Source organism: Bradyrhizobium sp. BRP56 (assembly GCF_020194035.1).
Taxonomy (GTDB): domain Bacteria; phylum Pseudomonadota; class Alphaproteobacteria; order Rhizobiales; family Xanthobacteraceae; genus Bradyrhizobium; species Bradyrhizobium australafricanum.
Genome location: NZ_JADYVV010000072.1, coordinates 1 through 50,830, shown reverse-complemented (window position 1 = coordinate 50,830; position 50,830 = coordinate 1). Strand labels below are relative to the sequence as shown.

General features: G+C 65.0%; 45 protein-coding genes and 1 pseudogene. 34 read left to right on the top strand and 12 right to left on the bottom strand.

The annotated features are described in order from the left end of the window. Both I6F38_RS44100 and I6F38_RS35530 read right to left on the bottom strand, forming a co-directional pair. Positions 1-677 (bottom strand): annotated as a pseudogene (locus I6F38_RS44100) (hypothetical protein); the annotation flags it as partial. A 325-nt stretch (positions 678-1,002) separates the two neighbouring features. Beyond that, a complete protein-coding gene (locus I6F38_RS35530; protein WP_225163711.1) occupies positions 1,003-4,410 on the bottom strand; it encodes an autotransporter domain-containing protein in 3,408 nt (1,135 codons plus the stop codon). Positions 4,411-4,678: 268 nt separating this feature from the next. Between I6F38_RS35530 and I6F38_RS35525 the strand changes: the two genes are divergently transcribed. Continuing rightward, positions 4,679-5,476 carry a helix-turn-helix transcriptional regulator gene (locus tag I6F38_RS35525; protein WP_225163710.1) on the top strand — a complete coding sequence of 266 codons (798 nt, stop codon included), beginning with the start codon at positions 4,679-4,681 and terminating at the stop codon, positions 5,474-5,476. Between the two features lie 15 nt (positions 5,477-5,491). On the opposite strand, the gene I6F38_RS35520 is transcribed toward I6F38_RS35525, so the two are convergent. Beyond that, the gene (locus I6F38_RS35520; protein WP_225163709.1) at positions 5,492-5,998 is read right to left on the bottom strand and encodes a DUF2147 domain-containing protein; all 507 of its coding nucleotides are present in this window, start codon (positions 5,996-5,998) and stop codon (positions 5,492-5,494) included. 132 nt (positions 5,999-6,130) lie between these two features. On the opposite strand from I6F38_RS35520, the gene I6F38_RS35515 reads away from it, so the two are divergent. The 7 genes from I6F38_RS35515 to I6F38_RS35485 all read left to right on the top strand — a co-directional run bounded on the left by I6F38_RS35515 (position 6,131) and on the right by I6F38_RS35485 (position 11,276). Continuing rightward, complete coding sequence (locus I6F38_RS35515) at positions 6,131-6,688, top strand: DUF2975 domain-containing protein (RefSeq protein ID WP_159109482.1); 558 nt, start codon at positions 6,131-6,133, stop codon at positions 6,686-6,688. A gap of 11 nt (positions 6,689-6,699) precedes the next feature. After that, on the top strand, positions 6,700-6,942 hold the full coding sequence (locus I6F38_RS35510) for a helix-turn-helix transcriptional regulator (protein WP_026192543.1): 243 nt from the start codon (positions 6,700-6,702) through the stop codon (positions 6,940-6,942). A 182-nt stretch (positions 6,943-7,124) separates the two neighbouring features. Beyond that, a complete protein-coding gene (napE, locus tag I6F38_RS35505; protein WP_225163708.1) occupies positions 7,125-7,310 on the top strand; it encodes a periplasmic nitrate reductase, NapE protein in 186 nt (61 codons plus the stop codon). An 11-nt stretch (positions 7,311-7,321) separates the two neighbouring features. Then, the gene (locus I6F38_RS35500) at positions 7,322-7,642 is read left to right on the top strand and encodes a chaperone NapD (protein ID WP_225163714.1); all 321 of its coding nucleotides are present in this window, start codon (positions 7,322-7,324) and stop codon (positions 7,640-7,642) included. 18 nt (positions 7,643-7,660) lie between these two features. Continuing rightward, the gene (gene napA, locus I6F38_RS35495) at positions 7,661-10,174 is read left to right on the top strand and encodes a nitrate reductase catalytic subunit NapA (protein WP_225163707.1); all 2,514 of its coding nucleotides are present in this window, start codon (positions 7,661-7,663) and stop codon (positions 10,172-10,174) included. Beyond that, positions 10,171-10,641, top strand: a complete 471-nt coding sequence (locus tag I6F38_RS35490; protein ID WP_225163706.1) for a nitrate reductase cytochrome c-type subunit — start codon at positions 10,171-10,173, stop codon at positions 10,639-10,641. Before napA ends, I6F38_RS35490 begins: the two co-directional genes overlap by 4 nt. Further along, positions 10,638-11,276: a NapC/NirT family cytochrome c gene (locus tag I6F38_RS35485; RefSeq protein ID WP_225163705.1), complete on the top strand. Its 639-nt coding sequence runs from the start codon at positions 10,638-10,640 to the stop codon at positions 11,274-11,276. The genes I6F38_RS35490 and I6F38_RS35485 overlap by 4 nt, the downstream gene beginning before the upstream one ends. A 116-nt stretch (positions 11,277-11,392) precedes the next feature. Here the strand turns inward: I6F38_RS35485 and frc are convergent, their stop codons facing one another. From frc to I6F38_RS35470, 3 genes are all read right to left on the bottom strand, one after another. Further along, entirely contained in the window at positions 11,393-12,670 is a 1,278-nt protein-coding gene (gene frc, locus I6F38_RS35480; RefSeq protein ID WP_225163704.1) for a formyl-CoA transferase, read from the bottom strand. Between the two features lie 57 nt (positions 12,671-12,727). Next, the gene (gene oxc, locus I6F38_RS35475; RefSeq protein ID WP_092080113.1) at positions 12,728-14,461 is read right to left on the bottom strand and encodes an oxalyl-CoA decarboxylase; all 1,734 of its coding nucleotides are present in this window, start codon (positions 14,459-14,461) and stop codon (positions 12,728-12,730) included. A gap of 89 nt (positions 14,462-14,550) precedes the next feature. Continuing rightward, complete coding sequence (locus I6F38_RS35470) at positions 14,551-15,246, bottom strand: GntR family transcriptional regulator (RefSeq protein ID WP_050387017.1); 696 nt, start codon at positions 15,244-15,246, stop codon at positions 14,551-14,553. 217 nt (positions 15,247-15,463) lie between these two features. Between I6F38_RS35470 and I6F38_RS35465 the strand changes: the two genes are divergently transcribed. The 6 genes from I6F38_RS35465 (at position 15,464) to I6F38_RS35440 (ending at position 20,677) form a co-directional block, all read left to right on the top strand. Beyond that, positions 15,464-17,593, top strand: a complete 2,130-nt coding sequence (locus I6F38_RS35465; RefSeq protein ID WP_225163703.1) for an acetate--CoA ligase family protein — start codon at positions 15,464-15,466, stop codon at positions 17,591-17,593. Between the two features lie 218 nt (positions 17,594-17,811). Further along, complete coding sequence (locus I6F38_RS35460) at positions 17,812-18,609, top strand: sterol desaturase family protein (protein WP_225163702.1); 798 nt, start codon at positions 17,812-17,814, stop codon at positions 18,607-18,609. Next, positions 18,596-18,973 carry a DUF4175 domain-containing protein gene (locus I6F38_RS35455; RefSeq protein ID WP_225163701.1) on the top strand — a complete coding sequence of 126 codons (378 nt, stop codon included), beginning with the start codon at positions 18,596-18,598 and terminating at the stop codon, positions 18,971-18,973. The genes I6F38_RS35460 and I6F38_RS35455 overlap by 14 nt, the downstream gene beginning before the upstream one ends. Positions 18,974-18,985: 12 nt before the next feature. Next, a complete protein-coding gene (locus I6F38_RS35450; protein WP_024579640.1) occupies positions 18,986-19,183 on the top strand; it encodes a hypothetical protein in 198 nt (65 codons plus the stop codon). 40 nt (positions 19,184-19,223) lie between these two features. Further along, the gene (locus I6F38_RS35445) at positions 19,224-19,532 is read left to right on the top strand and encodes a DUF6166 domain-containing protein (RefSeq protein ID WP_225163700.1); all 309 of its coding nucleotides are present in this window, start codon (positions 19,224-19,226) and stop codon (positions 19,530-19,532) included. Between the two features lie 35 nt (positions 19,533-19,567). After that, on the top strand, positions 19,568-20,677 hold the full coding sequence (locus I6F38_RS35440; protein ID WP_225163699.1) for a Zn-dependent alcohol dehydrogenase: 1,110 nt from the start codon (positions 19,568-19,570) through the stop codon (positions 20,675-20,677). A 6-nt stretch (positions 20,678-20,683) separates the two neighbouring features. Here the strand turns inward: I6F38_RS35440 and I6F38_RS35435 are convergent, their stop codons facing one another. Beyond that, positions 20,684-21,442, bottom strand: a complete 759-nt coding sequence (locus I6F38_RS35435) for a GntR family transcriptional regulator (protein WP_225163698.1) — start codon at positions 21,440-21,442, stop codon at positions 20,684-20,686. A 106-nt stretch (positions 21,443-21,548) separates the two neighbouring features. Then, positions 21,549-22,961: an MFS transporter gene (locus tag I6F38_RS35430; RefSeq protein WP_225163697.1), complete on the bottom strand. Its 1,413-nt coding sequence runs from the start codon at positions 22,959-22,961 to the stop codon at positions 21,549-21,551. A gap of 365 nt (positions 22,962-23,326) precedes the next feature. Here I6F38_RS35430 and I6F38_RS35425 point away from each other — a divergent pair, with 365 nt between their 5' ends. The 4 genes from I6F38_RS35425 (at position 23,327) to I6F38_RS35410 (ending at position 26,666) form a co-directional block, all read left to right on the top strand. Continuing rightward, entirely contained in the window at positions 23,327-23,734 is a 408-nt protein-coding gene (locus I6F38_RS35425; protein ID WP_225163696.1) for a hypothetical protein, read from the top strand. Between the two features lie 148 nt (positions 23,735-23,882). Further along, the gene (locus I6F38_RS35420; protein WP_225163695.1) at positions 23,883-24,662 is read left to right on the top strand and encodes an NYN domain-containing protein; all 780 of its coding nucleotides are present in this window, start codon (positions 23,883-23,885) and stop codon (positions 24,660-24,662) included. A 214-nt stretch (positions 24,663-24,876) separates the two neighbouring features. Beyond that, positions 24,877-25,266, top strand: coding sequence for a DUF1236 domain-containing protein (locus I6F38_RS35415; RefSeq protein WP_225163694.1), 390 nt, complete (start codon positions 24,877-24,879; stop codon positions 25,264-25,266). A gap of 338 nt (positions 25,267-25,604) precedes the next feature. Beyond that, positions 25,605-26,666 carry a 2-dehydropantoate 2-reductase gene (locus I6F38_RS35410; protein WP_225163693.1) on the top strand — a complete coding sequence of 354 codons (1,062 nt, stop codon included), beginning with the start codon at positions 25,605-25,607 and terminating at the stop codon, positions 26,664-26,666. A 156-nt stretch (positions 26,667-26,822) separates the two neighbouring features. Here I6F38_RS35410 and I6F38_RS35405 read toward each other — a convergent pair whose 3' ends face one another. Both I6F38_RS35405 and I6F38_RS35400 read right to left on the bottom strand, forming a co-directional pair. After that, positions 26,823-27,425, bottom strand: coding sequence for a thiamine pyrophosphate-dependent enzyme (locus I6F38_RS35405; RefSeq protein ID WP_225163692.1), 603 nt, complete (start codon positions 27,423-27,425; stop codon positions 26,823-26,825). A gap of 8 nt (positions 27,426-27,433) precedes the next feature. Continuing rightward, positions 27,434-27,985, bottom strand: a complete 552-nt coding sequence (locus tag I6F38_RS35400; RefSeq protein ID WP_225163691.1) for a thiamine pyrophosphate-binding protein — start codon at positions 27,983-27,985, stop codon at positions 27,434-27,436. 186 nt (positions 27,986-28,171) lie between these two features. Here I6F38_RS35400 and I6F38_RS35395 point away from each other — a divergent pair, with 186 nt between their 5' ends. From I6F38_RS35395 to I6F38_RS35380, 4 genes are all read left to right on the top strand, one after another. Beyond that, on the top strand, positions 28,172-29,137 hold the full coding sequence (locus I6F38_RS35395) for a tripartite tricarboxylate transporter substrate binding protein (protein ID WP_225163690.1): 966 nt from the start codon (positions 28,172-28,174) through the stop codon (positions 29,135-29,137). Positions 29,138-29,140: 3 nt separating this feature from the next. Next, positions 29,141-30,037 carry an amidohydrolase family protein gene (locus tag I6F38_RS35390; protein WP_225163689.1) on the top strand — a complete coding sequence of 299 codons (897 nt, stop codon included), beginning with the start codon at positions 29,141-29,143 and terminating at the stop codon, positions 30,035-30,037. Between the two features lie 15 nt (positions 30,038-30,052). Then, positions 30,053-31,102 carry a hydroxyacid dehydrogenase gene (locus I6F38_RS35385; RefSeq protein ID WP_225163688.1) on the top strand — a complete coding sequence of 350 codons (1,050 nt, stop codon included), beginning with the start codon at positions 30,053-30,055 and terminating at the stop codon, positions 31,100-31,102. Positions 31,103-31,750: 648 nt separating this feature from the next. After that, positions 31,751-31,963 carry a hypothetical protein gene (locus tag I6F38_RS35380; protein WP_225163687.1) on the top strand — a complete coding sequence of 71 codons (213 nt, stop codon included), beginning with the start codon at positions 31,751-31,753 and terminating at the stop codon, positions 31,961-31,963. Positions 31,964-32,203: 240 nt separating this feature from the next. Here the strand turns inward: I6F38_RS35380 and ilvD are convergent, their stop codons facing one another. Beyond that, on the bottom strand, positions 32,204-34,048 hold the full coding sequence (gene ilvD, locus I6F38_RS35375; RefSeq protein ID WP_225163686.1) for a dihydroxy-acid dehydratase: 1,845 nt from the start codon (positions 34,046-34,048) through the stop codon (positions 32,204-32,206). Between the two features lie 219 nt (positions 34,049-34,267). Between ilvD and I6F38_RS35370 the strand changes: the two genes are divergently transcribed. Beyond that, on the top strand, positions 34,268-34,825 hold the full coding sequence (locus I6F38_RS35370; RefSeq protein ID WP_225163685.1) for a carboxymuconolactone decarboxylase family protein: 558 nt from the start codon (positions 34,268-34,270) through the stop codon (positions 34,823-34,825). Between the two features lie 5 nt (positions 34,826-34,830). Beyond that, a complete protein-coding gene (locus I6F38_RS35365) occupies positions 34,831-35,694 on the top strand; it encodes an SDR family oxidoreductase (protein WP_225163684.1) in 864 nt (287 codons plus the stop codon). Between the two features lie 253 nt (positions 35,695-35,947). Here I6F38_RS35365 and I6F38_RS35360 read toward each other — a convergent pair whose 3' ends face one another. Beyond that, complete coding sequence (locus tag I6F38_RS35360) at positions 35,948-36,955, bottom strand: LysR family transcriptional regulator (RefSeq protein WP_225163683.1); 1,008 nt, start codon at positions 36,953-36,955, stop codon at positions 35,948-35,950. 79 nt (positions 36,956-37,034) lie between these two features. Between I6F38_RS35360 and I6F38_RS35355 the strand changes: the two genes are divergently transcribed. From I6F38_RS35355 to I6F38_RS35310, 10 genes are all read left to right on the top strand, one after another. Continuing rightward, positions 37,035-38,060: an ABC transporter permease gene (locus I6F38_RS35355; protein WP_225163682.1), complete on the top strand. Its 1,026-nt coding sequence runs from the start codon at positions 37,035-37,037 to the stop codon at positions 38,058-38,060. Between the two features lie 70 nt (positions 38,061-38,130). Continuing rightward, positions 38,131-39,156, top strand: coding sequence for a sugar ABC transporter substrate-binding protein (locus I6F38_RS35350; RefSeq protein WP_028331499.1), 1,026 nt, complete (start codon positions 38,131-38,133; stop codon positions 39,154-39,156). A gap of 294 nt (positions 39,157-39,450) precedes the next feature. Further along, the gene (locus tag I6F38_RS35345; protein ID WP_346657163.1) at positions 39,451-41,583 is read left to right on the top strand and encodes an SMP-30/gluconolactonase/LRE family protein; all 2,133 of its coding nucleotides are present in this window, start codon (positions 39,451-39,453) and stop codon (positions 41,581-41,583) included. After that, on the top strand, positions 41,583-42,704 hold the full coding sequence (locus I6F38_RS35340; protein ID WP_225163680.1) for a hypothetical protein: 1,122 nt from the start codon (positions 41,583-41,585) through the stop codon (positions 42,702-42,704). The genes I6F38_RS35345 and I6F38_RS35340 overlap by 1 nt, the downstream gene beginning before the upstream one ends. A gap of 11 nt (positions 42,705-42,715) precedes the next feature. Then, complete coding sequence (locus I6F38_RS35335; protein ID WP_225163713.1) at positions 42,716-44,251, top strand: sugar ABC transporter ATP-binding protein; 1,536 nt, start codon at positions 42,716-42,718, stop codon at positions 44,249-44,251. A gap of 395 nt (positions 44,252-44,646) precedes the next feature. Next, positions 44,647-46,962, top strand: a complete 2,316-nt coding sequence (locus I6F38_RS35330; protein WP_225163679.1) for a bifunctional salicylyl-CoA 5-hydroxylase/oxidoreductase — start codon at positions 44,647-44,649, stop codon at positions 46,960-46,962. Beyond that, entirely contained in the window at positions 46,959-47,738 is a 780-nt protein-coding gene (locus I6F38_RS35325) for an SDR family NAD(P)-dependent oxidoreductase (RefSeq protein WP_225163678.1), read from the top strand. The genes I6F38_RS35330 and I6F38_RS35325 overlap by 4 nt, the downstream gene beginning before the upstream one ends. 11 nt (positions 47,739-47,749) lie before the next feature. Beyond that, on the top strand, positions 47,750-48,589 hold the full coding sequence (locus I6F38_RS35320) for an enoyl-CoA hydratase family protein (protein WP_026192553.1): 840 nt from the start codon (positions 47,750-47,752) through the stop codon (positions 48,587-48,589). A gap of 1 nt (position 48,590) precedes the next feature. Then, on the top strand, positions 48,591-48,986 hold the full coding sequence (locus I6F38_RS35315) for a RidA family protein (RefSeq protein ID WP_225163677.1): 396 nt from the start codon (positions 48,591-48,593) through the stop codon (positions 48,984-48,986). A gap of 310 nt (positions 48,987-49,296) precedes the next feature. Next, on the top strand, positions 49,297-50,538 hold the full coding sequence (locus I6F38_RS35310; RefSeq protein ID WP_225163676.1) for a flavin-dependent oxidoreductase: 1,242 nt from the start codon (positions 49,297-49,299) through the stop codon (positions 50,536-50,538). The last annotated feature ends 292 nt before the right edge of the window (positions 50,539-50,830 follow it).

Here is a 50,830-nt window from a genome sequence, read left to right as displayed (position 1 = left end):
CCCGTGATCGTCCCCGCATTCGAGACGAAGGCGCCAGCTGCGGTGGAGACCACGCCGGCGCCACCGCCGCCGCCGCCACCACCGCCACCGGCGCCGGGAGAATTTCCGCCAGCACCGCCGTTACCGGCGTTGACTGTCACTCCGCCATTGACGGTCAGGGATGTGCCCGAAAAATACACCCCGGTGCCGCCGCCGCCGCCGCCGGACCCAAAATGAAACCCGTCCGGTCCGGTGTCGCCGGTCACGCCGGTGGTTGGTGTCGTCACGACAGCCGTTCCGGTTAGTGCCGAGCCCGGCGCGCCGCCGTTTCCTCCAGCGTTCTCTCCCGCACCGCCGATCCCGCCGGTGCCGCCGCTGCTGGGGCTGCCAGGCACTTGCACGGTGTCGGCGCCCACCAGGTTGGTGCTGTTGCCGCCGACGCCATTGCCGTTGCCGCCGAAGCCGCCACGCCCGCCGGAGTTGGGACCACCGGCTGCGCTGCACGCCGTGGTGTCGGCCGTGCAGGCCGCCTGGGCGTGAGCCGGCAATGTCAGGCCGGCCGTGCCGAGGATCAGCGCAAGCGGCGAGACCGTGGCGAGGGTGCGAAGATATCTCGCGCGCGACTTCGGATCGAGACGGGCGGTCTGCGCGCCACCGAACTGTCCTACAGCGAAATCCTTCGCCGCGTATTCCCGCATTGTCACCGCATTCCAGCCTTGCCAGACTTAAGATGTCGCCGTTTTCATCGGGCCTGCGCGTGCCAGGCCCTGATGATGTCGCGCGATGTGTCGGAGTCGACACCGTCGACAGATTCCGCAATGGACCACAATCTGGCCACTACCCGAAAGGGTACATCAACGTGCGCGCGTACGATCAGTCGCCAAGCGAGGCATAGCTGCAACAGAGCGGTCCGCAATCGCCGCGAATTGCGCGCAAAATCGAATCAAAGCTGCTGCTCTTCCCGCTAGCGGGAAGAGCGATGGTTGCAACTGTTCGGCTTTCGCGACGAACTCAAAACCGTCGTTAGAACTTCCAGCTGAAGCTGCCCTTCACCGAATGATCCTGCACGCGATCGGCAAGCTGTCCGACATAGGAGATGCCGACGGTTGCCTGTGCGGTGATGCGCAGGTCGAGCCCGCCTTCCACCAGCGCCGCGTTGCGCGCGAGCGGCACGCCGTTCACCGTGAAGCTTGCGCCGGTGCTCTGGAACGCGAGCGCCGCGGTCGGCGAGACATCGCCGAACGCGTATTGCCAGGCGACCGAGGCGCGCGGCGTCAGCCACATGCCGTTGCCGAGCGCAAGATTGCCGGCGAAGCGCGCGCCGACAGTGGAATAGCCGACGTCCTGGTTGCTGCGGCCGCCGAACAGCGCCGCGCTGCCGCCGGTCTCGTTGAAGCTGTCGGTGTCGAGATGCGCCCAGGCGAGGCCGGCGAACGGCTCGAGCGCGACCTTGCCGAGGTTGAAGCCGTAACCGACCTCGCCGAACACCTGTGCTGACGTGGCGTTGTAACGCGCACGCGTGGTGTCGAAGAAATCCGGGAAGATGATCGAGCGGCTGGTGTCGAGCGTGCTGAAGCTGGCGCCGGCGCCGCCGCGCAGGCTGAGCGCGCCGTAGGTCGCGCCGACATAGCCAGCGAGATGCGCGGTGTCGATGTTGGCCGAGCTCGTGCGGTCGCCGATGCGCAACGAGGAATTGGTGTAGCCGCCGGCGATGCCGGCGATCCAGTTCGGCGCAAAGCGATGATCGACGCCGCTGAAGAACCCGGCGAGGTCGCGCGTCATGCCGCTCGCATTGCCGTCGCCGCCGAAGCGGCCCCAGGCGCCGACGCCCTGGGCCCAGAATGCGGTGTCGGGAATCCGCGCGGGCGCGGCGAGCGGCGGCGCCTTGATCGGGAAGCCGGGACGGCTCGCGCCGGCATAGGCGAGGGCGGAGGAGGCCGCCATCGAATCCATCGCCGCCAGCTGCGGACCGCCGGCGCTGAGCGCGGCCATCGGCCCTGCATCGCCGGCAAACGCGGATTGCCGCAACCGGCCGAGCACAGCGTCGCGCAAATAGCGTGAATCGTCGAGCATTGCGGTCTGTGTGCTGGCATGCAACTCGCCCGACAGCGCATCGAACGCCTGCCGTGCGCCGGCGGCGTTCTGATTGAGGATGCTGACCACCAACGGGCTGGTCTGCGCGCTCGCTTCGAGTGCGTTCGACACCGCGAGCTGGTTCGGCGTCTGCGCGACGTCGGGGAAGGTCGTGCTGTTGCGCGCCAAGGTCAGATACACATTGCTCGGATCATAGGTCAGCGACGGGTTCAGGAAGGTAAGGCTGCTGGTGACATCGGCAAAGCTGCCGGTGACGCCGCTGTTCGCGGTGAGGATGGTGTAGGTGGTTTGCGGCGCATAGGTGCCGTTCTGCGCCAGCGCTAGCACGCTGCCGCCGCCGAGTGTCGCCTTGCCGGTGGCGACGATCCTGTCGGACTGGCCGGCGGCATTGGCTTCGACCTGATAGATCGAGCCGGCCGCGAAGCTGACATTGCCCGAGACGTTCAGCATGCCGATCGAATTGCCCGGCGCCACGGTGCCGCCGCTGGCAATGGTGAGGTTGCCGACGGTGCCGTTGCCGCCGAGCGTGCCGCCCGCGTTGACTGAGGTGAGGGACGAGGACGCAATCGAGCCGTTGACGCTGAGCGTGCCGCCGTCGACCGTGGTGGTGCCGGTGTAGGTGCTGTTTGCGGTCAGGATGGTCTTGCCGGCCTCCACCAGCACCGACCCTGCGCCTGATATGGCCGGGTCGAAGCTGTAGTTCGCAGACGTGTGGTTGAAGACGATGCTGCCGGTGCCGGCGCCGAACGTGACGGTCGGCGTGTTCAACGTGCCCGGCGCCGCGGCGGCCTGACCGAGCCCGGCGCCGATGTTGACGGTGCCGGTCGAGCCGGCCTGATTGGCAACACCAAAAAGCGGCGTCGTTACGATGCCGTCGTTCTGGATCGTCAGCGTGCCGCTGCCGGCATCGCCGACAAACAGGGCGAAGCTGTTGGTCCAGGACGAGCCGGAGCCGGTGACCGTGGCCGTGCCTTTCGAGCCGGCGAGGAAGCCGATGTCGCTGCCGATCATGCTGGCCACTGCGCCGTTCCGGATGGTCAGCGTGCCGGTGCCGCCACCTCCGACATTGAGAATGCCGCCATGGGTCCAGGACGACCCGGCGCCGTCGATCGTCACCGTGCCGTTCGAGCCTGCAACGACGCCGATACCGGCAATCCCGCGAGTCGCGCTGGGGGCGGTGGTGACCGTGGCGCCATTTTGAATGTCGAGCGTGCCGGTGCCGGAGTAGCCGACATACAGGAAGTCAGCGCTGCTCAGCGACGAACCGGTGCCGGTGACGACAACGTTGCCGTTGGAGCCCACATTGGAGCCGATGAAGGTCGTGTCGTTGCTGACCGCGCCGCCGTTCTGGATGTTGAGGACGCCGGTGCCGACATAGCCGACATGAAGCTCCTTGCCGACGAGAAGCGATGAACCGGCGCCATCGACGGTTACGTTGCCGTTGGATCCGAAGATATAGCCAAGGTAGGCATTTGAGCTGGCGCCGTTGCTCACGACGCCGCGGTTCTCGATGTTCAGCGTGCCGGTGCCGGCGGTGCCGATATAGAGTTCGGCGGAGTTGGTCCAGGACGAGCCGGGGCCGGTGACGGTGACGGTGCCGCTCGAACCGGGGACAAAGCCGAGGCGGCCGTTGCGATCGCTCACGGTGCCGCCAGCCTTGATTGTCAGCGCACCGGTTCCGTTTGCGCCGACAGCGAGATCGTCAGTCATGTTCCAGGACGAGTTGGGTCCGGTGACCGTTGCAGTCCCGCTCGAGCCGGGCAAAGACCCGATCAGGCCGTTGGTACCGGCCACGGTGCCGCCGTTCTGGATCGTCAGCGTGCCGGTGCCGGCTACGCCGACATTGACACCGACACTGAACCACACCGAGCCGAAGCCATCGACCGTCACGGTGCCGTTCGAACCGGCATTGTTTCCGATGAAGCCATTGACGTTGTTCATCGTGCCACCGCCGCTGATCGTCAGCTCGCCGATGGCGTTTTGGCCGATATAGAGGTTAGTGGCCTGCCCCGCGGTCCCCGCGATCGTCGTGGCATGCGGCGAGGTGGTGTCGATCACCGCATTGTTGGCGGAGGCCGGAAGGGTGTTCGGGAGCCAGTTGGTCGGGTCGGTCCAGGTCGACGAGTTGGCGCCGGTCCAGACGATGTCCGCCGCATGGGACGGTACCGGCGTTACCGTGAGCAGCGCGAGCGCGACCAGCGATGTCGTGCCCAGCAGCGCGCCGCGGAATAATGCTTGCTGGTGCTGCGCGCGCAGTCTCGCTTCAAAGCAACCGTTACGTGTATCTTCGAGCTGTCCTACAGCGGGACGTTCCGCTGCGTCTTCCAATGGGGTCACCGCATTCAGTCCCGATAGTAGCTCGAATTGTTGCAACTTTCGCCGGGCCATGCGTGTTGCTGCCCCAGACGACGTCGCGCGATGTGTCGGACTCGACACAGCGCAGAGATTCCGTATTCGAATGCGATCTGGCCATTACCCTAAGGGGTATACCAACGCGCGCACGAACGATAAGACGGCGAGCGAGGCTTTGCTGCAACATGTGGGCACGTCGTGACGTTGCAGCGATCGCCAAAAAATCAAATCAAACCTGGTCGATCAGAATCCCATGCAACGGGACAGCACACTCGACGACGAAATCATTCGTCTCTACGAATCCGAGTCCAACCTGCACACGCTGCCTGGTGTGCTGTTCGCCGGCGTCGGCCGCCTGGTCGATGCGGAGGTGGTGAGCTTCACCGAGTTCCATCGTCCGAGCTGGGATTTCCGGTCGTTGATTTCGGTCGGCGACGATCCGGAGGTTCGTGCCCGCGGCATGCAGGCGTTTGCGAAGCACATGCACTCGCATCCGTTCTGGCAGCACGATCCGGCGTTCTATGGCGAACGCGCGCTGCGCGAGTCGGATTTCTTCAGCGACGAGGAATTCGTCGAGCTGCCGATTGCCAAGGAGGTGTTCCTGCCGTCGGGGGCGCGGCGGATCATGGGGATCGCGTTCGAGCACGCCGGTTATGTGGTCACCGTTGTCGGGCATCGCGTGGTGGGACGGCCGGCGTTCAGCGACGAGGAGCGCGACCGGATGCAGGGTTTTCGTCCGCACATCCTACGCGGCTACCGCCAGGCGCAGGAGCGAACGCTGGCGGCGCTGACACCGAGCGACCGCCTGCGTCTGGCATTTCCCGCGCTGACGCCGCGCCAGGTCGAGGTGGCGTCGTGGATCGCCCAGGGCAAGTCGAACGAGGAGATCGCTGCTATCCTCGGCGTCGGGCTCGATGCCGTGAAGGCGCACGTCAAGGCGATCAACAGCAAGATCGATTCCGACAGCCGGCGCGCCGCGATCGTCATCGCCCACACCACGCCGCCCTTCGCCGATCTGCCGCCGCTGTGGAAGCTCGGCGTGGAAGGCTGAGGGCGGGCGGCGAGTTCATAAAAGAAGGCCGCCCAAATGCGGCGGCCTTCCCATGCAGCCGCGAACGTTCAGCGTGCCCGGCGAGACCAGCGTCACCGAGCTCTCATAGGTCTTGCCGTCGTCGGCGTTGTAGATCCGGCCGGCCCATTTGTTCGGGCCGGCGGGCTGCATGTTGATGAACAGCGACATGCCTATGACCGGTCGGGTGCGCTGCGCGCGATCGGCATTCTTGTCGTCGAGCTGCGGCTTGCCGGTGGCCTTGTCTGTCGGCTCCTTCAACCAGACGACGCGGCCGCACAGCGCGCTGCCGCAGCGCTGGACCTTGATCCTGGCGTCGCCGGATTGGGTCAGCCAGACGCCGGCCGGATCGGTGGCCTTGTCGATCGCCTTGGCGGCATCGGCGGGACTGCCGAGCAGCGGGATGTGGAACGCGGCCACGATCAGGCGGCGCGTGAGGTGAGCGTGGATCAATTGCTTCAGGGCCTTGCGCAGGCCGTTTTGGTCTGGGAATACCGTCATCATCCACCTTCTTCATGAAAAATTTCATGATAAACATGAAATAAATCACGTTTAAGGTTGAGTCAATGACATTGCCTAGGCATGATGCAATTCGGCCGTACCGGCTTTTGGCAAAGAATTTTTTGGATGGGTGCGATGGGGAAATCGGTTCGTGAGCAGCGCCAGCTCTGGTTTCGCAGGCTCGATCGGGCGTTCTGGTTGATCTGGGCGGCGTTGCCGGTGGTGCTGTGGCTGGCCTATTACCGCACCACCACGGCGTCGGCGACGATCGCCGAGAGCCTGATCGGCGAGCAGGCGAAGTGCGCCAGCATCGTCGCCAACCCGCTCACCATGTCCGCCAAGGGCCAGGTGCTGTTCTGGTCGCTGTTCGCGCTTGGGGTATCGTTTTACGCCGTGCTGATCGGCATCCTACATCGCATGGTGAACCGATTCGCCAACGGACGGATCTTCGTGTCCGAAACGCTGCAGGGTGTCTGGTGGATGGGGATCTTCCTGGTGGTCTGGCCGTTTGTGGATACGATCACGACCATCGCGGTGACCTATGCGCTGTATCAGCTTGGCGACATCAAGTTCTTCCTGCCGAGCTACGGCGTCGACGTCGGCACCGTCGCAGGCGGCGTGTTCCTGATGGCGCTGAAATTCGTGATCGAGCAGGCCATCCTGTTGCAGTCCGAAAACGATCTGACGATCTGAGGGTGATGCTTGTGCCCATCGTGGTGAACCTCGATGTCATGCTCGCAAAGCGCAAGCGCCGCCTCGGAGACCTCGCGGACGCGATCGGCATTTCGATCCAGAACCTGTCGATCCTGAAGACCGGCAAGGCGAAGGCGATGCGCTTCTCGACGCTGTCGGCAATCTGCCGCGAGCTGGACTGCCGGCCGGGCGATATCCTGGAATATGTGCCGGGCGACGAGGGCGGTGACGGCGAGAGCGGCGAGGGTGGTTGATCCGGCGTGCGATTGATTACCACGTAGAGTCGTCTCGCTCGCCCGAGATATGTTTGCTGCGTGAGGCCGTCGCACCGCACATTGATCTGAATCAATGTCCGCTCACCGCCGCTACTTAGGTTGATGTCCAAGGCAGCGGCCCGGATGCCGTCCCCCCAACGTCCCAAGCGAGAGACACGATCATGGCGGTCGCAGACGGCGACGCAGATGCACGGCGTCGCCGAACGCGAATGGAAATCTTCGCCTTCCTGTTCCTGACCGCCATCCTGATGCCGGGGCTCGCGGTCGCGACTGTGGGGTCATACGGACTCGCGATCTGGATCTACCAAATGGTGGCCGGCCCTCCCGGTCCGCCCCCACCGCACTGACAGGGAGAGACATCGTTGTGCGCAAGACCGCGATCAATCGCCGTATGTTGATTACCGGCCGCGCCTTGACAGCGGAGCGCGTCGTGGCGCCCCCGGGGGGCGAGATCGCCAGCATCCTGGTGCAGGCCCGCCCCGAGAGCCTTGATGCGGTCGAAGCCGACATCCTCGCCGTTTCCGGCTGCGAGATTTTCGGCCGCGACCCCAGAGGCAAGCTCGTCGTGGTGGTCGATGCACCCGATGCCGGTGCGCTCGGCGCGACGTTGAACACGATCGCTCTGTTACCGCACGTCCATTCCGCCTCGCTGGTGTTTCACGCCATCGACGTCTGCTGAAGTGCCGGGAGGCAAGCCATGACCGAAACCAAGCTCGACCGCCGCCAGATGCTGAAGCTGGAGGCCGCCGCGATCGCCGCTGCGGCCGGCGGAATGCCAGTTGCGTCGGTCGCGGCAAACCTCGTCACTGACCGTGATGCCAGCGAACTCGACTGGAACAAGGCTCCCTGCCGCTTCTGCGGCACCGGCTGCAGCGTCATGGTGGCAACCAAGGACAATCGCGTCGTTGCCACCCACGGCGATATCAAGGCCGAGGTAAATCGCGGCCTCAACTGCGTGAAGGGCTACTTCCTCTCCAAAATCATGTACGGCCACGATCGCCTGACGCAGCCGATGCTGCGCAAGACGAACGGCAAGTACGACAAGAACGGAGACTTCACCCCGGTCTCGTGGGACGAGGCGTTCGACATCATGGCCGAGAAGTTCAAGGCGGCGCTGAAGCAGCGCGGGCCGAGCGGCATCGGCATGTTCGGCTCCGGCCAATGGACGGTCTGGGAGGGCTATGCGGCTTCAAAACTGTTCAAGGCCGGCTTTCGCTCCAACAACATCGATCCCAACGCGCGCCACTGCATGGCCTCAGCCGTGGTCGGCATGATGCGCACCTTCGGCATGGACGAACCGGCCGGCTGCTACGACGACATCGAGGCCACCGATGCCTTCGTGTTGTGGGGCTCCAACATGGCGGAGATGCACCCGATTCTGTGGACGCGGGTGACCGACCGCAGGCTTTCGGCGGCGCATGTGCGGGTCGCCGTGCTTTCGACCTTCGAGCACCGATCGTTCGACCTTGCCGACATCGGGATCGTGTTCACGCCGCACTCCGATCTCTACATCCTCAATGCGATCGCCAATCACATCATCAAGACCGGGCGCGTGAACAAGGATTTCGTCACCGCGCATACCGTGTTCAAGCGCGGCCAGACCGACATCGGCTACGGCCTGAGACCCGATCATCCGCTGCAGAAGAAGGCGACGGGCGCGGCCAAGGCCAACGATGCCACCGATATGAGCTATGACGACTACGTCAAATTCCTCGCCGACTACACGTTGGAAAAGGCGGCGAAGATGTCGGGCGTTCCGCTCAATCGCCTGGAGGCGCTGGCCGAGCTCTACGCCGACCCGAAGACCAAGGTTGTCAGCTTTTGGACCATGGGTTTCAACCAGCACACCCGCGGCGTCTGGTGCAACAATCTGGTCTATAATCTTCACCTTCTGACCGGGAAGATCGCGGAGCCCGGCAACAGCCCGTTTTCGCTAACCGGGCAGCCCTCGGCCTGCGGTACCGCACGCGAGGTGGGGACCTTCTCGCACCGCCTCCCGGCAGACATGGTCGTCACCAACAAGGCGCATCGCGACAAGGCGGAGGAGATCTGGAAGCTGCCGGAAGGCACGATTCCGGACAAGCCGGGCTATCACGCGGTGTTGCAAAGCCGGATGCTGAAGGACGGTCTGCTCAACGCCTACTGGGTGCAGGTCAACAACAATCTGCAGGCCGGTCCCAACATCAACGAGGAAACCTATCCCGGTTTCCGCAACCCCGACAATTTCATCGTCGTTTCGGAAGTCTATCCGACCGTCACCGCGCTCGGCGCCGACCTGATCTTGCCGACCGCGATGTGGGTGGAAAAGGAAGGCGCCTACGGCAATGCCGAGCGGCGCACCCAGTTCTGGCACCAGCTCGTCACCGCGCCGGGCGAGTCGCGTTCCGACCTCTGGCAACTGATGGAATTTTCCAAGCGTTTCAAGATCGAGGAGGTCTGGCCGGAAGAGTTGCTGGCGAAGAAGCCGGAGTATCGTGGCAAGACGCTGTTCGACGTGCTGTATCGCAACGGCCAGGTCGACAAGTTTCCAGTCTCCGACATCGCGTCGGGCTACGCCAACGACGAATCGAAGGCGTTCGGCTTCTATGTCCAGAAAGGGCTGTTCGAGGAATACGCCAGCTTCGGCCGCGGACACGGCCACGATCTCGCGCCGTTCGATGCCTATCACGGCGAGCGCGGGCTGCGCTGGCCCGTCGTGAACGGCAAGGAGACGAAGTGGCGCTTCCGCGAGGGCTCGGATCCGTATGTCGGGCAGGGCAGAGGCGTGCAGTTCTACGGTTTTGCCGATGGCAAGGCGCGCATCTTTGCGCTTCCCTACGAACCGCCGGCGGAATCGCCCGATAGCGAATACCCCTTGTGGCTTTCCACCGGCCGGGTGCTGGAGCATTGGCACTCCGGCACCATGACCCGCCGCGTGCCCGAACTCTATCGCGCGTTTCCCGAGGCCGTCTGCTTCATGCATCCGGATGATGCGCAGGAGGCCAAGCTGCGACGCGGTGACGAGGTCAAGGTGATCTCTCGCCGCGGGTTCATCCGGGCGCGGCTGGAGACCCGCGGCCGCGACCGGCCGCCGCGAGGTCTGGTGTTCGTCCCCTGGTTCGACGAGTCGAAGCTGATCAACAAGGTGACGCTCGACGCCACCGATCCGCTTTCGCTGCAGACCGATTTCAAGAAATGCGCCGTGCGCATCGAGAAGGTGCTGCCGTCATGATCAGGGACCTGCGCGTCGTTCTGCTCGTCCTGGCGATAGGGGCCGGCACCGGCACATTGGCGGCGCAATCGCTCGATTCCGGGCTGCGGGGGCCGACGCCGCTCGATAATGAAGGCCCGGCTCCGCCGATGATGCCGACGCGCAACACGTCCGAGCGGGAGGTCAGGAACTATCCCGAGCAGCCGCCGGTGATTCCGCATTCGATCGACGGCTACCAGATCGATCTGAACAGCAACAAATGCCTGTCCTGTCACGCGCGCGCCCGCACCGGCGAGTCGCAGGCGCCGATGGTCTCGATTACTCATTTCATGGATCGCGACGGCCAGTTTCTTGCGTCGATCTCGCCGCGCCGTTTTTTCTGCACTGAATGTCACGTACCGCAGAGCGTGAGCAATCCGCCCATCAGCAACGACTTCGTCGACATCGACACCATGCTGAGCCGCGCGGGTCCGGGCGGCCGTCGATGAAGGCGGCCGACCCCCAAGCCTCGAAGGAGGGGCTCTTCCGACGCGCATGGGCCTTCGCGCGCGAGCTGTGGGACGTGCTGGTGCGGCCGAGCACGGTGTTTGGGCTCGGCGTGCTGGTGATCGCGGGCTTCGTCGCCGGGGTGATTTTCTGGGGCGGGTTCAATACCGCGCTCGAATTGACCAACACCGAGAAATTCTGCACCGGCTGCCACGAGATGCGCGAAAACGTGTTTGCGGAACTGAAGTCGACCATCCATTTCACCAATCGCTCCGGCGTCCGCGCCACCTGCCCGGACTGTCACGTTCCGCACAACTGGACCGACAAGATCGCACGCAAGATGCAGGCCTCCAAGGAGGTGTGGGGCCACCTGTTCGGTGTCATCGACACCCGCGACAAGTTTGTCGACAAGCGGCTCGAGCTCGCGCTGCATGAGTGGGCGCGTTTCAAGGCCAACGATTCACTCGAATGCCGCAACTGTCACAGCGCGGAATCGATGGATATCACCAAGCAGTCACCGCGCGCGTCGGTGGCGCACCAGCGCTTCCTGTTTACCGGCGAGAAGACCTGCATCGATTGCCACAAGGGCATTGCACATCACTTACCCGACATGCGTGGAGTTCCAGGCTGGCAATGAGCGCCGACTTTCGCCGGGGACCTTGATCTCGCCACGACGGCGGAACTGACGACCGGCCGGAACGAAAATGGCCGCGGTTGCCCGCGGCCATTCGTGTTTCTGCTTGAGTGCGACCCTTACTCGGCCGCCTGCTTGCGCGGCGGGTCGAGCGCGCCGGAGTCGTGGATCTCGGCGACCTGGTGATCGGAGAAGCCGAGCACCTCGCGCAGGATCTCGTCGGTGTGCTCGCCGAGCAGCGGCGAGCGCTGAACGTCGCTCGGCGAATCCGACAGCTTGATCGGGTTGCCGACCGAGACGTACTTGCCGCGGGTCGGGTGATCGACCTCGACCACGGTGCCGGTCGCGCGCAGCGACTGGTCTTCGGCGATCTCCTTCATCGACAGGATCGGACCGCACGGGATGTCGTCCTTGTTGAGGATCTCCATCGCCTCGAACTTGGTCTTGGTCATCGTCCACCGCTCGATGCGGGCGAAGATCTCGTTGAGGCGCGGCAGGCGGGCCGGCGGCTTGGCGTAGTTCGGATCGGTCTTCCAGGTCGGCTCGCCGATCACGTCGCAGATCTTCTCCCAGACCGGGGCCTGGGTGATGAAGTAGATGTAGGCGTTCGGGTCGGTCTCCCAGCCCTTGCACTTCAGGATGCGGCCGGGCTGGCCGCCGCCGGAATCGTTGCCGGCGCGCGGCACGGCATCGCCGAACGGAATGCCTTCGCCGAACTGGCTGTATTCCTTCAGCGGACCGTGGGCGAGGCGCTGCTGGTCGCGCAGCTTGACGCGGGCAAGGTTGAGCACGCCGTCCTGCATCGCGGCGGTGACGCGCTGGCCCTTGCCGGAGTGGGTGCGATGGTACAGCGCGGTGACGATGCCGAGTGCGAGATGCAACCCGGTGCCGCTGTCGCCGATCTGCGCGCCGGTGACCAGCGGCAGGCCGTCGCGGAAGCCGGTGGTCGAGGCGGCACCGCCGGTGCACTGCGCGACGTTCTCGTAGACCTTGCAGTCTTCATACGGGCCCGGGCCGAAGCCCTTGATCGAGGCGACGATCATCTTCGGGTTGATGGCCTGGATCTTCTCCCAGGGGAAGCCCATGCGATCGAGCACGCCGGGGCCGAAGTTTTCGACCAGCACGTCGCACTGCTTGATCAGCGCGGTCAACACTTCCTTGCCCTTCGGGTTCTTGGTGTCGAGCGTGATCGAGCGCTTGTTGTGATTCAGCATGGTGAAATACAGGCTGTCCACGTTCGGGATGTCCTGCAGCTGGCCGCGCGTGATGTCGCCGACGCCGGGACGCTCGACCTTGATCACGTCGGCGCCGAACCAGGCCAGCAATTGCGTGCAGGTCGGACCCGACTGGACGTGGGTGAAATCGAGAATGCGAACGCCCTTCAGCGCCTTGGTCATAATGTTTGCTCCGTACTCTATATGCCCCTGCACCCGCAGGGAGTGATGGGTTAGGGGTTACTTCTTCTTCTGCAGAACGCTTTGCGGATTGAGGTTGCCGATGCGGCCGCTCTCCGAGCCCGCCGCCGGATCGATCACCGCGTTGATCAGCGTCGGCTTGCCGGAATCCAGCGCCGCATTGACGGCGCGCTTCAACTCGTCCGGCGAGGTGGCGTTGACGCCGACGCCGCCGAAGGCTTCCATCATCTTGTCGTAGCGCGAGCCCTTGACGAACACGGTGGTCGCCGGATCGTCGCCGGCGCTGTTGACGTCGGTGCCGCGATAGATGCCGTCATTGTTGAAGATCACGACGCAGATCGGCAGCTTGTAGCGGCAGATGGTCTCGACCTCCATGCCCGAGAACCCGAACGCGCTGTCGCCTTCGACCGCGAGCACGGGCAGGCCGGTCTCGACCGCAGCGGCGATCGAATAGCCCATGCCGATGCCCATCACGCCCCAGGTGCCGACGTCGAGCCGCTTGCGCGGCTTGTGCATGTCGACGACGCCGCGGGCGAGGTCGAGCGTGTTGGCGCCTTCGTTGACGAAGATGGTGTCCGGACGTTCCGCGATGATGGCGCGCAGCGCGCCGAGCGCGCCGTGGTAATCCATCGGCGAAGCGTTGCTCATCAGCTTCGGCGCCATCTTGGCGACGTTGTCGTCGCGCTTCTTGGCGATGGTCGAAAGCCAGTCGGACGGCGCCGCGGTCCAGTTCGCGCCCATGGCGTCGAGGAATGCCGACACGCAGGAGCCGATATCGCCGACCACGGGGGCGACGATCTCGACGTTGGAATCCATTTCCTTCGGCTCGATGTCGACCTGGATGAACTTCTTCGGGGCTTCACCCCAGGTCTTGCCCTTGCCATGCGAGAGCAGCCAGTTGAGGCGGGCGCCGATCAGCATCACGACGTCGGCTTCCTTCAGCACCGTCGAGCGCGCCGCACCGGCGCATTGCGGATGCAGATCGGGCAACAGGCCCTTGGCCATGCTCATCGGCAGGAACGGCACGCCGCTCTTCTCGACGAAATTCTTGATCGCCTCGTCGGCCTGCGCGTAGGCCGCGCCCTTGCCGAGGATGATCAGCGGGCGTTTTGCGCTCTTCAGGACGTCCAGCGCGCGCTTGACCGAAGACGGGGAGGGGATCTGCTCGGGCGCGGCGTCGATCACCTTGACCAGCGACTTCTGACCGGCGTCGGCGTTCATCACCTGCGAGAACAGCTTTGCGGGCAGGTCGAGATAGACGCCGCCCGGACGGCCCGACACCGCGGCGCGGATCGCGCGCGCGAGGCCGATGCCGATGTCCTGGGCGTGCAGTACGCGGAACGCGGCCTTGCACAGCGGCTTGGCGATCGCGAGCTGGTCCATCTCTTCATAGTCTCCCTGCTGCAGGTCGACGATCTCGCGCTCGGACGAGCCCGAGACCAGGATCATCGGGAAGCAGTTGGTGGTGGCGTGGGCGAGCGCGGTGAGGCCGTTGAGGAAGCCGGGCGCGGACACCGTGAGGCAGACGCCGGGCCGCTTGGTCAGGAAGCCGGCGATCGAAGCCGCATAGCCGGCATTCTGCTCGTGGCGGAACGAGAGCACACGAATGCCCGCCGCCTGGGCCATGCGGCCCAGGTCCGTGATCGGGATACCCGGCACACCATAGATGGTGTCGATGCCGTTGAGCTTGAGCGCATCGATGACGAGATGGAAGCCATCGGTCAGTTCTTGCTCGGTGCCCGGTGCCTCGGACTTCGTAGCGGTGTTCAGCATCGGCATCGTCTCCCTGATCGTTCTTTGTTCGGACGATCTGATTGTCGTCTGAAGCGGGTGTGGACTCTCAAACTTAAGTGAACGGTTCTCTACGTGAATAACTCTTGGCCGTGCGCCTCGACATAGGCCGCAAGCCCAAGCGTGTGGTCGCGTGCGCGCTTCTCGGCGAGCTCGGTGTCGCGCGCTTCCAGCGCCTCGATGATCCCGAGATGCTCGGGCAGCGAGGTCGCGGTGCGGTCCTTGCGGCCGATCGTAAGCTGGCGATAGCCGCGCACATGCAGCAGCAGGTCATTGGTGAGGTCGACCAGAACAGGCGATTCCGACAGCGAGATCAGCGCCTGGTGGAAGGCGATGTTGGCCTTGGAATATTCCTCGACGTGATCCTGCGGCAGGCGATCGTCGCTGAAGTCCTTGAAGAAGTCGCGCAGCGCCGAGATGTCCTTCTTGCGCGCGGTGGTCGTGATCAGGCGCGCCGCCATGCTCTCCAGCGCCGCCCAGGCGCGGATCATGTCGACGATCTCCGCCTTGGTGCGGCGGACCACGACGATGCCGCGGCGCGGCACGGTTTTCACGAATCCGTCCTGCTCGAGCATCGCGATCGCTTCGCGGATCGGCGTGCGGCTGACGCCGAGGCGCTCGGACAGTGCGCGCTCGTCGAGCATCACCGGCTCCGGCGTCGCGTAGATGTCCATCTTCAGGATCGCTTCCTTCAAGGCTTCATAGGCCTTGTTCTTGAAGCTCGTCTCCGGCGCGATCCGGACGATGGCGATATCTGTGTCAGCCATGGTGGGCGACGCCTTGGTCTGTTTCGGTTCTGGCACGACTCGTCTCCTCCTCTTGGAGACGTCTTCTTAGCAGAAGAAATTACCTTAGATTTTTGGCATGCCAAATACCAGAATGTCAAGCTGCCTATATTTTTCGATCTTTTTGGACCTCGACCGACCTTGACAATTGCGTTTTTGGCATACCAAATGCCACGAAATCTGTCCCAGGAGGAAGCCAATGTCAAATTCGAAGGATGCGGTCCGCAAAATTCTCGATGCGGTCAAGGCCGACAAGCGCACGAGCCTCACCGCGCCTGAAGGCAAGGTGGTGTGCGACGCCTACGGCATTCCGGTGCCGAAAGAGGGTGTCGCCAAGTCGGCGGCCGAGGCCGCCCGCATCGCCTCCGACATGGGCTTCCCGGTCGTGATGAAGATCGTCTCGCCCGATATCCTCCACAAGACCGAGGCCGGCGGCGTGGTGGTCGGCGTCAAGAGCGCCGCCGAGGCCGAGAAGAGCTACGAGACGATTCTCGCCAACGCCAGGAAGTACAAGGCCGACGCCAAGATCGAGGGCATCCAGGTCCAGCAGATGCTGGGTGGCGGCACCGAGGTGATCGTCGGCTCGATCACCGACGGATCGTTCGGCAAGCTGGTCGCCTTCGGTCTCGGCGGGGTGCTGGTCGAGATCCTCAAGGACATCACCTTCCGCCTCGCGCCCGCGACCAAGGACGATGCGCTGTCGATGCTCGACGGCATCCAGGCGCATGAGATGCTGAAGGGCGTGCGCGGCGGCGATCCGGTCAATCGCGAGGCGCTCGCCGACGTCATCGTCAAGGTGTCGCAGCTGGTCAGCGATTTCCCCGAGATCGTCGAGCTCGACCTCAACCCGGTGTTCGCCACCAGCAAGAACGCGATCGCGGCCGACGTCCGCATCGTCGTCGACTTCAACTACAAGCCGCGCCCGGCGCCGCGTCCGACCGAAGAGATCGTCGCCGCGATGAACCGAATCATGCAGCCGAAGGGCGTTGCTGTGATCGGCGCCTCCGCCGAGGACGGCAAGATCGGCAACTCCGTGATGAAGAACCTCATCAACGGCGGCTACAAGGGCGAGATCTATCCGATCCACCCCAAGGCCGACGAGATCCTCGGCTACAAGGCCTACAAGAGCGTCAAGGACGTGCCCGGCGTGATCGACACGGCGGTGTTCGCGATCCCGGCGAAATTCGTCGCCGGCGCGCTCGCCGAATGCGGCGAGAAGAAAATCCCCGGCGCGGTGCTGATTCCCTCGGGCTTTGCCGAGGCCGGCGCGCCGGAATTGCAGGCCGAGATCGTCGAGGTCGGCAAGAAGTACAATATCCGCCTGATGGGGCCGAACATCTACGGCTTCTATTATACGCCGGCCAATCTGTGCGCCACGTTCTGCACCGCCTATGACGTCAAGGGCCACGCCGCGCTGTCGTCGCAGTCGGGCGGCATCGGCATGGCGATCATCGGCTTCTCGCGCTCGGCCAAGATGGGCGTTTCGGCGATCGTCGGCCTCGGCAACAAGTCCGACATCGACGAGGACGATCTGCTCGCCTTCTTCGAGCAGGATCCCAACACCAACCTGATCGCGCAGCACTGCGAGGACCTGAAGGACGGCCGCGCCTTCGCGGAGGCCGCCAAGCGTGTCTCCAAGACGAAGCCGGTGGTCGTGCTCAAGGCCGGCCGCACTTCGGCTGGTGCGAAGGCGGCCTCGTCGCATACCGGCGCGCTCGCCGGCAACGACAAGATCTACGAGGACGTGTTCAAGCAGTCGGGCGTGATCCGCGCCCGCAGCCTGCGGCAGCTGCTCGAATTCGCCCGCGGCGTGCCGGTGCTGCCGACGCCGAAGGGCGAGAACGTGCTGATCATCACCGGCGCCGGCGGCTCCGGCGTGCTGCTCTCCGACTCCGTGGTCGACAACGGCCTGTCGCTGATGCGGATGCCGCCGGATCTCGATGCGGCGTTCCGCAAGTTCATCCCGCCGTTCGGCGCGGCCGGAAATCCTGTGGATATCACCGGTGGCGAGCCGCCGATCACCTACGTCAACACCGTGAAGCTCGGCCTGTCGGATGAGCGCATCCACGCGCTGATCCTCGGCTACTGGCACACCATCGTGACGCCGCCGATGGTGTTCGCGCGCAACATGGTCGAGGTGAAGAAGGAGATGGAGGCCAAGGGCTTCGTCAAGCCGATCGTCGCCTCGCTCGCCGGCGACGTCGAGGTCGAGGAAGCCGCCGAATATCTCTACCAGAACGGCATCCCGGCCTACGCCTATTCGACCGAACTCCCGGTCGAGGTGCTCGGCGCCAAGTACAAGTGGGCGCGCGGCGCGGGCCTGCTCTGACCTTCTGAATCTGTCGAATACTACAGGCCGCCCCGGACATCATCCGGGGCGGCCTTTTTCTTATTGGCCGTTCTCGAGACCCTCCCAGGCTTTCGTGATCGGTCCTGAGCGGGTTCCGCGCACCATCTGCTTTTCCGGACCCGCGCGCGGCTGGCGAAGCTTGCCTTTCGCATCTGATGTGCTACTGATATATCAGATCAAGACGGAGGGACCCCACGATGGAGTTGGCTGCAACAGGGATGACCGACCGCCAGCGCAAATATCGCGCGACCTATCGCGAGCGCGTGGTGGGCTGGTACAATGGCTGGCTGCATGTCGTGCTGATCTACACGATCGGCTTCACGGCGCTGTACGTCTATCTCGCCAATGTGCACGACGTGAGGTGGTGGGAATACCTCACCATTCCCGTGGTCTTCCTGATCGCAAACTTCTTCGAATGGGCGGTGCACCGCTTCGTCATGCACCGGCCCTCGAATGTGCCCTTGCTGCGCGCGGTCTACAGCCGCCACACGCTGATGCACCATCAATTCTTCACCGAGGAGGAGATGCGCTTTGCCGATCATCACGACTGGCGCGTCACTTTCTTTCCGCCCTATGCGCTGGTGGTGTTTACCCTGATGTCGATCCTGCCGGCGATCGTCGCGGGCCTTGTGATCTCGGCCAACACCGGCTGGCTGCTGATCACCACGACGACCTCGATGTACCTGATCTACGAGTTCATGCACTTCTGCTGCCACGTCGAGGAAAATGCCTTCGTGCGCAACATGCCGTTCGTCAACACCATTCGCCGGCATCATACCGCCCATCACAACCAGTCGATCATGATGGAGCGGAACATGAACCTGACCTTCCCGGTGATGGACTATGTGTTCGGCACCTCCGACCTCAATCGCGGCCTGCTTGGCCACATCTTCAACGGCTACAGCACGCGCTACGTGAAGACCGACATGCGCCGCACGACGCGGACGCCGCGGGTCGTGGCGAAGGAGCAATCGGTGCCGCATGCCGCAGCTTGAACCCAATCTCGCAGGCCTCACCTGGTTCGGCCTGCTGTGGAGCGTGTGCTGCATCGGCTTCCTGCAACTGGCCGGCATGTACCCGCTGCGCGGGCGCGCCGTTCTGCCGGTGACGATGACGACCGCACTATGGGTGGTGCTGCTCGCCGGCACGCTGGCATTCGCGCTGGCCGAATTGCGCTGGACCACAATCGTTGTCGTCGGCGGCGTGCTGTTCTTGTTTTTGCCCGGGCTGTTTCAGGCGCTGCCGGAATGGTGGCGCGACGGACGGGCGGGATTGCGGCTGTCCTGTTGCGCCATGATCGTAGCGCTCGCGCTGCTGGTCCGCGTGGCGGCGCCGTCGTTTCACAACTGGATGACGTGAAGGGAGGTCTCGATGCCAAGCCACATCAAACTCATGCTGTCGCTGGCGTGCCTCGCCACGGCGGCCTGCGGATACTTTTTCATGGTCTATCTGGGCCAGCAGGGACCGAGCTATGCGGTCGCCTTCCTCGGCGTGTTCGCCACGGTCGCGATGTGGATCTTCCCCGAGGTCGTCAAGAAGGACCTCAAGATGCGTCCGCCGGGATCCTGACCGAGCTCCTGATATGATGCTGCAGCACAGGGAGGATCCGATGGCGAGCTATACCGGGGACCGCACCATCGACGGCATTTCGGTGCTGGTCGACGGCAAGCCGCTGTCACCGCATTACGACCAGCTTCGTCTCACCGAGCACGGGTTTGAATGGAGCTACGAAGGGCCCGAGCCGGCACAACTGGCCTTCGCGCTGCTCTATGACCATCTGCACGATGCCGCTGCCGCGAAAGCGCTGCACAAGCCGTTCATGCGGCGCGTCGTCGCCAATTTCGACAATGAATGGGAGCTCTCCTCGTCCGATCTCGACGAAGCGGTTGCGGCGCTGCGCTCCGGACAGACGGCCTGAGCCCGTGCCGATGTCCCCGGCAGAGATTTCTTGAGATGACCCTGACCTGTCGCGCCGCGGTGCTGCATCGAAGCGGAACGCCGCTCTCCGTCGAGCGCGTATCGCTTGCGCAGCCGATGCCGACCGACGTTGTGGTGAAGGTGCGCGCCGCGGGGCTCTGCCACACCGATCTGGAGGTGATCGACGGATCGTTGCGCTATCCCTTGCCGATGATCCTCGGGCACGAGGCGGCCGGCGTGGTCGAGGAAATCGGCAGCGCGGTGCGCGACATCAGCGTCGGCGATCACGTCATCCTGTCCTGGAATCCGCATTGCGGGCACTGCTTTCACTGCGACCGTGCGCAGCCGATCCTGTGCGAGAGCTATCTCGCGCGGGGCGCGGAAGGCGTGCATTTCGACGGCGCGTCGAAGGCGCAGCTCGCGGACGGCCGCAACCTGGCGCACCTGATGTTCCTCGGCGCGTTCTCGGAATATGTCGTGCTGCCGGCCCAGCAGGCGATCGTCGTGCCTAACGACATCCCGTTCGACCGCGCGTGCCTGATCGGCTGCGGCGTCATGACCGGCGTCGGCGCCGCGCTGAACGTCGCCGCCATCGGCCACGACGATACCGTGATGGTCACCGGCTGCGGTGCGGTCGGGCTGGCAGCGGTGCAGGGCGCCCGGCTTGCCGGCGCAGGTGCGGTTATCGCGGTCGACCTCGATGATGCAAAGCTTGGCCTCGCGCGGCAGCTCGGCGCCACGCACGTCGTCAACGCGGCCCGCGAGGACCCGGTCCAGTTCGCAAAGCAGGCGACGCGCGGCCGGGGTGCCGACGTCATCCTCGAAGCGGCGGGCCATCCCAATGCGTTTCGGCAGACCGCGGAGGCGGTGCGGCCGGGCGGCGAGGTGATCTGGCTCGGCAAGATCGACGTCACGCAGGACGTGAGTTTTCGCTGGGGCGCGTTGATGGGCGAGAAGCGATTTCGCCGCTCGAGCTATGGCGGTGCGCGGCCACGGCGCGACTTTCCCTTGCTGGCGCAGGCCTATCTCGACGGCCGGCTCAAGCTCGACGAACTGATCACCGGAAGCTGCAGCCTCGACGGCATCAATGACGGCTTCGAGGCGCTGCGGCGCGGACGGTCGATCCGTACGGTCGTCGAGCTCTGAGAGCCGTCACAGCGTCGAACGCGCAAAACTTTCGATGTAGTCGATCAGGCTGTCGGAGGCCGCGCCCGCGGCGTCGACGCGGCGCTCGGCGATGGCTTCGGCGACGTCGGCATGCAGCCGCGCCGCGAGCGGCAGATCGGCCGCTTCCTTGTAATGCTGGTACCAGAACCGGCGCGACAGGCCATGCATCAGGCCCATCGCGCGGGTGGCGAACTCGTTGCGCGACGCCGTGGAGATCAGTGTGTTGAACTGGTGATCCAGCCGCATGAACAGCAGATCGTCGGATTTCTCCGCCGCGCGCCGCATGCCGGCGGCGATCTCCGAGAACTGCGTGCGCTGCTCGCTGGTGGCGCGCTCGGCGGCGCCGCGCGCCATCAGCCGTTCCAGCTCGCGCCGGACTTCGAGCAGGCGCAGCTGGGCCCTGAGGTCGATCTCGGACACCAGCACGCCGCGGCGGGCCAGGATGTTGACGAGGCCGTCGCGCGACAGGCGCTGCAAGGCCTCGCGGATCGGGGTTCGGCCGATGTCGAGCCGCTTGGCGAGCACGAGCTCGGAGAGCGCGGTGCCCGGCGGCAGTTGCAGCGTCACGATCAGCTCTTCCAGCTCGGCATAGGCGCGATCGGTGAGCGTGACGTCGCTTTGCGGGAGCGGGGCCGGCGCGGAACCGCGCGGCTTGTCGCCGGCGGCGGACGATTGCCGTGCCGGCCGGCGGCTTCCTGCTGTGCGCACGCGCACCGTGCTGGATCGTTTGCTCGAATTTACCATCAGGATCGTGAGTGCTGCTGTACAGCAGATATCTCACACGCCCGATGGCAATGACAAGGCCGGTCGATCGGCGCCGCGCCGAATCGGACGGCGCGCCGCGCGCCCATCAGTGCGAAATGCTTTCCAGCGTCCGGCCGCGGGTTTCCTCGCCGAGCAACAGCACCGCAAGCGCCGCCACCACGAACGCGCCGGCGCCGAGCGCAAACACGCCGCCTTGTCCGGCCGCCGGCAGGATCACGCCGATCACATAGGGGCCGATCAGCGAACCGATTCGGCCGACCGCGGAGGCAAAGCCCGTTCCGGTCGCGCGGACATGGGTCGGGTACAGTTCGGGCGTATAGGCGTAGAGCGCCGACCACATGCCGAACAGGAAGAATTGCATGCAGAGGCCGGCAATGATGAGCTGGGTCTGGTCCGCCGCCGAGCCGTAGAAATGGCAGGCGATCGCGCCGCAGAGCAGGTTCATCACCAGCGTCGCCTTGCGGCCCCAGGATTCGACGAGCCACGCCGAGACCAGGAAGCCGGGGATCCCCGCGAGCGAGATCAGGATGGTGTAGAACACCGATTTGGTGATCGGGAAGCCCTTGGCCTGCAGCAGCGCGCCGAGCCACGTGGTCAGGCCGTAGAAGCCGAGCAGCGCGAAGAACCACAGGGTCCACAACATCGTGGTCCGCTTGGCGTAGATGCCCGAAAACAGCGTTCTCAGGCCGGTCACTTCGGAGACGGGGGCAGCCACCTGGCGCACCACCGGCGGCAGCTCCTTGCCGCCGAGACGGTCGCGGACCCTGGATTCGATGTCGCGCACGGTCGCTTCGGCCCGCTCCGAATAACCGTGGGACGCAAGCCAGCGCGGCGATTCCGGAACGAAGCGGCGCACCACCAGCACGAACACGGCCGGGATTGCCTGCAGGATGAAGACCCAGCGCCAGTCGGCGACCTGCAGCACGAAGTAGGTCAACAAGCCCGACGCGATGAAGCCGAGCGGCCAGAATCCTTCGAGGAACGCGATGTAGCGGCCGCGGTTGCGCGCCGGCATGATCTCCGAGACCATCGACTGCGCGACCGGAAACTCCATGCCCATGCCGAAGCCGAGCAGCAGGCGGGATGCACCGAGCGCGGTCGCCGTGGTGGACAGACCGCAGCACAGGCTGCCCAAGCCCCAGAAGATCATGCTGACCTGGAAGACGCGGGCGCGGCCGAAACGGTCGGCGAGCAGGCCGGCGGACGCGGCGCCCACGAACATGCCAAGGAAGCTCATGCTGGACAGCAGCCCGGCTTCCGCCGTCGACAGGCCGAAGGTCTGGCGGATCGAGCCGAGCACAAAGGTCAGCGCGGCCAGGTCCATGCTGTCGAAAAACCACGCGGTCGCGATGATTCCGAAGATCCAGCGCTGATAGGAGGTCAGCGGCAGGCGTTCGAGCCGCGCCGCGATATCGGCGACCTGCTGCGCCTGCGCGGTTCGCGCAACGGCGGTCGGAGCCCGGCTTCCGGCTGCTGCGGTGACGTCGGAAATGGTCATTGCTGCCTCCCCAAGTAGAGATTGATGGGCTCTTGTCGGCCCCCTTTAATAAAATGTCACACGGATAGCAGTGATATGTCAATTGCTGATCACGCGCAAATTGGCGGTGCGAACCGGGCTGCCGCACCGGACGGGGCCGCGAACACATCGGCGCGTAGCGCGGTCCTTCCGTGATCCGGTCGACCATCCCTGCCGCGTCGGGCATCCTGCGAAGCGGCATCAAGAGCCGGTTAACGGCATCCGAGAAATCGGGGGCTAACGGATAATCCGGCTTTAATGGGGAGCCGACTAAACGTCACGTGGTTACAAGGTGCCGGATGCCTGGAGGTATCCGATGTTGCGTCGGGCGGAGGCGTTTTCCCCATATGTCAGTTCAGGCCGATTTGGGTTTTGCGAGCGACGATCGCGCGAGGGCGCAGATCGGCGCGGCGGTGAGCTATCTGCTCAGGGACGCGACCGGCGTCACGCGTGAGCATGCCGTCGAGACGATTGTCGAGATGGTGCGCGACATCGCAAGCCGGCCGCCCACTGTCGAAGCGGCATCGATTCAGCCACTGATGAGCGGTGTCGCCTATCGGGATTTTGTCATCGATGCCTACCGGCGCGATGTCGATCGCTGGCGCGCGACCATCCGCCGTTCGAACGGCAAGAAGATCCGGATCGCTTCGCCGCCGTCGGTGCGCGACGAGGCGACGACCACCGCGGACGCGATCACCGCCGAGAAGGCCATCGAGTTCGCCAGGCGGGCGATCGACTTGGGCGAGGTGATCTGACCTCGCCGCCTCAAGGCCGCCATCGCCGCGACGTCTTGGCGATGCCGCCTATGCTTGGGACGCGCGATGTGCTCCGATACGGCAGCTGCGCCGGTTCCGCAGCTGTCTGCGGAATTGTCCATTCATCCTGTCCCAGCCGAGAAATGCCATGCCTTCCGAACTCCGTTCGCCGCGTCTGGCTGTCCTGATCGACGCCGACAACGCATCTGCAAAGATCGCTGATGGGCTGTTCGAGGAGATCGCGAAGATCGGCGAGGCCAGCGTGCGCCGCATCTACGGCGACTTCTCCAATCCCAGGTCCAAGGGCTGGGCCGACATCCTGTCGAAGCACGCCATTATCCCGCAGCAGCAATTCGCCTATACGACCGGGAAGAATGCATCCGACATCACCTTGGTGATCGACGCCATGGACCTGCTGCACAGCGGCCGGTTCGATGGCTTCTGCCTGGTGTCGTCGGACAGCGATTTCACTCGGCTTGCCGCCCGCATCCGCGAGCACGGCATCGACGTGTTCGGGTTCGGCGAGCAGAAGACGCCGGAGAGTTTTCGGCAGGCCTGCCGCCGGTTCGTCTATACCGAGAATCTGCGCGGCGGCGCGCCGAGCAATCAGGATGCCGCCGTGCGGGCCCAGCCGTTGCAGCCGCCCGAGGCCGCCACGCCGATCATCAAGAAGGTCATCAGCCAGATGGCGAGCGAGGACGGCTGGGTCACGCTTGGCGAGGTCGGACGGCAGCTGGCCAATTTCGCGTCGGATTTCGATCAGAGGACCTATGGCTTCCGCACCCTCGGCGAGCTGGTGCGCAGGACCAACGCCTTCGAGATCGAGTCGAAGGGCGGGACGATGCGAATCCGCATCAAGCTAGCGGCTGCACCGCCGCCGAGACGGCGAGCTCCGCGACGGCGAGCCGATCAAAAGCCGCCGGAATGAACGGCGCACAGCGCGCTCTGTTCTGAACGATCTCTGAATCTGAACCCAGGATGAATGCTGCTTCGAAGGTTGTTCGGAGTAGCATTTTCGTTCGTGCCGGAATCAAGCGAATTGTGCGCGGAACTGGAGTTGCGCGGGTTGCAGCGTTGGAACTGGAACGTTCTCGTTGCTTGCGATGTTGAGGGGGCATCGATCAATTCGGAGGAGGAGAATCATGAACAAGCGTTTTGCTGTGTCCCTTGTCGCTGCTGCGTCGCTGCTCGCGTCCGGCCCGGCCTTCGCGCAGTCCACGACCGCGGCGGGTGCCGCGAACGGCGCGCGGGCCGGTGGCGAAATCGCGGGCCCTGTCGGCGAGATCGTCGGCGGCACGGTGGGTGCCGCGGTCGGCGCCGGCCTCGAGATCCCGAATGCGGTGATCACCTCGATCCCGCGCAACGAGCCGTCGGTGGTGGTGCGTGAACGTGTCGTGGTCGGCGAGCCGCTGCCTGACACCGTCGTGCTGCGTCCGGTGCCGCGCTATACCGAGTATCGCTACGCGGTCGTCAATGATCGCCGCGTGATCGTGGAGCCGCGTACCCGCCGGATCGTCAAGATCATCGACTGATCGCGCCTGTTTCACCGTCATTGCGAGGAGCTCGCGACAAAATTGCGAAGCAATTTTGCGCTGAAGCGACCACGCAATCCATCGCGCCGCGTATGCTGAAGCATGGATTGCTTCGCTTCGCTCGCAATGACGGAAGTAAGGAAATGACATCCTCGCGGGCCCATCGCCCGCGGGGATTTTCTTGGTCCGATTTTCTTGGGTCCCATGAATACCGGCATGGCACCGCCCAGCTTTTTTCATGAAGCGACCGGTTGGCCTGACGCCGCAATCCCCTAAACTGATCCGCAACGGATGGACGCAGCCAGCGTTCGTCTCAATCAAGAGCAGGGGATGGAAGCATGGGCCGGAAGATCGCGATCGTCGGCGCGGGCGCTGTCGGCGGCTACGCCGGTGCGCATATGGTGCAGGCGGGAGAGGACGTCACCTTCATCGATCCCTGGCCCGCGCATGTCGAGCACATGCGCAAGCACGGACTGCGCGTCACGCACGCGATGGATGTTGCGGAATTCTCGGTGCCGGTGCGGGCGCTTGATGTCACCGACGCGCAGCAGCTGACGAAAGAGAAACCGGTCGACATCGCCTTCGTCTGCATGAAGTCCTACGACACCGCCTGGGCCACCATGCTGATCCGGCAATATCTGGCGGCGGACGGCTACGTTGTCTCGCTGCAGAACTGCATGAACGAGGAGACCATCGCCGGCATCGTCGGCTGGGGCAAGACGCTCGGCTGCATCGCAAGCAGCATCACCGTCAATCTGCCCGAGCCCGGCCATATCCACCGCGGCGCCGGCAAGGGCGGCGCAGCGCACACCGTGTTTCGCGCCGGCGAGGTGCATGGCCGCATCACGGCGCGGGCGGAGGAAGTTTGCCGCCTGGTCGGTTATTCCGACAGCGCCAAGGTGACCTCCAATCTCTGGGGCGAGCGCTGGTCCAAGCTGGTCGCCAACGTGATGGGCAATGGGCTCTCGGCCTGCACCGGTCTAGCGGGCGGCGAGGTGCTGCAAAGCGAACCGCTGCGCCGCTTCTCGACCCGGCTCGGCAGCGAGGCGATCCGCGTCGGCCAGGCGCAGGGCTATCAGCTGGAAGAGATCCTGCATCTGCCGCCCGAGACCATCGCCCGCGCCGGCGAGGGCGACGAGGCCGCAACACGCGCCTGCGACGAGCAGCGCTTCAAGGATGCCAAGCGCACCTCATCGGCGCAGCGCCCCTCGATGGGCCAGGACATGCAGAAGGGCCGCCGCACCGAGATCGAATTCCTCAACGGGCTCGTGGTTCGCGAAGGCGAGAAGCTCGGCATCACCTGCAATGCCAATGCCGCGCTGACCGACATCGTCAAGCGCGTCGAACGCGGCGAACTCGCGCCGGATCCCCGGCACATCACGGAGCTGAGGTTGAATTGAGTGGCCACAGCCGTCATTGCGAGCGCAGCGAAGCAATCCATCTCTCCGCATCTGTGGAATGATGGATTGCTTCGTCGCTTCAGCGCAAAATTGCTTTGCAATTTTGTCGCGAGCTCCTCGCAATGACGGATGCGTAGGTCGCAGGCGCCTTCTTATCTACAGCAGCTGCCGTACCCCCATCCCGTTCATGAATCGCTCGCGGATCTGCACGGGGTCGCGGCGCGTGGTGCCGGTGCCGGGCTTATCGTCGATGCGGGCGCCGATCAGGATCGGGCCGGAGGCCTGTTTCGACTGCTCGATCAGCCGCTCGAAATCGTCCTCGTCGGCGGCCCATGAGCTGCTCGCGATGCCGCTGGCGATTGCGACCTGGACGATATCGGTATGGCCGGCGGCCGGCGTCGGCTGGCTGCCCGTGATCTGGTAGATGCCGTTGTCCATCACCACCATGGTGAGATTCTTCGGCGCCAGCGTCGCGATGGTCGAGAGGCAGCCGAGCTGCATCAGCAGCGAGCCGTCGCCTTCGAGCGCGAACACGCGCCGGTTCGGCTGCGCCAGCGCGACGCCGAGCGCGATCGGAAACGCAAGGCCCATGCTGCCCAGCATGTAGAAATTCTGCGGGCGGTGGCCGGCGGTCCAGAGGTCGAAATTGGTGTTGCCGATGCCGCCGATCACGGCCTCGTCCTTCAGCCCGGCGACGAGGCGCTGGGTGAGCTCGAAGCGGTTCATCACCTTGGTGTTGCGCGCGTGGATGCTGGTCATGGCTGATCTCACTTGTCGAAGGTCTTGCCGCCGGTCAAGAGCGGCGAGAGGATCAGCGCCACCGGCGCCTGGGTGGTGACGGCCTGCTTGATCGAGCGGTCGGCGATGAATTCGAGCTCGTCGAGCCGGGTGATGGTGTGATGCTCCATCGCCAGCGAATCCAGCACCGGGCGCATGGTGCGGCAGACCAGCGCCTGGCCGTAATTGAACTCGCCGAGCGTGCCGCGCTCGGAGACGAACATGATCAGCGGGATCTGGTAGGGCACCGCGAGCGAGGCCAGCACATTGGCCAGCGTGGCAAAGCCCGAGGTTTGCATCAGCACCGCGCCGCGCGTGCCCGCCATCCAGGCACCGGAAACGATGCCGACCGCTTCTTCCTCGCGCGCGGTCGGAAATGTCGTGAAATAGGGATCGGCGTGCAGGTCCTTGATCAGCGTGGTCAGCACCCGGTCGGGCACGTAGGGCACGAGCTTGATCTCGTTCCGCTTCAGCGTCTGCAGCACGATGCCGTGCCAGGTGGTCGCCGACTTCTGGGACGAGGCTTGTTCCGCGGCCGCCATCCTGTTCTCCCTGCTCGCGCGACGCTATGGCCGCTTGCCGCACGAAACTTGACGCGGTGCCTGCGATTGTCAACATGTCGCGGCCGCAACGCGATCTGCGGAATTCGGCCATCGCAGCGCCGAGCCAACGTGCGATACAGGCGCAACGAAAAAGGGACGGTAGCGATCAAGGGACGGGAGGCGTCGATGGCCGGATGGGTCTGGCGGACCGCCATTGCGGCAGCGGCCATGGTTGTGGCCGGCCTTGCGTCCGCGCAGCCGTTCCCGGCCAAGGCCGTTCATATTCTCGTTCCCTATCCGCCCGGCGGCGGCGTCGATGTGCTGACGCGGACGCTTGGCGAAGCGGTGTCGAAGAGCTGGACGCAGTCGATCGTGGTCGAGAACCGGCCCGGCGCCGGCGGGGTGATCGCCTCGCAGGCGATCGCGACCTCCGCGCCCGACGGTTACAATCTGATCATGGTGGCGAGCGGCCACGCCACCAATCCGTTCCTTTATCCAAAGCTGCCCTACGACACCTTCAAGGATTTTTCGCCGATCTCGCTCTTGGCGTCGTCGCCGAACGTGCTGCTGGTGCGCGCGGATTCGCCGTTCAAATCGGTCGCCGACGTCATCGCCGCGGCGAAGGCGAAGCCCGGCAGCCTGTCCTTCGCCCATGCCGGCAACGGCACCTCGACCCATCTGGCCGGCGAGCTGCTCAAGAGCCTCGCCAAGATCGATCTCGACGCGATCCCCTACAAGGGCGGTGCGCCCGCGATCAACGATCTGCTCGGCGGACAAATTCCGATGTCGTTCAACAACGGGCCGGAATCGGTCGGGCAGCTGCAAGCCGGCACGGTTCGCGCGCTGGCGGTGACGACCGGCTCGCGTGCGCCGTTCCTGCCTGACGTGCCCAGCATGTCGGAAACCGTGCCGGGCTACGACACAGAAGTGTGGTGGGGGCTGCTCGGGCCCGGCAACATGCCGGCCGACCTCGTCGCGAAGATCTCGCATGATTTCGTCGCGGCGGTGAACACCGATGCCGTGAAGGAGCGGCTCGGCAAGCTCGGTGCGATCCCGATCGGCTCAACGCCGGACAAGTTCGCCGCCAAGATCAAGGCCGACTATGACAAATGGGGGCCGATCATCAAGGCCGCCGGCATGAAAGCGGAATAGAACATGGCTGCGTCAGAGATTCCTGCCTGCCTGCCGCCGCGTCCGGTGACGCCGCCAAAGGACAAGCTGCCGCCGAAGGCCTGTGATACGCATGCGCATGTGTTCGGTCCGGCCGACCGCTTCCCCTATGCCGGCGATCGCAGCTACACGCCGCCGGACGCGCCGCTCGCGACCTATCTCGGCATGCTCGATGCGCTCGGTTTCGCCCGCGGCGTGCTGGTGCAGGGCAGCGCGCACGGCCACGACAATTCGGCCATGCTGGATGCGCTGCAGCGCGAGCCCGCGCGTCTGCGCGGCGTCGCGGTGGCCGATGCCGATGTGGCGGCGGGTACGCTCCGGCAATGGCATGTGCTCGGCGTCCGCGGTCTGCGCTTCAACCATTTCTTCCGCGGCGGGCAGTTGCACTATCGCGGCGGCATTCCCTTGAACGTTGCCGAGACGCATGCGGGCGTGATGGCCGAGCTCGGCTGGCATCTGCAGCTCTGGATCGACGTGAGGGATTTACCTGAGACGATCCCGACGCTGAAGGCGCTCGGGTTGCCGGTCGTGGTCGATCACATGGGCCGCACCGACGCCGGCGCCGGCATCAACACCGCGGGCTTTCAGAGCCTGCTGCGCGCGGTCGGCGAAGGCTGGTGCTGGGCCAAGCTCTCGGGCGCGCATCGCCTGAGCCGGCGGGCGCCTGATTATCCCGATGCGCGGCCGTTCCACGAGGCACTGGTGTCGGCCAATCCTGAACGGCTGGTGTGGGGCGGCGACTGGCCGCATCCGCGGGTCGAAGGCGAAATGCCCGACGCCGGCCATCTGCTGACGCTGTTCCAGGACTGGACGCCGGATGCGGCGGCCCGGCACCGCATCCTCGTCGACAATCCCGCACGACTCTATGGCTTCCCAAACTGAAAGCTGCTCGAAGACATGACCGTCAACAACAAGCGCGTGTTCTACGTCAAATACCTCGCCCACGAGATCTACGTCGATATCCTGAAGAAGCGGCCGGACGTCCGGCTCGATCGTCTCGAGAACGAGACGCCGGAGGCGACGTTCGCGCCCGTCCTTGCCGACGCGCATGCCTATCAGATCGGCGCGGCGCGCGATGAGCTGGCGCCGCATTTTCATGCCCATGCCGAGCTGTTGAAGCGTGCGCCGAATCTTCTGATCGTGTCGTCGAATGGTGCCGGCTTCGATCCCGTCGATGTCGATGCCTGCACCGCGGCGGGCGTGCTGGTCGTCAACCAGTCCGGCGGCAACGCCAATTCGGTCGCCGAACACGCGCTCGGCATGATGCTGACGCTGTCGAAGCGGATCATCCAGTCCGACCGCAGGCTGCGGCGCGAGGCCAATGTCAACCGCAACGATCTGATCGGCAACGAGCTGAAGGAGAAGACGGTCGGCATCGTCGGCCTCGGCAATGTCGGCCGCCGCATCGCCGAGCTGTGCAGGGGCCTCTTGCACATGAAGGTGATCGCCTACGATCCCTATCTCACGGCGGATGAGATGGCGAAGCGGGGCGGGGAGAAGGTCGAGCTCGACGATCTCTTGCGCCGCGCGGACTTTGTTTCGATCTCGTGTCCGCTGGACAAGAACAGCCGCGGCATGATCGGCGCGCGCCAGTTCGCGCTGATGCAGCCGCACGCCTACTTCGTCACCACTGCGCGCGGCTTCATCCACGACGAGAAGGCATTGGAAGAGGCACTACGTGAAAAGCGCATCGCGGGTGCGGGCCTCGACGTCTGGGACAAGGAGCCACCGACGCCGGATCACCCGCTCTTGCAGTTCGACAATGTGCTGGCGAGCCCGCACACCGCCGGCGTCACCCGCGAGGCGCGCATCAACATGGGCCGGATCGCGGCCGAGCAGATCCTCGACGCCCTCGACGGCAAGCGCCCGCCGCGCATCATCAATCCCGAGGTGTGGCCGGTCTACGCAAGACGGTTCGAGAAGGCGTTCGGGTTCATGCCGGGGTAGGGTCAGGCCTGCCCCTCTGGGGGCCGCGGCCAAAAATATCGAAAACAACCCCATGCAAAGGAGCTGGCGGCTGCCGGCGTTCGAGCAGGCAGCTTGACGCGTCGGGCAACTCAGGGGTACATTTCCAATATTCAGAAATCGTGCAGCGCCAGGCCTTGCGGGGGAGATCTACCGCAAGGGCGGACGGGAACGGTTCCGCCGGTGCGTCCCTCACGCAAAACGGCCAGTCGTGCGAGTGCTGTTGCGCGCGCCAAAACACCGGAGAAAATCTCCTTCGTCGTAGCCTCGATCGGGGCAATAATCCCACTGCCGAACGACCGCCTCGCAACACGTCCGTTGTTATTTTCTCTGAGATATCGACGGCTTAGCCCGAAATCGCCATTTTCCGTCTGTGCCCGACCATTCCGGGCACGGAAGGAAGATGTTCGATGCGACAGGTCCAGTCATTGCTCCGCAACGCGCCCGCCAGGATCGGCCGCCGTCTTGCGCAGATCGTCGCGATCGCTGCCGCCAGCCTGCCGCAGGCCGGCGCGTAGCTTTCCCCGCTGCGAACAGTCGCACGCGTATCAGCCGAATTAACTCACCACCCTTTCGTGTTAGTGCTAGCGTGGTACCCCCGGGCTCTCCCGGTGCAGCAGGGAGGGTTCCATGTCACGCTTCGTCGTTCATTTCATGAAAGACGTGCTCGGCGGCAATGGCCGCGAGCGCGAGGTTTGCCAGGGTGCGCTTGAGATCGACGCCTCGAGCGCGGGCCAGGCCACCGAGATGGCCAAGGTCAAGTTTTGCCAGGAACAATCGCTGTGCGACTGGTCACTGCATGCCGACCGCATCCGGATCGAGGCGGCCGACTTGCACGCCTGAACCAGATGGACCGCGTGTGGCGGCATCCGACCTCTCCCTGTGGAGTTTGGGGCGCGATCCAATGGTGCCGTCATTGCGAGGAGCTCGCGACAAAATTGCAGAGCAATTTTGCGCTGAAGCGACGAAGCAATCCATGGTTCCGCATGTGCGGACAGATGGATTGCTTCGCTGCGCTCGCAATGACACTAGAGAAGCCAACTCGCTCTTGCGAAGTGAACGGCCGAGTTCAGCTCGCCCCGATCACTCCGGCAGGACGCGAACCGCGCCCTTGGCCGCGCTGCTGGCGAACGCCGCATAGGCCTTCAGCGCGGTCGAGACAGCGCGCTTGCGCGGCGCCGCCGGCTTCCAGGCCGCATTGCCCCTGGCTTCCATCGCTGCACGGCGACGCTTCAATTCGGCGTCGTCGACCTTGAGGTTGACCTTGCGGTTCGGGATATCGAACTCGATGATATCGCCTTCCTCGACGAGGCCGATCAGGCCGCCTTCGGCGGCTTCCGGCGAGACGTGGCCGATCGACAGGCCCGACGATCCGCCGGAGAAGCGGCCGTCGGTGATCAGCGCACAGGCCTTGCCGAGGCCCTTCGATTTCAGATAGCTGGTCGGGTACAGCATTTCCTGCATGCCCGGGCCGCCGCGCGGACCTTCATAGCGGATCAGCACGACGTCGCCGGCCTTCACCTTGTTGGTGAGGATGGCGTCGACCGATGCGTCCTGGCTCTCGAAGATGCGGGCAGGGCCGGAGAACTTCAGAATGCTCTGGTCGACGCCGGCGGTCTTCACGATGCAGCCGTCCTCGGCGAGGTTGCCGAACAGCACGGCGAGGCCGCCGTCCCTGGAATAGGCATGCTCGGCGTCGCGGATGACGCCCTTTTCGCGATCGAGATCGACCTCGTCGAAGCGGCGGTCCTGGCTGAAGGCTTCCTGGGTCGGCACGCCGCCCGGCGCGGCGCAATAGAAGTTGCGCACCTTGTCGCTTGTGGTCCGCACCACGTCCCAGCGGCTCAGCGCATCGTCCAGCGTCGCGGCGTGCACGGTCGGCCCGTCGGTCGTGAGCAGCTTGGCGCGGTCGAGCTCGCCCAGGATCGCCATGATGCCGCCGGCGTGATGCACGTCCTCCATGTGGACGTCCTGCACCGAGGGCGCGACCTTGCAGAGCACCGGCACCTTGCGTGACAGGCGGTCGATATCGGTCATCGTGAACGGCACTTCGCCCTCGCGCGCGGCGGCGAGCAGATGCAGCACGGTATTGGTCGAGCCGCCCATCGCGATATCGAGCGTCATCGCGTTCTCGAACGACTTGAAGTTGGCGATATTGCGCGGCAGCACCTTGGCGTCGTCCTGCTCGTAGTAGCGGCGGGCGAGGTCGACGATCAGATGGCCGGCCTCGACGAACAGGCTCTTGCGGTCGGCGTGGGTCGCGAGCACCGAGCCGTTGCCGGGCAGCGCGAGGCCGAGCGCCTCGGTCAGGCAGTTCATCGAATTCGCGGTGAACATGCCGGAGCAGGAGCCGCAGGTCGGGCAGGCCGAACGCTCGATCACCGCGACGTCCTCGTCCGATACGTTGGAGTCGGCGGCCGCGACCATCGCGTCGATCAGGTCGACCGCGCGCTTCTTGCCCTTGAGCACGATCTTGCCCGACTCCATCGGTCCGCCCGAGACGAACACGGTCGGGATGTTGAGCCGCAGCGTCGCCATCAGCATACCGGGCGTGATCTTGTCGCAGTTGGAGATGCAGACCATGGCGTCGGCGCAATGCGCGTTGACCATGTATTCGACGCTGTCGGCGATCAGCTCACGCGAGGGCAGGCTGTACAGCATGCCGTCATGGCCCATCGCGATGCCGTCATCGACCGCAATGGTGTTGAACTCCTTGGCGACGCCGCCGGCCTTTTCGATCTCGCGGGCCACGAGCTGGCCGAGATTCTGCAGATGGACGTGGCCGGGCACGAACTGGGTGAAGGAATTGACCACCGCGATGATCGGCTTGCCGAAGTCCTCGTTCTTCATGCCGGTGGCGCGCCAGAGGCCGCGTGCACCCGCCATGTTGCGGCCGTGGGTGGTGGTGCGGGAGCGATAGGCGGGCATCGTAAATCCTTCTCAAATCCTTGGGCTAAGGCGATTTTTTAGGGGAGTTGGCGCTCCTTATGCCTGCCCGTGGATGCGGATTCAAGCGCGGAACCGCATGGCTGAACCCCGCAATTCGGGCAATGTCGCGCGGGCGGCTTGATCTCGGTCGGCCCGGCGCATTAGCTGGGAGTACCGACGGCAAGAACAACGAACAAGCAAAAAAGGGAGAGGACACGCGTGGCAAGGCTGCCCCTGATTGATCCGGAGACGACGAGCGGAGAGATCCGCGCCTCATTCGACCGCATGCCGGTCAAGCTCAACATCTTCCGCATGATGGCCCATGCCGAGGCCAATATGATCCCGGCGATGCGGCTCGCCAATTCGATCCTGCACAAGCAGAAGCTGTCAGCGGTCGACCGCGAGCTCTTGATCCTGCAGGCCGCGCAGCTCGAGGGCGGCGCCTATGAATGGCGGCAACATGTGCCGATTGCGCTCGGTGTCGGCGTCACCCAGGCGCAGATCGATGCCGTCGAGCGCGGCGATTACGACGATGCTGCACTCAACGCAGCCGAGCGCGCGCTGCTTCGCTTCGGCCGCGAGGTGGTCGAGAAGGTGCGCGTCGGCGACGCCGCCTTTGCCGGCATGCGCGAGCATTTCAGCGATCAGGAGATTGTCGAGGCGATCGTCGCGCTCGGCTTCTACATGATGATGGCGCGGCTGACCGAGGCGACCGAGACCGATCTCGATCCGGCCGCCGGCATGGCGGTCTACGAGGGTGGCAAGAAGCGGGGTTGAATCGGATGTCGGAGATTTCGCAAGCGACCTCGCAAGACTCTAAACCGGAGCGCTATGTCCGTCCGCTGAGCGCGGAATCCTCGGGTACCGCGCCGGGCAGGGGACGTCTCAATGGCCGGCGTATCCTCGTGGTCGGCGGCGGCCAGCGGGTGTTCGATGCCGCCACCGATCCGATCGGCAACGGCCGCGCCATGAGCCTGCTGTTCGCACGCGAGGGCGCGCATGTCGCGGTCGCCGACCTCAACCGCGCCTCGGCCGAGGACACGGTTGCGCGCATCGCTGCTGACGGCGGCCGCGCTTTCGCGATCGCCGCCGATGTCACCATGGAAGCCGACGTCATCAGGATGATCGACGAGGCGCATCGCACGATGGGCGGGCTCGACGGCATGGTGCTGAACATCGGTACCTTCGGCAAGACCGGGCTCGACAATGTCAGCGCGGAGGAATGGAACAGGATCTACGACGTCAATGTCCGCGGCCCGATGCTGTGCTGCCGCGCGGCCTTGCCGAAATTCGAAGACGGCGGCTCGATCGTGTTCATTTCCTCGATCGCGGCGCTGAAGGCGGGATCGCAGATGGCGGTCTATGATTCCTCCAAGGCCGCGCTCGGCGGCCTGATGCGCAACATCGCTCATACAGGCGCGCGGCGCGGCATCCGCGTCAATCTGGTCTATCCCGGGCTGGTCGACACTCCGAACGGCCGCGAGGCCGGCGCGGGCCGGCCGTCGCGCGGCAAGGGGCATATCCCGTTCGGCCGTCAGGCGACGGCGTGGGAGATCGCCTATGCCGTGCTGTTCTTCATGTCGGATGAAAGCGTCTATGTCACCGCGCAGACGCTCGCGGTGGATAGTGGGCTCAGCGGGCTCTAGACTCTGATGAATAGCGGCCACGACGGCGGTGCGCTCCCTCGCCCCGTTCTTACGGGGAGAGGGTTGGGGTGAGGGGCTCTCGCCGCGTATGCGGTGATGGCTGCGTTTGCGGAGACTCCCCCTCACCCGGAACGCATCTAACGATGCGTCATAGCCGAAGCTCCGCTTCGGCGTTCTTGAGAACGGCCGCCAAGGGCGGCCTACGCCTCTCCCCCGCACGCGGGGCGAGGTGAAGAGTGCGCAGCGTCGCTCACTATTCCGCAGCGAGGCTGGTTGGCAGCGGGATGCCGACCCTTGGGCGCGCTTTCACTGCGCGGCGATTCTTCTTGCTGAAGCGGCTGCCGGCCAGCAGCGCCGCCGCGGCGCGCAACTGCTCGCGCAGCCATTGATTGGTGGTGTCGTCCTCGGCGGTGGCGTGCCAGTAGAGATAATTGACGTGCGGACTGATCGGAAACGGGCAGGGGAAGCACTGCAGCAGCCCGGGATCTTCCAGCACGGAGGCGGCGCTCTCCGAGGCGGTCAGCAGCATGTTGCTGCGGCTCACGACGTGGCAGGCGGTTGCGAAATTCTGACAGGTCAGGCGAACGGTGCGGGTCAGCCCGAGGCGCTGGAGCTGAAAATCCTCGAACGACAGGCCGCTGCGCCGCGACGTCACGCAGACATGCTCCATGCGCAAATAAGCCTTCTTGTCGAGCCGGCTGCCGAGCTCGGGGTGGCCGCGCCGCGCGAACACCGCGATATGCTCGGTCAGGATCTGCTCGCGCCGCACCTCCGCCGACAGCGGCAATAGCGTATCGATCGCGACGTCGAGGGTGCCGGCGGCAAGCTCGCGCTCGAGATTGTTGCGCTCGCTGCGCACGGTGGCGATCTCGACCAGCGGCGCCACCGTGCTGATCCGGTTGACCAGCGCGCTCAGCATCGGCGCCTCCAGATTGTTGCGCAGCCCGATCACGAACCGCTTCGGCGTCTGCGCCGGATCGAACCGGTGGGTGTGGGTCAGCGTCGTCTCGAGGCCGTTGAGCGCCTGGCGCACCGTGGTGATGATCTGCCGGGCCAGCGGGGTCGGCGTCATCACGTGGTTGCGGCGCACGAACAGCGGATCGTTGAACATCGCGCGCAGCCGGCTCAGCGCATGGCTGACCGCGGGCTGCGTCAGGTTGAGGCGGAAGCAGGCGCGGCTGACGCCGCCCTCGGAATAGATCGCGTCGAACACGACGAACAGGTTCAGATCGACGTCGCGTACATGCATGGAAATGATCAATCCGTATCCGTCGAATGCATTTGACGAATACTAATCGGCACTCTTAAAGTCTCAAGCAAAATAATACCTGGAGGAAACGATGAGCGTGCAATCGCCATCGCGCGGCGTTGCTGTCCCTGCGGCATCATCTCGCCTGGGCGCAATGTTTGCGAAGCCGAGCCAGGAGCAGATCGTGCTCCTGATCACCATCGCGCTCCTGATCGTGTTCGGGCTGACGCTGAACGGCTTTGCCACCGTCTCCAATCTCCTGAATTTGTTGCGGAGTATTTCCATCCTCGGCGTGCTCGGCCTCGGCATGGGGCTGATCGTGATCAGCCGCGGTATCGACCTCTCCGAGGTCGCGATCATGGCGGGTTCCTGGGCGATCGCGCTGATCTACATGCAGAACGGCATGCCTGTTTTCACGGCAGTGCTGCTGGCGCTGGCGGTCGCGGTGCTGATCGGCGTCGTCAACGGCGTGATGGTCGCCTTCGTCGAGGCGCCGGCGCTGTTCGTGACGCTGGCTGCCGGCTTCGTGATCTATGGCCTCGCCTTCTGGATCGCGCCGGCCTGGGTGGTCTATGCGCCGAAGGATGCGCCGGGCCTGATGTATCTCGGCGCCGGACGGCTGTTCGGCATCCCGGTTCCGATCCTGGTGTTCGCGGCCTGTGCAATCGCGATGCATTTGTTCCTGTCGCGCACCTCGATCGGCCGCTTCATCTATTCGCAGGGCGACAATCCGGAGGCCGCGCGGCTGACCGGCGTCGCGCTGCGGCCGCTGATCGTGCTCGAGCACGTGCTGGTTGCACTGCTCGCCTGGATTGCGGGCCTGGTCTGGGTCGGCACCACGGGCAGCATGCAGATGGCGATCACCCAGGGCACCATGATCTTCGATGTCGTGCTCGTCGTCGTGATCGGCGGCATCAGCCTGATCGGCGGCCGCGGCAGCGTGTTCAGCGTCGTGGTCGGCTGCATCCTGATCGGCACGCTGCTCAACGCCTTCACCATCATGGACGTCAACAGCGAGGTGCAGAACATCATCAAGGGCGTGGTGCTGCTGGCCGCCATCGTGCTCGACAACTGGCTGCATCCCCGCGACGAGGAGACCGCGCGGCAAGGCGACTGAAACAGGGCGACCGAGCCGGCCGCCGCGCCAAATAAATCAATCAAAAGAAATTGCTTTGTGGAGGGAGACGATGAAGACGACGACAAAGTTCTGGACGATCCTGCTGGCCGGCGTGACGCTGGCCGCGATGCCGTTTGCGGCATCGGCGCAGGAGGAAGGCACCAAGACCGCGCGCGAGCTGCGTGCCGTCTACGACAAGGCGCTGCAGGGCAAGACGATCGCCTATCTGCCGATCGCGCTCGGCGTGCCGCTGTCCGACGAATGGGGCCGGGTGGTGCAGGAGGAAGCCGAGTGGCGCGGCATGAAATATGTCGTGCGCGATCCCAACAACAATCCCTCGGCAATGCAGCAAGCCCTGACCGCGCTGGTCGACCAGAAGCCCGACGTGCTGATCGTGCAGAATCCGAGCGTCACGCTGTTGATGAAGGATCTGAAGCGCGCCGAGAGCCAGGGCACGCATGTGATCCAGATCAACATGTCCTCGAACTACAAATCCGGCGCCTTTGTCGGCGCCGATTGGCGCGAGATCGGCAGGATGCTGGCGAACGAGGCCGTCAAGGCCTGCGGCACCGGCTCCGGCAAGTCGGGCAAGGTCCAGATCGTGCAGGGCGAACTGACCGCGGCCGCCAGCGTCGATCAGGTCGGCGGCATCATGGAGGTCTTGAACAAGGATCCGAACATCAAGGTGGTCTCGAACCAGGCCGCGAACTGGGACGCCAACACTGCGCTCAACGTCACCGCGACGGTGATCCAGCAGCATCCCGACCTCTGCGCCTCGATCGGGTTCTGGGGCATCATGGAGTCGGGCGCGGCGCAGGCGATTCGCAATGCCGGCAAGATCGACGATGTGAAGGTGTTCGCCTCGGGTGAAGGCTCGCAGCTCGATTGCGACCAGGTCAATTCGGGCAATTTCTACAAGTTCCTGAGCTACAAGGCGACCGAGCAGGGCCACGACCTGATGTTCGCGGCCGAAACCCTGCTGGTGTCGGGCGAGAAGCCGGGCAGCCGCAATCTCGTCTATTACACGCGTCCGATCTGGCTCGATAAGTCGAACGCCTCGGGCGCCAACTGCTTCGCGCTACCCAAGAAAAATTAACAAGGCGCGGACAGCCGGCGCGGGGGGCATTCCCGCGCCGGCTGTATCAAAGAGCACGATCCGGCATGGTGGAGCCGGTTTTTCTCCGACCGACGCGCAGCGTTCACGGAGAGCGTGTTCATCAAGGGACGAGGTCTCGATGCGATGGCCGATCGCGTCATGACCGGGAGCATGATCCGGGACGTGCAAGCCGGCTCTCCGCAAGATCACGCTCGATCACGAGCATGATCCGGAAAAGTGGAAGCCGGTTTTCCGCAAGATCGTGCTCAATCAAGAGGGTGCTTGGCGATGTCGATGGCCGTTGATTCCTTTGCCGCATCGGTGCGGCGATTTTCACCCCGGCTCCTGCTGTCGGAGCTGTTGCTGAAACAGTGGTTCGAGCCGGTGGTTCCCTTCACCGTGATGATCGGGCTGTGGGGCTATTTCGCGCTCACCATTCCCGACTACGCCTCGGTGCAGAACTCGGTGTCGCTGCTGCGGCTGTTCGCCGAATTCGGCTTCGTCGCGCTGGCGATGGGGTTCTGCCTCGTCACCGGCGGCATCGACCTCTCGGTCGGCGCGATCTTCGCGCTGTGCAATTTTGCGGCGCTGTATTTCCTCTTGGTGCGCGAATGGCCGGTCGGCCTCGCCGTGCCGGCGACGCTTCTGGTCGGCGCGCTGCTCGGCAGCATCAACGGCTTCCTGATCGGCTTCCTCAAGACGCGGCCGTTCCTGACCACGCTGGTGACGCTGATCATCCTGCGCGCCTCGGTCAACCTGCTCAACACCAGCTACGCTCAGGTGTTCGCGACCAACTCGGTCGAGAGCGACGCCTGGGACTTCATCGGCGGCGGCAGCGTGCTCGGCATTCCCGTCAATGCGGCGACGCTGTTCGTGGTGCTGTTGATCTGCCACATCTTCCTGTCGCGCTCGCGCTATGGCTGGCATCTCACCGCGATCGGCGCCAGCCGCAAGGCGGCGCGCCACGCCGGCATCCGTGTCCGCGTGATGCTGTTCATGACCTATGTGCTGTCGGGCACGCTGTGCGCGGCGAGCGGCATTTTCTACGCCGCGCGGCAAGCCTCGACGGATTCCACCACCGGCGTGGGGTGGGAATTCCAGGCGCTGACCGCCGTCGTGCTCGGCGGCGTGTCGCTGGCCGGCGGCAAGGGCACGGTATGGCGGGCGATGATCGGCGCGCTGATCATCTTCCTGTTGATCAACGGCCTCGTGCGGATGGGCATCCCGGGCTACGTCACCTCGGCGGTGACGGGCATGATCCTGCTCGCCGCTGTCGGCATCGACGTCAAATGGTCGAAGAACCGCGGCAAGGCGATCCAGAAGATCTATGTCAATCCGGCCTTCGTGCCGCTCGCTTCGGCGCCGGCGGTGCAGCCCGGCGCGGCATCGCCCTACGCGCAGAACGACCGGCTGATCAACGCGCAGGCGATCGGCGTCGATCAGGTCGAAGGACCCGAGGACGTCATCCTCGACCGCCAGGGCCGGCTCTACGGTTCGACCCGCGACGGCAATGTGATCCGCTTCTCCGGGCCGAACTTCGAGACCCGCGAGGTGTTCGCCCATATCGGCGGCCGGCCGCTCGGCATGCAGTTCGATCGCGATGAGAATTTGATCGTCGCAGTCGCCGGCATGGGCGTCTACGGCGTCGCGCCCGACGGCCGCATCTTCAAAGTCACCGACGAGACCAATCGCACCTGGTACAAGCTGAATGACGATTCCCGCCTGCGGATGGCCGACGACCTCGACATCGCGCCCGACGGCAAGATCTATTTCAGCGACTGCACCACGCGCTACGAGATGACCACCAACACCCTCGACATCCTCGAGGGCCGGCCGAACGGCCGCGTGGTCTGCTACGACCCGGCGACCAAGACCACGCGCACGGTGATCAACCACTTCTATTTCCCGAACGGGATCTGCGTCTCGCATGACGGCAAGTCGATCCTGATCGCGTCGACCTCGCTGTGCAAGGTGTTCCGCCACTGGATCGACGGGCCGAACAAGGGCAAGACCGAGGTGCTGATGGACGAACTGCCGGGCAACCCGGACAACATCAACCGCGCCTCCGACGGCACCTACTGGCTGGCACTGGTCGGCATCCGCACACCGACATTCGACCTTGCCGCGCGAAAACCCGGCTTCCGACTGCGCATGGTGAAGCAGGTGCCGACCGACGAGTGGCTGGCGCCGGCGCTCAACCATGGCTGCGTGCTTAAGTTCAATGAAAAGGGCGAGGCGCTGGAATCCTGGTGGGATCCGACCGGCATTTCGCATTCGACCCTGACCTCGATGCGCGAGCACCAGGGCTATCTCTATCTCGGCGGGCTCGAGAACAACCGGATCGGCCGCATCAAGCTCGATGGCGTCGACGACGGCTGGACCGGCTACGATGCCTATTGGGGCGCAAAGAGCAGGGTGACGACGTAATGGGATTTTTCGATCATCTGCTGCGCGACATCCGCAGTGTCATCGACCGCGACGGCGGCCAGAACGCGATCCCGCCGCTCGACGGCGCGCTGAGCTCGAACGACCGGCTCGACACCGCCACCCCGATCGGCGAGCCGTTGCCCGGCGTCGACGACGTGATCGCCGCCGCCGACGGCACGGTCTATGTCTCGGCCGGACGCCGGGTGCTGAAGCTCGGCGGCAATGACTTGTCGACACGTACGGTCGTCGCCGAGTTCGAGGATGATGCCGGCGGGCTCGCGCTGCATCCGGACGGCCGTCTCCTGGTCTGCGTCGCGGGCAGGGGCCTTACCGCGATCGATCCGGCGAAGCCCGATCCGCGCTGGCTGGAGTCCGTGGGCGGCAGCGCGCTCACGGGGCTGCTGTCGGTGACGGCGGCGCCCGATGGCCGCATCTATGCCGTCGAAGGCAGTAGCGGCCGACGCCCGGGCGAATGGCGGCATGATTTGATGGAGAAGCGCGCCAATGGCCGGCTCATCAGCTGCGGCGCCGGCCTCGATGATCCGCAGGTGCTGCTGCGCGATCTGCCGTATCCCTATGGCGTGAGTGTTTCGGCCGACGGCAACAGCCTGTGGCTCACCGAAAGCTGGGCCCATCGCCTCAGCCGGTTCGCACTCGGCAGCAACGGGCTTGGTTCGCGCGAGACTGTCGCCGGCAACATGCCGGGCTATCCGGCGCGGCTGCATCCGGACGGCCACGGCGGCATGCTGCTCGGCATCTTCGCCCGCCGCACCCATCTGATCGAGTTCGTGCTCAAGGAAGACGATTTCCGCGAGGAGATGATGGCGACGATGCCGCCGGATTACTGGGTCGCGCCGGCGCTCGCCGGCGGCAGCGATTGCCTGGAGCCGATGCAGATCGGCAGCGTCAAGGCGCTCGGCATCCAGAAGCCGTGGGCGCCGCCGCGCTCCTACGGTCTGCTGGTGCATCTCGACGCCGAGGGCGATGCAACCGACAGCCTGCACAGCCGCGCCGGCGGCCGCTTCCATGGCATCACCGCCGCCTGCGCCACGCCATCGGGCGTCGTGATCGCGGCGCGCGGCGCCGGACGCCTGCTGCGCACTACGGGAGAGCTGCGATGAATGACGGTGTGATGCAGGCGGCCCCCGGCGCCAAGACGGCAGAGAGCTCCGCAGCCCACGAGCCGGTGCTGCGGATCACCAACGGTTCGAAGATCTATGGCGGCGTCCACGCCATCGAGGGCGTCAGTTTCGACCTCTATCCCGGCGAGGTGCATGCGCTGGTCGGCGAGAACGGCGCCGGCAAATCGACGCTGTGCAAGGCGATCGCGGGCGCGATCCATCTCACCTCCGGCGACTATCTGCTCGACGGCAAGCCGACCGGTTTCGAGCAGCCGCGCGACGCGCTCAATGCCGGCATCTGCATGGTCTATCAGGAGACCAGCCTGGTGCCGACCATGACCGCCGCGCAGAATATCGAGCTCGGCAACGAAAAGCTGCTGACGCGGTTCCGGACCCTGAACATCCAGGCCCAGCAGCTGTTGCAGTCGCTCAACTTCCACGTCGATCCGGCGACGCCGGTGGCGCTGCTCGGCACCGCCAAGAAGCAGATGGTGGAGATCGCGCGCGCGATCTACAACAAGGCGCGCATCATCATCTTCGACGAACCGACCGCGTCGCTGACGCCGGAGGAGATCGTGCACTTCTTCCATCTGGTGCGCGACCTGCGCGCCCGCGGCGTCTCGATCATCTACATCTCGCATGCGCTGGAGGAGTCGCTGCAGATCGCCGACCGCATCACCGTGCTGCGCGACGGCAAGCTGGTGATCACGGCGCCGGCCAGGCAGCTGACCCGCGACGCGCTGGTGCAGCACATGGTCGGCCGCGAGGTGGCGCAGGCGGTCTATGGCGGCAAGGCGAAAACCCATCAGCGCCGCGAGAAGGTGCTGACGGTCGAGAACGTCACCATGGGCATGGCGGTCAAGAACATGTCGTTCTCGGTCTATGCCGGCGAGGTGGTCGGCATCGCCGGCCTGATCGGCTCCGGCCGCACCGAGATCGCCAAGATCATCTACGGCGCGCTGAAGCGCAATCTGGTCAATGGCGGCACCATCCGGCTGCGCGGCAAGCCGATCCGCTACCGTGTGCCGCGGCAGGCGATCAATGACGGCATCGCCTACATCACCGAGGACCGCAAGGCCAACGGCTTCTTCGAGACCATGGTGGTCGACGACAACGTCTATATCGGCAGCCTCGCCACCGGAAAGGGCTGGAGCTTCCTGCTGTCGCGCGCGCGGCGCAGCAAGCTCGCTAGCTACTGGGTCGATCGGCTGAAGATCAGCGCATTGCAGCGCAAAGCCAGGATCATCGAGCTGTCCGGCGGCAACCAGCAGAAGGTGGTGCTGGCCAAGACGCTGGTGCAGGACCCCTCGATCATCATCTTCGACGAGCCGACGCGCGGCGTCGACGTCGGCACCATCCCGCACATCCACGGCGAAATCCGCCGCCTCGCCGACGAGGGCAAGGCGGTGGTGGTGATCTCGTCCTACCTGCCGGAGATCCTCGCGGTGTCCGACCGCATCCTGGTCGCCCGCACCGGCCGCATCGTCGCCGAGTTCGACGCGGCGGACGCGACGCAGGACAAGATCCTGTACGCCGCGGTGCATTGAGGTCGCGCAGCGCGGCCTGTCGTCGGCGTAGGGCGGATTAGCGCAGCGCAATCCGCCGTCTTGCCGCGCCTTCGATGGCCAAGTCAGCAGCAACAAGTTCAGTGTCGTCCCGGCGCAGGCCGGGACCCATAACCACAGATTGTCATTGTTGTACGTCGTTGGAACGACGAGTCCCGCCGGCAACATCTGCTGCGGCCTATGGGTCCCGGCCTGCGCCGGGACGACAGCGTTGGGTGGGGCGCCAACTCCCTTGACAATTATTTTAAGTATAAAATATTATCCCTTGTCGGCTCCGATGGGGAAACGCCCCCGGTCGCCGAAGCCAGAGCATGATCCGGAAAAGTGGCACCCGGTTTTCCGAGGCGATCATGCTCAAACGGAAAAGCGAGAACGCCATGCGTATCGTTTGCATTGGAGGCGGGCCGGCCGGGCTTTATTTCGGCATCCTGATGAAGATGCTGGATCCCGCGCACGTCATTTCGGTGGTCGAGCGCAACCGGCCCTACGACACCTTCGGCTTCGGCGTGGTGTTCTCGGATGCGACCATGGACAACATGCGCAAATGGGATCCGGTCACCGCTGACACGATCGAGCAGGCCTTCAACCACTGGGATGACATCGAGGTCCTGATCAAGGGCCGGCGCATGCGCACCACCGGCCACGGCTTCGTCGGCATCGGCCGCAAGCGGCTGCTCAACATCCTGCAGGCGCGCGCCGAGGAACTCGGCGTCGAGTTGATCTTCGAGCGCGAGGTGAATTCCGATCTCGAATTCCCCGACGCCGATCTCATCGTGGCGTGCGACGGCGTCAATTCGAAGATCCGCACCAAATACATCGAGGCCTTCCAGCCCGACATGCTGATGCGGCCGAACCGCTATATCTGGCTCGGCACCAACCGTCCGTTCGACGCCTTCACCTTCGACTTCCGCAAGACCGAGCACGGCTGGTTCCAGGCGCACATCTACAAGTTCGAGGAGGGCGCGGCGACCTTCATCGTCGAGACCACCGAGGAGGCCTATCTCGCCCACGGTCTCGACAAGATGGAGCAGGGCGACTCCATCGCGTTCTGCGAGAATGTGTTCGCGGAAATCCTCGAGGGGCATCATCTGGTCTCCAACGCGCGACATCTGCGCGGCTCGGCCTGGCTGTCGTTTCCCAGGCTGATCTGCGGCAAATGGACCGCGTTCAACGGCAACAGCCATGTCGTGCTGATGGGCGATGCCGCCCACACCGCGCATTTCGCGATCGGTTCGGGAACCAAGCTCGCGCTGGAGGATGCGATCGAGCTGACCAACCAGTTCAAGATCCACGGCGCGACGCGCGACAGCATTCCCGCGGTGCTCAAGGCTTACGAGGAGCTGCGCCGCGTCGACGTGGCGCGGATCCAGAACGCCGCGCGCAACGCGATGGAATGGTTCGAGGTGGTCGGCTCGCGCTATGCCGACACGCTCGAGCCGGAACAGTTCATGTATTCGCTGCTGACCCGCTCGCAGCGCATCAGCCACGAGAACCTGCGGCTGCGCGACAAGACCTGGCTCGAGGGCTATGAGCGCTGGTTCGCGGAGCGCAGCGGCGTGGCCGCGACCAACGACCGCGTCACGCCGCCGATGCTGACGCCGTTCCGGATTCGCGGCCTGTCGCTTCACAACCGGATCATCGTCTCGCCGATGGCGATGTATTCGGCGGAGGAGGGCGTGCCGACCGACTTCCATCTGGTGCATTTCGGCTCCCGCGCGCTCGGCGGCGCCGGCCTGCTGTTTACCGAGATGACCTGCGTCTCGCCGGAGGCGCGGATCACGCCCGGCTGCTGTGGCCTGTGGAACGACGCGCAGGCGGCGGCCTACAAGCGCATCGTCGACTTCGTGCACCAGAATTCGCAAGCCAGGATCGGCATCCAGCTCGGCCATGCCGGCCGCAAGGGCTCGACGCGCGTCGCCTGGGAAGGCATGGACGAAGCGCTGCCGGACCATAACTGGCCGCTGGTGTCGGCTTCGTCAGTGCCTTATCTGCCCGACGGCCAGATCCCGGAGCCGATGAGCCGCGCCGAGATGGACGAGGTACGCGACCAATTCGTCGCGGCGGCACAGCGCGCCGTGGGCGCGGGTTTCGATATCCTGGAGCTGCACTGCGCTCACGGCTATCTGCTGTCGAGCTTCCTCTCGCCGCTGACCAACCGCCGCACCGACGACTATGGCGGATCGATCGAGAACCGCGCGCGTTATCCGCTGGAGGTGTTCCGCGCCGTCCGCGCGGTGTGGCCGGAGGACAAGCCGATGTCGGTCCGCCTGTCGTGTCACGACTGGGCCGAGGGCGGCAACACGCCCGAGGATGCGCTGGCCTTCGCAAAGCTGTTCAAGGAGGCGGGAGCCGACCTGATCGACTGCTCGTCGGGACAGGTCTGGGCCGACGACCATCCGATCTATGGCCGGCTCTACCAGACGCCGTTCGCCGACAAGATCCGCAACGAGGTCGGCATCGCCACCATCGCGGTCGGCGCGATCTCGGAGGCGGATCACGCCAACTCGATCATCGCCGCCGGCCGCGCCGATCTCTGCGCCATCGCGCGGCCGCATCTCGCCGATCCGGCCTGGACGCTGCATGAGGCCGCGAAGATCGGCGTCAAGCAGGTCGCGTGGCCGAAGCAGTACCTGTCGGGCAAGTCGCAATACGAGGCCAATCTCGAACGCGCTGCCGCGGGAGTGAAGGCATGATGAGGTTCTGGCCCAACGCACATGCGCTGGTGACCGGTGCCGGTTCCGGCATCGGCGCCGCGACGGCGATCGCGCTCGCAAAAGCCGGCGTGTGCGTCAGCATCGCCGGCCGTCGGATCGACGCGCTGAAGGCGACGGCGGCATCGCTCGACAAGCAGGTTGGCGCCGTGGTCTCGATCGACGTGACGGATGAAGCTGCGGTCGCCAAAGGTATCGCGCAGATCGAGGCTGAGGCGGGGCCGATCGATATTCTCGTCAACAATGCCGGCAAGGCCGCGAGCGCGCCGTTCGACAAGACCGGCGCGGCGCTGTGGGCCGACATGCTGGCGAGCAACCTCTCCAGCGTGTTCCTGGTGACACATGCCGTGCTGCCCGGCATGGCGCAGCGCGGCCGCGGTCGCGTGATCAACGTCGCCTCGACCGCGGGTCTCACTGGCTACGCCTACGTCTCCGCCTATGTCGCGGCCAAGCACGGCGTCATCGGCCTCACGCGCTCGCTGGCGTTGGAATATGCACGGCGCGGCGTCACCGTGAATGCGGTCTGCCCCGGCTACACCGATACGCCGCTGGTGGCGGATGCCGCCGCCAACATCGTCGCCAAGACCGGCCGCAGCGAGCAGGAGGCGCGCGCCGCGTTGGCAAAAGTCAATCCGATGCAGCGGCTGGTGACGCCGGAGGAGGTCGCCGACGCCATCCTCTGGCTTGCCGCCGAGGGCGCATCGTCAATCAACGGACAAGCCGTCGCGGTTGCCGGCGGCGAAGTCCTTACCGGGTGAAGGAACACGTGATGTCCGAGATGAAAGCAAAGCTCCGGCCGTTCAAGGATTATCCCGCCAAGCACTTCCGCTGGCAGGTTGATGCGAGCGGCCGTGTCGCGACCATCACGCTGAACCGGCCGGACAAGAAGAACCCGCTGACTTTCGAATCCTACGAGGAGCTGCGCGATCTCTTCACCAATCTCAAATACGCCTCCGATGTCCGCGCCATCGTGCTGACCGGCGCCGAGGGCAATTTCTGCTCCGGCGGCGACGTGTTCGAGATCATCGAGCCGTTGACGCGGATGGCGATGCCGGATCTGCTCGCCTTCACCCGGATGACCGGCGAGGTCGTGCGGGCGATGCGCAAATGCCCGCAGATCATCGTCGCAGCGATCGACGGCATTTGCGCCGGGGCCGGCGCCATGCTGGCGCTGGCGTCCGACCTGCGGCTGGCGACGCCGCAGGCCAAGACCGCGTTCCTGTTCACCCGCGTCGGCCTTGCCGGCGCCGACATGGGCGCGTGCGGGTTGCTGCCGCGCGTGATCGGGCAGGGCCATGCGGCCGATCTGCTCTACACGGGACGTGCGATGAGCGCCGAGGAGGGTTTTGCGTGGGGTTTCCACAACCGTCTGGTGCCGCCGGCGGAGCTCGCCGGTGCCGCGCAAGACCTGGCGCGCTCGCTCGCGGATGGGCCGTGGTTCGCGCATGGGGTGACGAAAACGATGTTCAACCAGGAATGGGCGATGGGCGTCGACGAGATGATCGAGTCGGAAGCGCAGGCGCAGGCGATCTGCATGGTCACCGGCGATTTCCGCCGCGCCTTCGAGGCGTTCGCCGCCAAGCAGAAACCGGCCTTCGAGGGCAATTGAGATGATCGAGATCCTGCAACCCCAAGGATGGGCCAAGCCGATCGGCTACGCCAACGGCATGGCCGCGCGCGGCAAACAGCTCTTCATCGCGGGCCAGATCGGCTGGAACGGACAATGCGTGTTCGAGACCGACGATCTCGTGGCGCAGATCGGCCAGACCTTGCGCAACATCGTCGCGGTCGCGGCCGCCGGCGGCGCCGGGCCGGAGCACATCGTGTCGATGACCTGGTACTTGCTCGACCGCAAGGAATATTCCGCGCGGCTGAAGGAGATCGGCACGGTCTATCGCGACATCATCGGCCGGCGCTTTCCGGCGATGACCGCGATCCAGGTTGCCGGCCTGATCGAGGACCGCGCCAAGGTGGAAATCCAGGCGACTGCGGTGGTGCCGGATTGAGGGTGACGCAGTTCCGCCAACCCCGTCATCCCCGCGCAATGGCTCCGCCATTGTCGCTGGAGGAGCGCGCAGCGCGTCTCGAAGGATGCACGGCCCGGGTAGTGGCCGTCGACCCTTCGAGACGCGCGTTCCGCGCTCCTCAGGGTGACGGGGATAGATTGGAGTTCGCTGAAGCAATGTTAAGGCTAAGCCCAATCATCGCGGGCCCAGCCAAGTTCGGGGCCGCAAACCCGCTTGCGGCCGGGCGAGCGGGCGTGCGACCCTAGGCCAAAGCGTAAAAACGTCCTGTGTTTGAGTGGAGGTGAGGACGATGAAGGCGATTATCGTCGGAGGCGGAATCGGGGGCCTCACCACTGCGCTGATGCTGCGCTCGCGCGGCATCGCTTGCGAACTGTACGAGCAGTCCGAGACGATCCGCGAGCTCGGCGTCGGCATCAACACCTTGCCGCATGCGATCCGCGAGCTGGCGGGGCTTGGCTTGCTCGACAAGCTCGACGAGGTGGCGATCCGCACCTATGAGCTGTTCTATCTGACGCGGCATGGCCAGCAGGTCTGGCACGAGAAGCGCGGGCTCGATGCCGGCCACGACGTGCCGCAATTCTCGATCCATCGCGGCCGCCTGCAAAGCGTGATCCATCAGGCCGTGGTCGATCGGCTTGGCGCGGATGCGATCCACACCGGCTGCCGGCTCGGCTCCTTCACCCAGGATGAGGGCGGCGTCTCGGCCTATTTCTTCGATCGCAGTGGCGCCCATGTGCACACCGCGCGCGGCGACATCCTGATCGGCGCCGACGGCATCCATTCGAAAGTGCGGCAGACGCTGTTTCCGGACGAGGGCGGGCCGTGCTGGAACGGCCTGATGCTGTGGCGCGGCGCGACCGACTGGCCGGCCTTCCTGACCGGGCGCTCGATGATCATCGCCGGCGGCCTGAACGCCAAGGCCGTGATCTATCCGATCGCGCCGGGCTCGAGCCCCGCGAGCCGCCTCACCAACTGGGCGGTGCTGGTGCGGATCGGCGACGGCACCTCGCCGCCGCCGCGCCGCGAGGGCTGGTCCAATCTCGGCCGGCGCGACGAGATGATGCCCTATGTCACGAGCTTCACGATCCCGCAGGTCGACTTTACCGGCCTGATCAACGCGACGTCGGAGTTCTGGGAGTATCCGTGCTGCGACCGCGATCCCTTGCCGTATTGGTCGAGCGGCCGCGTCACGCTGCTCGGCGACGCCGCGCATCCGATGTATCCGGTCGGCTCGAACGGCGCATCGCAGGCCATTCTCGATGCGCGCTGCCTGGCCGACATGCTGGCGCGATCGGAGCACCCGCGCCAGGCGCTGGCGGCCTATGAGCGGCAGCGGCTGCCGATGACCGCCGACATCGTCGCCTCCAACCGCCGCGGCGGGCCGGAGGGCGTGATCGACGCCGTCGAGCAACTCGCGCCCCAGGGCTTTACCGACGTCGACACCATCCTCAATTACGAGGCGCGCGAGGCGATCGTCCGCGGCTATGCCGCCAAGGCCGGCTTCGCCGCGCGTGTGGTGGCGCGGCAGTAGGAGACAACGTCCGATCTGTCGATCCGTCACCCCGAGAGAATGTGAATGTACTCAGCGTCGTCCTGGCGAAAGCCAGGACCCAGGACCCATTACCCCAACCGTTTGTTGTTGTGCGACGTTGGGGCCACTATCGCACTTTCAATTGAATTCGGTGGTTATGGGTCCCCTGAGTTCACAAACGAAGTGCAACACTTCCTTGAGGAGGTGTTGCCATGGGGCGGACTTACAAGCAGCTCTCTCTGGACGACCGATGCGAGATTGCCTGCCTATCGGCCAATGGCAGCTCGGTCCG

Coding starts and splice junctions, on each gene's coding strand:
- I6F38_RS35350 (WP_028331499.1), top strand. CDS start 38,131: ATGAAGACGACGACAAAGTTCTGGACGATCCTGCTGGCCGGCGTGACG.
- I6F38_RS35525 (WP_225163710.1), top strand. CDS start 4,679: ATGCAACGGGACAGCACACTCGACGACGAAATCATTCGTCTCTACGAA.
- I6F38_RS35440 (WP_225163699.1), top strand. CDS start 19,568: ATGACCCTGACCTGTCGCGCCGCGGTGCTGCATCGAAGCGGAACGCCG.
- oxc (WP_092080113.1), bottom strand. CDS start 14,461: ATGCTGAACACCGCTACGAAGTCCGAGGCACCGGGCACCGAGCAAGAA.
- I6F38_RS35380 (WP_225163687.1), top strand. CDS start 31,751: ATGTCACGCTTCGTCGTTCATTTCATGAAAGACGTGCTCGGCGGCAAT.
- I6F38_RS35450 (WP_024579640.1), top strand. CDS start 18,986: ATGCCAAGCCACATCAAACTCATGCTGTCGCTGGCGTGCCTCGCCACG.
- I6F38_RS35335 (WP_225163713.1), top strand. CDS start 42,716: ATGCAGGCGGCCCCCGGCGCCAAGACGGCAGAGAGCTCCGCAGCCCAC.
- I6F38_RS35435 (WP_225163698.1), bottom strand. CDS start 21,442: ATGGTAAATTCGAGCAAACGATCCAGCACGGTGCGCGTGCGCACAGCA.
- I6F38_RS35445 (WP_225163700.1), top strand. CDS start 19,224: ATGGCGAGCTATACCGGGGACCGCACCATCGACGGCATTTCGGTGCTG.
- I6F38_RS35465 (WP_225163703.1), top strand. CDS start 15,464: ATGTCAAATTCGAAGGATGCGGTCCGCAAAATTCTCGATGCGGTCAAG.
- I6F38_RS35310 (WP_225163676.1), top strand. CDS start 49,297: ATGAAGGCGATTATCGTCGGAGGCGGAATCGGGGGCCTCACCACTGCG.
- I6F38_RS35320 (WP_026192553.1), top strand. CDS start 47,750: ATGTCCGAGATGAAAGCAAAGCTCCGGCCGTTCAAGGATTATCCCGCC.
- I6F38_RS35365 (WP_225163684.1), top strand. CDS start 34,831: ATGTCGGAGATTTCGCAAGCGACCTCGCAAGACTCTAAACCGGAGCGC.
- I6F38_RS35385 (WP_225163688.1), top strand. CDS start 30,053: ATGACCGTCAACAACAAGCGCGTGTTCTACGTCAAATACCTCGCCCAC.
- I6F38_RS35425 (WP_225163696.1), top strand. CDS start 23,327: ATGTCAGTTCAGGCCGATTTGGGTTTTGCGAGCGACGATCGCGCGAGG.
- I6F38_RS35460 (WP_225163702.1), top strand. CDS start 17,812: ATGGAGTTGGCTGCAACAGGGATGACCGACCGCCAGCGCAAATATCGC.
- I6F38_RS35345 (WP_346657163.1), top strand. CDS start 39,451: ATGGCCGTTGATTCCTTTGCCGCATCGGTGCGGCGATTTTCACCCCGG.
- I6F38_RS35405 (WP_225163692.1), bottom strand. CDS start 27,425: ATGACCAGCATCCACGCGCGCAACACCAAGGTGATGAACCGCTTCGAG.
- I6F38_RS35420 (WP_225163695.1), top strand. CDS start 23,883: ATGCCTTCCGAACTCCGTTCGCCGCGTCTGGCTGTCCTGATCGACGCC.
- I6F38_RS35415 (WP_225163694.1), top strand. CDS start 24,877: ATGAACAAGCGTTTTGCTGTGTCCCTTGTCGCTGCTGCGTCGCTGCTC.
- I6F38_RS35430 (WP_225163697.1), bottom strand. CDS start 22,961: ATGACCATTTCCGACGTCACCGCAGCAGCCGGAAGCCGGGCTCCGACC.
- I6F38_RS35340 (WP_225163680.1), top strand. CDS start 41,583: ATGGGATTTTTCGATCATCTGCTGCGCGACATCCGCAGTGTCATCGAC.
- I6F38_RS35395 (WP_225163690.1), top strand. CDS start 28,172: ATGGCCGGATGGGTCTGGCGGACCGCCATTGCGGCAGCGGCCATGGTT.
- ilvD (WP_225163686.1), bottom strand. CDS start 34,048: ATGCCCGCCTATCGCTCCCGCACCACCACCCACGGCCGCAACATGGCG.
- frc (WP_225163704.1), bottom strand. CDS start 12,670: ATGACCAAGGCGCTGAAGGGCGTTCGCATTCTCGATTTCACCCACGTC.
- I6F38_RS35410 (WP_225163693.1), top strand. CDS start 25,605: ATGGGCCGGAAGATCGCGATCGTCGGCGCGGGCGCTGTCGGCGGCTAC.
- I6F38_RS35490 (WP_225163706.1), top strand. CDS start 10,171: ATGATCAGGGACCTGCGCGTCGTTCTGCTCGTCCTGGCGATAGGGGCC.
- I6F38_RS35325 (WP_225163678.1), top strand. CDS start 46,959: ATGATGAGGTTCTGGCCCAACGCACATGCGCTGGTGACCGGTGCCGGT.
- I6F38_RS35390 (WP_225163689.1), top strand. CDS start 29,141: ATGGCTGCGTCAGAGATTCCTGCCTGCCTGCCGCCGCGTCCGGTGACG.
- napA (WP_225163707.1), top strand. CDS start 7,661: ATGACCGAAACCAAGCTCGACCGCCGCCAGATGCTGAAGCTGGAGGCC.
- I6F38_RS35355 (WP_225163682.1), top strand. CDS start 37,035: ATGAGCGTGCAATCGCCATCGCGCGGCGTTGCTGTCCCTGCGGCATCA.
- I6F38_RS35485 (WP_225163705.1), top strand. CDS start 10,638: ATGAAGGCGGCCGACCCCCAAGCCTCGAAGGAGGGGCTCTTCCGACGC.
- I6F38_RS35400 (WP_225163691.1), bottom strand. CDS start 27,985: ATGGCGGCCGCGGAACAAGCCTCGTCCCAGAAGTCGGCGACCACCTGG.
- I6F38_RS35520 (WP_225163709.1), bottom strand. CDS start 5,998: ATGATGACGGTATTCCCAGACCAAAACGGCCTGCGCAAGGCCCTGAAG.
- I6F38_RS35515 (WP_159109482.1), top strand. CDS start 6,131: ATGGGGAAATCGGTTCGTGAGCAGCGCCAGCTCTGGTTTCGCAGGCTC.
- napE (WP_225163708.1), top strand. CDS start 7,125: ATGGCGGTCGCAGACGGCGACGCAGATGCACGGCGTCGCCGAACGCGA.
- I6F38_RS35330 (WP_225163679.1), top strand. CDS start 44,647: ATGCGTATCGTTTGCATTGGAGGCGGGCCGGCCGGGCTTTATTTCGGC.
- I6F38_RS35315 (WP_225163677.1), top strand. CDS start 48,591: ATGATCGAGATCCTGCAACCCCAAGGATGGGCCAAGCCGATCGGCTAC.
- I6F38_RS35455 (WP_225163701.1), top strand. CDS start 18,596: ATGCCGCAGCTTGAACCCAATCTCGCAGGCCTCACCTGGTTCGGCCTG.
- I6F38_RS35470 (WP_050387017.1), bottom strand. CDS start 15,246: ATGGCTGACACAGATATCGCCATCGTCCGGATCGCGCCGGAGACGAGC.